General features: G+C 70.2%; 57 protein-coding genes (2 of these 57 only partly in view). 23 read left to right on the top strand and 34 right to left on the bottom strand.

The window, feature by feature from the left end:
* Nucleotides 1-1,434, top strand: partial view of a phosphomethylpyrimidine synthase ThiC gene (gene thiC / locus AB0H54_RS02875; protein ID WP_357342338.1) — the 3' portion only. It extends 207 nt beyond the left edge of the window; 1,434 of the gene's 1,641 nt are visible here — the last part of the coding sequence; the start codon falls outside the window, past its left edge; it ends in the stop codon at nt 1,432-1,434.
* A gap of 127 nt (nt 1,435-1,561) precedes the next feature.
* On the top strand, nt 1,562-2,587 hold the full coding sequence (locus AB0H54_RS02870; RefSeq protein ID WP_357342337.1) for a choloylglycine hydrolase family protein: 1,026 nt from the start codon (nt 1,562-1,564) through the stop codon (nt 2,585-2,587).
* Nucleotides 2,588-2,609: 22 nt separating this feature from the next.
* On the opposite strand, the gene AB0H54_RS02865 is transcribed toward AB0H54_RS02870, so the two are convergent.
* Nucleotides 2,610-3,320, bottom strand: a complete 711-nt coding sequence (locus AB0H54_RS02865; RefSeq protein WP_357342336.1) for a hypothetical protein — start codon at nt 3,318-3,320, stop codon at nt 2,610-2,612.
* A 273-nt stretch (nt 3,321-3,593) separates the two neighbouring features.
* Here AB0H54_RS02865 and AB0H54_RS02860 point away from each other — a divergent pair, with 273 nt between their 5' ends.
* Genes AB0H54_RS02860 through AB0H54_RS02840 form a run of 5 tightly spaced genes read left to right on the top strand, consistent with a single transcriptional unit; the run spans nt 3,594 to nt 7,696 of the window.
* Nucleotides 3,594-4,940, top strand: a complete 1,347-nt coding sequence (locus tag AB0H54_RS02860) for a serine hydrolase domain-containing protein (protein WP_357342335.1) — start codon at nt 3,594-3,596, stop codon at nt 4,938-4,940.
* Complete coding sequence (locus tag AB0H54_RS02855) at nt 4,937-5,956, top strand: histidine kinase (protein WP_357342334.1); 1,020 nt, start codon at nt 4,937-4,939, stop codon at nt 5,954-5,956. The genes AB0H54_RS02860 and AB0H54_RS02855 overlap by 4 nt, the downstream gene beginning before the upstream one ends.
* The gene (locus AB0H54_RS02850; RefSeq protein ID WP_357342332.1) at nt 5,953-6,606 is read left to right on the top strand and encodes a response regulator transcription factor; all 654 of its coding nucleotides are present in this window, start codon (nt 5,953-5,955) and stop codon (nt 6,604-6,606) included. The genes AB0H54_RS02855 and AB0H54_RS02850 overlap by 4 nt, the downstream gene beginning before the upstream one ends.
* A gap of 56 nt (nt 6,607-6,662) precedes the next feature.
* Nucleotides 6,663-6,881 carry a hypothetical protein gene (locus AB0H54_RS02845; RefSeq protein ID WP_357342330.1) on the top strand — a complete coding sequence of 73 codons (219 nt, stop codon included), beginning with the start codon at nt 6,663-6,665 and terminating at the stop codon, nt 6,879-6,881.
* Between the two features lie 20 nt (nt 6,882-6,901).
* Nucleotides 6,902-7,696: a thioesterase family protein gene (locus tag AB0H54_RS02840; protein ID WP_355274432.1), complete on the top strand. Its 795-nt coding sequence runs from the start codon at nt 6,902-6,904 to the stop codon at nt 7,694-7,696.
* Here the strand turns inward: AB0H54_RS02840 and AB0H54_RS02835 are convergent, their stop codons facing one another.
* The 5 genes from AB0H54_RS02835 to AB0H54_RS02815 form a co-directional block, all read right to left on the bottom strand.
* Nucleotides 7,697-8,209: an SRPBCC domain-containing protein gene (locus AB0H54_RS02835; RefSeq protein WP_357342328.1), complete on the bottom strand. Its 513-nt coding sequence runs from the start codon at nt 8,207-8,209 to the stop codon at nt 7,697-7,699.
* Nucleotides 8,210-8,225: 16 nt separating this feature from the next.
* Nucleotides 8,226-8,555, bottom strand: coding sequence for a metalloregulator ArsR/SmtB family transcription factor (locus tag AB0H54_RS02830; RefSeq protein ID WP_355274437.1), 330 nt, complete (start codon nt 8,553-8,555; stop codon nt 8,226-8,228).
* On the bottom strand, nt 8,545-8,976 hold the full coding sequence (locus AB0H54_RS02825) for an SRPBCC domain-containing protein (RefSeq protein ID WP_357342326.1): 432 nt from the start codon (nt 8,974-8,976) through the stop codon (nt 8,545-8,547). Before AB0H54_RS02825 ends, AB0H54_RS02830 begins: the two co-directional genes overlap by 11 nt.
* 72 nt (nt 8,977-9,048) lie before the next feature.
* Nucleotides 9,049-10,569 (bottom strand): MFS transporter, encoded by a 1,521-nt coding sequence (locus AB0H54_RS02820; RefSeq protein WP_357342324.1) that lies wholly within the window; start codon nt 10,567-10,569, stop codon nt 9,049-9,051.
* 122 nt (nt 10,570-10,691) lie between these two features.
* Complete coding sequence (locus tag AB0H54_RS02815) at nt 10,692-11,255, bottom strand: TetR/AcrR family transcriptional regulator (RefSeq protein ID WP_357342322.1); 564 nt, start codon at nt 11,253-11,255, stop codon at nt 10,692-10,694.
* A 39-nt stretch (nt 11,256-11,294) separates the two neighbouring features.
* On the opposite strand from AB0H54_RS02815, the gene AB0H54_RS02810 reads away from it, so the two are divergent.
* Nucleotides 11,295-12,539, top strand: coding sequence for a KasA/KasB family beta-ketoacyl-ACP synthase (locus tag AB0H54_RS02810; protein ID WP_357342320.1), 1,245 nt, complete (start codon nt 11,295-11,297; stop codon nt 12,537-12,539).
* 12 nt (nt 12,540-12,551) lie between these two features.
* Here the strand turns inward: AB0H54_RS02810 and AB0H54_RS02805 are convergent, their stop codons facing one another.
* The 5 genes from AB0H54_RS02805 to AB0H54_RS02785 form a co-directional block, all read right to left on the bottom strand.
* Complete coding sequence (locus AB0H54_RS02805) at nt 12,552-13,547, bottom strand: ABC transporter substrate-binding protein (protein ID WP_355274451.1); 996 nt, start codon at nt 13,545-13,547, stop codon at nt 12,552-12,554.
* Nucleotides 13,548-13,577: 30 nt separating this feature from the next.
* Nucleotides 13,578-14,330: an ABC transporter ATP-binding protein gene (locus AB0H54_RS02800; RefSeq protein ID WP_357342318.1), complete on the bottom strand. Its 753-nt coding sequence runs from the start codon at nt 14,328-14,330 to the stop codon at nt 13,578-13,580.
* 97 nt (nt 14,331-14,427) lie between these two features.
* Complete coding sequence (locus AB0H54_RS02795) at nt 14,428-15,234, bottom strand: ABC transporter permease (protein ID WP_357342316.1); 807 nt, start codon at nt 15,232-15,234, stop codon at nt 14,428-14,430.
* Nucleotides 15,235-15,279: 45 nt separating this feature from the next.
* Nucleotides 15,280-15,702, bottom strand: a complete 423-nt coding sequence (locus AB0H54_RS02790) for a VOC family protein (RefSeq protein WP_355274459.1) — start codon at nt 15,700-15,702, stop codon at nt 15,280-15,282.
* 85 nt (nt 15,703-15,787) lie between these two features.
* The gene (locus AB0H54_RS02785) at nt 15,788-16,435 is read right to left on the bottom strand and encodes a TetR/AcrR family transcriptional regulator (RefSeq protein WP_357342314.1); all 648 of its coding nucleotides are present in this window, start codon (nt 16,433-16,435) and stop codon (nt 15,788-15,790) included.
* Between the two features lie 90 nt (nt 16,436-16,525).
* Here AB0H54_RS02785 and AB0H54_RS02780 point away from each other — a divergent pair, with 90 nt between their 5' ends.
* On the top strand, nt 16,526-17,671 hold the full coding sequence (locus AB0H54_RS02780; protein WP_357342313.1) for an epoxide hydrolase family protein: 1,146 nt from the start codon (nt 16,526-16,528) through the stop codon (nt 17,669-17,671).
* Between the two features lie 104 nt (nt 17,672-17,775).
* Here the strand turns inward: AB0H54_RS02780 and AB0H54_RS02775 are convergent, their stop codons facing one another.
* Nucleotides 17,776-18,924, bottom strand: a complete 1,149-nt coding sequence (locus AB0H54_RS02775) for a GTP-binding protein (RefSeq protein WP_357342312.1) — start codon at nt 18,922-18,924, stop codon at nt 17,776-17,778.
* A gap of 77 nt (nt 18,925-19,001) precedes the next feature.
* Between AB0H54_RS02775 and thiD the strand changes: the two genes are divergently transcribed.
* Nucleotides 19,002-19,850, top strand: coding sequence for a bifunctional hydroxymethylpyrimidine kinase/phosphomethylpyrimidine kinase (thiD, locus tag AB0H54_RS02770; RefSeq protein WP_357342310.1), 849 nt, complete (start codon nt 19,002-19,004; stop codon nt 19,848-19,850).
* Nucleotides 19,851-19,965: 115 nt separating this feature from the next.
* On the opposite strand, the gene AB0H54_RS02765 is transcribed toward thiD, so the two are convergent.
* Nucleotides 19,966-20,847, bottom strand: coding sequence for a TetR/AcrR family transcriptional regulator (locus AB0H54_RS02765; protein WP_357342308.1), 882 nt, complete (start codon nt 20,845-20,847; stop codon nt 19,966-19,968).
* Between AB0H54_RS02765 and AB0H54_RS02760 the strand changes: the two genes are divergently transcribed.
* Nucleotides 20,828-21,454, top strand: a complete 627-nt coding sequence (locus tag AB0H54_RS02760; RefSeq protein WP_357342307.1) for a class I SAM-dependent methyltransferase — start codon at nt 20,828-20,830, stop codon at nt 21,452-21,454. The two genes, AB0H54_RS02765 and AB0H54_RS02760, sit on opposite strands and share 20 nt — an antisense overlap.
* Here the strand turns inward: AB0H54_RS02760 and AB0H54_RS02755 are convergent.
* Nucleotides 21,451-21,945 (bottom strand): DUF6790 family protein, encoded by a 495-nt coding sequence (locus tag AB0H54_RS02755; RefSeq protein ID WP_357342305.1) that lies wholly within the window; start codon nt 21,943-21,945, stop codon nt 21,451-21,453. The two genes, AB0H54_RS02760 and AB0H54_RS02755, sit on opposite strands and share 4 nt — an antisense overlap.
* A 136-nt stretch (nt 21,946-22,081) precedes the next feature.
* Between AB0H54_RS02755 and AB0H54_RS02750 the strand changes: the two genes are divergently transcribed.
* A complete protein-coding gene (locus AB0H54_RS02750; protein WP_357342304.1) occupies nt 22,082-23,344 on the top strand; it encodes a bifunctional glycosyltransferase family 2/GtrA family protein in 1,263 nt (420 codons plus the stop codon).
* A gap of 148 nt (nt 23,345-23,492) precedes the next feature.
* Entirely contained in the window at nt 23,493-25,877 is a 2,385-nt protein-coding gene (locus AB0H54_RS02745; RefSeq protein ID WP_357342302.1) for a glycosyltransferase family 39 protein, read from the top strand.
* Nucleotides 25,878-26,284: 407 nt separating this feature from the next.
* Here AB0H54_RS02745 and AB0H54_RS02740 read toward each other — a convergent pair whose 3' ends face one another.
* The 10 genes from AB0H54_RS02740 to AB0H54_RS02695 form a co-directional block, all read right to left on the bottom strand.
* The gene (locus AB0H54_RS02740; protein WP_357342301.1) at nt 26,285-27,067 is read right to left on the bottom strand and encodes an NAD(P)H-binding protein; all 783 of its coding nucleotides are present in this window, start codon (nt 27,065-27,067) and stop codon (nt 26,285-26,287) included.
* A 66-nt stretch (nt 27,068-27,133) separates the two neighbouring features.
* Entirely contained in the window at nt 27,134-27,565 is a 432-nt protein-coding gene (locus tag AB0H54_RS02735) for a PIN domain-containing protein (RefSeq protein WP_357342300.1), read from the bottom strand.
* Nucleotides 27,556-27,762: a type II toxin-antitoxin system VapB family antitoxin gene (locus AB0H54_RS02730; protein ID WP_189025116.1), complete on the bottom strand. Its 207-nt coding sequence runs from the start codon at nt 27,760-27,762 to the stop codon at nt 27,556-27,558. The genes AB0H54_RS02735 and AB0H54_RS02730 overlap by 10 nt, the downstream gene beginning before the upstream one ends.
* Nucleotides 27,763-27,819: 57 nt before the next feature.
* Nucleotides 27,820-28,443, bottom strand: coding sequence for a TetR/AcrR family transcriptional regulator (locus AB0H54_RS02725; RefSeq protein WP_357342298.1), 624 nt, complete (start codon nt 28,441-28,443; stop codon nt 27,820-27,822).
* 4 nt (nt 28,444-28,447) lie between these two features.
* Nucleotides 28,448-29,230: an enoyl-CoA hydratase family protein gene (locus AB0H54_RS02720; RefSeq protein WP_357342297.1), complete on the bottom strand. Its 783-nt coding sequence runs from the start codon at nt 29,228-29,230 to the stop codon at nt 28,448-28,450.
* 60 nt (nt 29,231-29,290) lie between these two features.
* Nucleotides 29,291-30,451 carry an acyl-CoA dehydrogenase family protein gene (locus AB0H54_RS02715; RefSeq protein WP_357342295.1) on the bottom strand — a complete coding sequence of 387 codons (1,161 nt, stop codon included), beginning with the start codon at nt 30,449-30,451 and terminating at the stop codon, nt 29,291-29,293.
* A complete protein-coding gene (locus AB0H54_RS02710; RefSeq protein ID WP_357342294.1) occupies nt 30,448-32,445 on the bottom strand; it encodes a biotin carboxylase N-terminal domain-containing protein in 1,998 nt (665 codons plus the stop codon). The genes AB0H54_RS02715 and AB0H54_RS02710 overlap by 4 nt, the downstream gene beginning before the upstream one ends.
* Before the next feature lie 8 nt (nt 32,446-32,453).
* The gene (locus AB0H54_RS02705; RefSeq protein ID WP_355274500.1) at nt 32,454-34,052 is read right to left on the bottom strand and encodes a carboxyl transferase domain-containing protein; all 1,599 of its coding nucleotides are present in this window, start codon (nt 34,050-34,052) and stop codon (nt 32,454-32,456) included.
* The gene (locus AB0H54_RS02700) at nt 34,049-35,200 is read right to left on the bottom strand and encodes an acyl-CoA dehydrogenase family protein (protein ID WP_357342292.1); all 1,152 of its coding nucleotides are present in this window, start codon (nt 35,198-35,200) and stop codon (nt 34,049-34,051) included. Before AB0H54_RS02700 ends, AB0H54_RS02705 begins: the two co-directional genes overlap by 4 nt.
* On the bottom strand, nt 35,197-36,912 hold the full coding sequence (locus tag AB0H54_RS02695) for an acyclic terpene utilization AtuA family protein (RefSeq protein WP_357342291.1): 1,716 nt from the start codon (nt 36,910-36,912) through the stop codon (nt 35,197-35,199). Before AB0H54_RS02695 ends, AB0H54_RS02700 begins: the two co-directional genes overlap by 4 nt.
* Nucleotides 36,913-36,997: 85 nt before the next feature.
* Between AB0H54_RS02695 and AB0H54_RS02690 the strand changes: the two genes are divergently transcribed.
* The gene (locus AB0H54_RS02690; protein ID WP_355274678.1) at nt 36,998-37,141 is read left to right on the top strand and encodes a hypothetical protein; all 144 of its coding nucleotides are present in this window, start codon (nt 36,998-37,000) and stop codon (nt 37,139-37,141) included.
* Nucleotides 37,142-37,222: 81 nt separating this feature from the next.
* On the opposite strand, the gene AB0H54_RS02685 is transcribed toward AB0H54_RS02690, so the two are convergent.
* From AB0H54_RS02685 to thiO, 6 genes are all read right to left on the bottom strand, one after another.
* The gene (locus tag AB0H54_RS02685; protein WP_355274673.1) at nt 37,223-37,990 is read right to left on the bottom strand and encodes an adenylate/guanylate cyclase domain-containing protein; all 768 of its coding nucleotides are present in this window, start codon (nt 37,988-37,990) and stop codon (nt 37,223-37,225) included.
* Between the two features lie 274 nt (nt 37,991-38,264).
* Nucleotides 38,265-39,023, bottom strand: coding sequence for an ABC transporter permease (locus AB0H54_RS02680; protein WP_357342289.1), 759 nt, complete (start codon nt 39,021-39,023; stop codon nt 38,265-38,267).
* Entirely contained in the window at nt 39,023-39,955 is a 933-nt protein-coding gene (locus AB0H54_RS02675; RefSeq protein ID WP_355274513.1) for an ABC transporter ATP-binding protein, read from the bottom strand. Before AB0H54_RS02675 ends, AB0H54_RS02680 begins: the two co-directional genes overlap by 1 nt.
* A 93-nt stretch (nt 39,956-40,048) precedes the next feature.
* A complete protein-coding gene (locus tag AB0H54_RS02670) occupies nt 40,049-40,810 on the bottom strand; it encodes a thiazole synthase (RefSeq protein ID WP_355274516.1) in 762 nt (253 codons plus the stop codon).
* A complete protein-coding gene (thiS, locus tag AB0H54_RS02665) occupies nt 40,803-41,018 on the bottom strand; it encodes a sulfur carrier protein ThiS (protein ID WP_336087772.1) in 216 nt (71 codons plus the stop codon). Before thiS ends, AB0H54_RS02670 begins: the two co-directional genes overlap by 8 nt.
* On the bottom strand, nt 41,015-42,097 hold the full coding sequence (thiO, locus tag AB0H54_RS02660; protein ID WP_357342287.1) for a glycine oxidase ThiO: 1,083 nt from the start codon (nt 42,095-42,097) through the stop codon (nt 41,015-41,017). The genes thiS and thiO overlap by 4 nt, the downstream gene beginning before the upstream one ends.
* Before the next feature lie 79 nt (nt 42,098-42,176).
* On the opposite strand from thiO, the gene thiE reads away from it, so the two are divergent.
* Entirely contained in the window at nt 42,177-42,878 is a 702-nt protein-coding gene (gene thiE, locus AB0H54_RS02655; protein WP_357342285.1) for a thiamine phosphate synthase, read from the top strand.
* Nucleotides 42,879-42,883: 5 nt separating this feature from the next.
* Here the strand turns inward: thiE and AB0H54_RS02650 are convergent, their stop codons facing one another.
* Nucleotides 42,884-43,516, bottom strand: a complete 633-nt coding sequence (locus AB0H54_RS02650; protein WP_357342283.1) for an NUDIX hydrolase — start codon at nt 43,514-43,516, stop codon at nt 42,884-42,886.
* Between the two features lie 129 nt (nt 43,517-43,645).
* Between AB0H54_RS02650 and AB0H54_RS02645 the strand changes: the two genes are divergently transcribed.
* From AB0H54_RS02645 to AB0H54_RS02635, 3 genes are read left to right on the top strand one after another with little or no spacing between them, the layout of a single operon-like run.
* Nucleotides 43,646-45,127, top strand: coding sequence for a hypothetical protein (locus tag AB0H54_RS02645; protein ID WP_355274528.1), 1,482 nt, complete (start codon nt 43,646-43,648; stop codon nt 45,125-45,127).
* Entirely contained in the window at nt 45,124-46,086 is a 963-nt protein-coding gene (locus tag AB0H54_RS02640; protein WP_357342281.1) for a glutamate ABC transporter substrate-binding protein, read from the top strand. The genes AB0H54_RS02645 and AB0H54_RS02640 overlap by 4 nt, the downstream gene beginning before the upstream one ends.
* Nucleotides 46,087-46,092: 6 nt before the next feature.
* Entirely contained in the window at nt 46,093-48,564 is a 2,472-nt protein-coding gene (locus AB0H54_RS02635; RefSeq protein ID WP_357342279.1) for a tetratricopeptide repeat protein, read from the top strand.
* Here the strand turns inward: AB0H54_RS02635 and AB0H54_RS02630 are convergent.
* Both AB0H54_RS02630 and pta read right to left on the bottom strand, forming a co-directional pair.
* Nucleotides 48,561-49,754, bottom strand: a complete 1,194-nt coding sequence (locus AB0H54_RS02630; protein WP_357344172.1) for an acetate kinase — start codon at nt 49,752-49,754, stop codon at nt 48,561-48,563. The two genes, AB0H54_RS02635 and AB0H54_RS02630, sit on opposite strands and share 4 nt — an antisense overlap.
* 5 nt (nt 49,755-49,759) lie before the next feature.
* Nucleotides 49,760-51,838, bottom strand: a complete 2,079-nt coding sequence (gene pta / locus AB0H54_RS02625; RefSeq protein ID WP_357342278.1) for a phosphate acetyltransferase — start codon at nt 51,836-51,838, stop codon at nt 49,760-49,762.
* A gap of 74 nt (nt 51,839-51,912) precedes the next feature.
* Here pta and AB0H54_RS02620 point away from each other — a divergent pair, with 74 nt between their 5' ends.
* The 3 genes from AB0H54_RS02620 to AB0H54_RS02610 all read left to right on the top strand — a co-directional run bounded on the left by AB0H54_RS02620 (nt 51,913) and on the right by AB0H54_RS02610 (nt 53,786).
* Nucleotides 51,913-52,419: a nitroreductase/quinone reductase family protein gene (locus tag AB0H54_RS02620; protein ID WP_357342276.1), complete on the top strand. Its 507-nt coding sequence runs from the start codon at nt 51,913-51,915 to the stop codon at nt 52,417-52,419.
* 78 nt (nt 52,420-52,497) lie between these two features.
* Entirely contained in the window at nt 52,498-52,896 is a 399-nt protein-coding gene (locus AB0H54_RS02615) for a MerR family transcriptional regulator (RefSeq protein WP_357342274.1), read from the top strand.
* Entirely contained in the window at nt 52,884-53,786 is a 903-nt protein-coding gene (locus AB0H54_RS02610) for a TIGR03619 family F420-dependent LLM class oxidoreductase (RefSeq protein ID WP_357342273.1), read from the top strand. Before AB0H54_RS02615 ends, AB0H54_RS02610 begins: the two co-directional genes overlap by 13 nt.
* Here the strand turns inward: AB0H54_RS02610 and fgd are convergent.
* Nucleotides 53,746-54,756 carry a glucose-6-phosphate dehydrogenase (coenzyme-F420) gene (fgd, locus tag AB0H54_RS02605; RefSeq protein WP_355274550.1) on the bottom strand — a complete coding sequence of 337 codons (1,011 nt, stop codon included), beginning with the start codon at nt 54,754-54,756 and terminating at the stop codon, nt 53,746-53,748. The two genes, AB0H54_RS02610 and fgd, sit on opposite strands and share 41 nt — an antisense overlap.
* Nucleotides 54,757-54,879: 123 nt before the next feature.
* Between fgd and AB0H54_RS02600 the strand changes: the two genes are divergently transcribed.
* Nucleotides 54,880-55,680, top strand: a complete 801-nt coding sequence (locus AB0H54_RS02600) for an HAD-IIA family hydrolase (RefSeq protein ID WP_357342271.1) — start codon at nt 54,880-54,882, stop codon at nt 55,678-55,680.
* Nucleotides 55,681-55,742: 62 nt separating this feature from the next.
* Nucleotides 55,743-55,804 carry the start of a GNAT family N-acetyltransferase gene (locus AB0H54_RS02595; protein ID WP_357342269.1) on the top strand. The gene runs 1,978 nt beyond the window's last position, so only the first 62 of its 2,040 coding nucleotides appear in the window; it begins with the start codon at nt 55,743-55,745; its stop codon lies beyond the right edge, outside the window.

The raw sequence follows: 55,804 nt of genomic DNA, 5'->3' as shown, positions 1-55,804 counted from the left end.
CCGAAGCTGCGCGACGAGTGGGCCAAGCCCGCCGTCGACGGCCCGCCGACCCAGCTCGCCTGGGCCCGCCAGGGCATCATCACCGCGGAGATGCGTTTCATCGCCGCCCGCGAGGGTGTCTCCCCAGAGCTGGTGCGCGACGAGGTCGCCGCCGGTCGCGCGGTCATCCCGGCCAACCACAAGCACCCCGAGCTGGAGCCGACCATCATCGGCAAGAAGTTCCTGGTGAAGATCAACGCCAATATCGGCAACTCGGCGGTGACGTCGTCGATCGCCGAAGAGGTCGAGAAGATGGTGTGGGCCTCGCGCTGGGGCGCCGACACCATCATGGACCTGTCGACCGGCAAGAACATCCACGAGACCCGCGAGTGGATCCTGCGCAACTCCCCCGTCCCGATCGGCACCGTGCCGATCTACCAGGCGCTGGAGAAGGTGAACGGTGATCCCACCAAGCTCACCTGGGAGATGTACCGCGACACCGTGATCGAGCAGTGCGAGCAGGGCGTCGACTACATGACCGTGCACGCGGGCGTGCTGTTGCGCTACATCCCGCTGACCGCCAAGCGGGTCACCGGCATCGTCTCGCGCGGTGGTTCGATCATGGCCGCGTGGTGTCTGGCGCATCATCAGGAATCGTTCCTGTACACGCACTTCCGTGAGCTCTGCGAGATCCTCGCGAAGTACGACGTCACCTTCTCCCTCGGTGACGGCCTGCGTCCCGGCTCCATCGCCGACGCCAACGACGAGGCCCAGTTCGCCGAGCTGCGCACCCTCGGCGAGCTCACCAAGATCGCGAAATCCTATGGCGTGCAGGTGATGATCGAAGGCCCCGGCCACGTGCCGATGCACAAGATCGTCGAGAACGTGAAGCTCGAGGAAGAGCTGTGCGAAGAGGCGCCGTTCTACACCCTCGGCCCGCTGGCCACCGATATCGCGCCCGCCTACGACCACATCACCTCGGCCATCGGGGCCGCGATCATCGCCCAGGCGGGCACCGCGATGCTCTGCTACGTCACGCCGAAGGAGCATCTGGGCCTGCCCAACCGCGACGACGTCAAGGTCGGCGTGATCACCTACAAGATCGCCGCCCACGCCGCCGACCTCGCCAAGGGGCACCCGCACGCGCAGGACCGCGACAACGAATTGTCCAAGGCGCGTTTCGAATTCCGCTGGCACGACCAGTTCGCGCTCTCGCTCGACCCGGACACCGCTCGCGAATACCACGACGAGACGCTGCCCGCCGAGCCCGCCAAGACCGCGCACTTCTGCTCCATGTGCGGTCCGAAGTTCTGCTCCATGCGGATCTCCGCCGACGTGCGCGAGTACGCCGAGAAGCAGGGTCTGACCGACGTGGCCGCGATCGAGGCTGGCATGGCCGAGAAGTCGGCCGAGTTCGCCGACCAGGGCAACAAGGTCTACCTGCCCGTCGTCTGATTCCGGGGTCCCCGGGACCGGCACGGCTCTGCCGCGCCGGTCCCGGCCCTGTCCGGGGCTAGCATTGTTCCGGCACAGAGCACCTGTGCGCAGCCTTTTCTGTACCGACCGGAAAGGGATCACTCGCATGTGCACTTCGTTCACCGTCACCGCCGCGGACGGTTCGGTCACCGCCGGACGGACCATGGAATTCGCCTTCGATCTCGAATCGCGCCTGCTCGTCTTCCCCCGGGGCATGTCCTACCAGGCCAAGAGCCCCGATCCCGACGCTCCCGGCTATTCCTGGCGCGGCTCCTACGGCACCGTCGGCATGAATCTGCTGGACCGGGAATGCCTGCTCGACGGCATGAACGAAGCCGGGCTGTATTTCGGCGCGCTGTACCTGCCGAACTTCACCGAATACCAAGCGGTGCCGGTCGGCCGCGAATCCGAGTCGATGTCGCAGATTCACGATGTCGGCAATTACCTGCTGTCCACCTGCGCGTCGGTGAGCGAGGCGGCGGCCGCCCTGGAACGGGTGCTGGTGTGGGGCCAGCCCGATCCCGGCACCGGGCAGCCCATCGAACTGCACTACACACTGCACGACGCGAGCGGCAATTCGCTGGTCGCCGAATACATCGACGGCGAACTCCGGTTGCACGACAATCCGCTGTCGGTCCTGACGAATTCGCCCCCGTTCGAATGGCACCTGCTCAACACCGGCAATTACGTCAATCTCTCCGCCGTCAATGTCCCCGACCTGCCGCTGTCGGGATACGACGTGAGCGCCCTCGGCCAGGGCAGCGGAATGCTCGGCCTCCCCGGCGATTTCACCCCGCCCTCCCGCTTCGTCCGCGCGGTCGCCCTCACCCAGGCCGCCGAACCGGCCCCCGACGCACCCGGCTCCGCCATCGTCGCCGCCCACATCCTCGACAGCTTCGACATCCCCAAGGGCTTCGTCCGTGCCGGCGACAGCGGCCCCGACTCGATCGAATACACGGAATGGTCGGTCATCGCCACCCTCGCCGCCGACCACCGCCGCTATCTCGTCCGCTTCTACGACAGCCCGGTCTGGTGCGCGGTCGACCTGGCCGAACTCGACTTCGACCAGGCCGGGGTCACCACCGTCGACACCGGAGCGGCCTGGTGCGTCGACATCACACCCTCGACCTGACCCGGGTCCGGGGCGTGAAGGCTCACCAGTCGTCGAGGTAGTAGAGGGTCAGGGAAACGGTGCCGTCGGGAAGCTCCCTGAGGCTGATGCTGGTTTCGTGGCGGTCCAGGGGCCAGCCTTCGATGGGGCACTCGCCCCACCAGTAGCCGTCGGTGGGGGTGGTTCCGCGGTTGTGTTCGAAGGCGCAGGAGCGGGTGTCGGTGAAGTGGCCGCGGAGGCGGTCGGTGATCTGGGCGGAGGTCGCGTCGGTGGCGCCGATGGCGAATTCGCGGGTGCAGCTGCTGTTCGACGAGAGGGAGGCGCAGTAGCCCGGCGCGGTCGAGCGCACGGAGAGTTCGGCGGGCAGCGGCTGGATCGCGTCGGCGGGCGGTATCCAGGACCAGCGGCCCATGAGGGTGAACATCGGGACGATGTACACCATCGCCAGCACCACCACGACGCAGCAGACATTGCTGATCACGTAGCTGATTCGCCGACGGGTCGCAGTGGCCGGTGCCTCGTCTTCCACCTCGTCCTCGACCGACGGACCCGCCACCAGCACGGCGATAGTCAGGCACACCAGGGCGGCCAGCATCGTGGCCTGTCCCTCGTAGAAGACCCACCGGCTGATCACCGCGTACTGCGCGAACGCGAGCGCGCCGAGCACCCCGAGCCCGATCAGCAGGCCCCGCCGGGTCGCGGCGATCAGCGGCCAGAGCACCAGCGGCAGGAAGAGCAGACTGAACCACACCACAAGGCGACCGTATTCGAGGGGCCCGGTGGTCCGCATGCGATAGCGGCGCGACCCCACGGTGGGCTATCCGCGCCCAGCACGACCAGACCGGCAGGTGCTGTCCTATCGACTTTCGTAGGGGGTGACAGCGCCGTTCGGCGGATTCGCCGGGGTGGGCCGGATACCTAGGTTCGTGGCATGGGAAGCAGAGCGAGGGTGTTGGCGGTGGTCGCCGGGGTTGTCGTCGGACTTGTCGTGCCTGCCGTGGCGGTGGCGGAGCCCGCACGGATCACTGTGTCCACCAGAGATTTCGACGATTATCTCGCGAAGTCGCTGCGCGATACCGGACTGCCGGGACTGTCGGCGGTGATCACCCGGAACGGGGAGATCGTGCACGCGGCGGGCTACGGGCGGGACTCCACCGGGGCGGCGATCACGGCGCGGACGCCGATGCGGATCGCCTCGCTGACCAAGGCGTTCACCGCGACGGCGGTGATGATGCTGGTCGAGGACGGGGCGATCGGGCTCGACCGGCCCGTGGCCGAGCAGCTGCCCGGGTTCCGCACCGCCGACGCGCGCTCGGATCGGATCACGGTGCGGCAGTTGCTGAATCAGACCTCCGGATTCGCCGATCGGACCGTCGACATCCGCGCGACGGAGTCCGCCGATTCACTGGAGCACTACACCGCCACGCTGCGGACCGCCCGGCTCGCCGCCGAACCGGGCACCCGATGGGCGTATACGAACGTCAACTACAACCTCGCGGCGCGGCTGGTCGAGGTGGCGAGCGGGTCGGATTTCGGAGAGTTCCTGCGGCAGCGGATCTTCGACCCGCTCGGCATGCCGGACAGCGCCCTCGGCGACGACACCATCACTCCCACCACCGGTTTCAACTCCCTGTTCGGCCACTGGACCGCCCGCGCCGAACTGCGGGGCTTCCTCGACGACAGCGGCAGCGGCGGGGTGGTCACCTCGGCGGCGGATATGGGCCGGTGGCTCATCGCCCAATCCGGCGACGGCCCACCGCTGGTCGGCGCCGACAGCCTGGCGCTGATGCACGCGCCGACCCCGGTGCGCGATTACGGCATGGGCTGGGGCCTCGACACCGAGCACGGCGCGCCGCTGCTGACCCACTCCGGCAATCTGTTCACCTACACCTCGGCGGCCGCGCTCGACCCGGCCACCGGCTACGGCTTCGCGGTCCTGGCCAACAGCGCCGCCCTCCACGACGACACCTACGCGATCCTCACCGGCCTGGTCGCGCTGGGCCGGGGCGAGCCGCCCGAACCGCTCGTCGACGCCAGGCTGCGCATCGAGGCCGCGCTCGCGGCGGTCATGGCGGGCGCGCTCGGACTGGGCGTCGCCGGGGTGCTCCGCTCCCGGCGCTGGGCCGAACGGCGTGGGGGCAGCCGGTGGTGGTGGATCGCGCTGCGCTGCGTGCCCGCCGCCCTGCCGATCGTGCTGTTCGCGAGCTGTCCCCAGGCGATGTCGGTGCTGATGAACGGACGGACGGTCACCTGGGCGCAACTCACCTATTTCCCCGCACCGCTCACCATAACCCTGCTGACCTGCGCGTTCGCCGGAGCCGTCACCCTGATCGCCCGGCTGTCGCGGCTGCGCTCACTAAGCTCGAGCCGATGAGGAACTACGCCGGACTCGCGCTGCTCGCGGGCGTGTGCGCGCTCAACGGGTTCTTCCTCGACGCGCTGCCCGCCTGGCGGCAGGCCGTGTTCGCCGGGCTCGCGGTCGCCGCGTACCTGTACGGCCGCCGGGTGCCGGTCGCGCGGGGCTGGCTGGTGCAGGCCGTGGTCGCGGTGCCCGGCCTCGGCTACTGCGCGGTGGACTTCTCGATCGGGCTCGGGGCGATCCTGAGCCAGACCGTGTTCGTCGTGCTGCCGTGGCTGGCCGGACGATTCCGGCGGCAGCAGGCCGCGCTGGTCGTGGCGGGCCGGGACCGGGTGGCCCGGCTCGAGCAGGAACAAGCCCTGATCGCCGAGCGTGTCGCCCTGCGCGAGCGCGCCGCGATCGCCGCCGACATGCACGACTCGCTCGGGCATGACCTCGCCCTCATCGCCCTCCAAGCCGGGGCGCTCGAACTGTCCACCGATCTCCCCGAGCCGGATCGGGCTGCCGCGCAACGCCTGCGGGCCTCGGCGGTGGCGGCGACCGATCGGCTGCGCGGCACCGTCGCGGTCTTGCGGGACGGCACCGCGCCGTCCGTCCCTCGCGACGAACCCGTCGCAGTCTTGGTGGAGCGCGCGATCGACGCGGGAATGGCGGTCGATCTACATCTGCCGAACGACGGTGAACCGTTGCCGCCCTTGCTCGACCGCGCGATCTACCGGGTGGTCCAGGAATCCCTCACCAACGCGGCGCGCCACTCACCCGGTGCCCCGGTGACGGTCACCCTCGAACAGACATCGGCGCAAGCGACAGTCACCATCGCCAATCCCCTGCGCGACAACATCACCCGGCATCCATCGCGCGGCTGCGGTGGCTCGCTCGCACGACCCGACCGGAAGGACGCGGGCGACGATGACGGCAGCGGACTCGACGGCCTGCGTGCACGCGCACGCCTCGCCGGTGGCACGATGACGGCGGGCGTCGAGGGTGCCATGTTCGTGGTGCGCGCTCGATTTCCCACGGCGGCACCGTGATCCGGGTCCTGCTCGCCGACGACGAGGCGATGATCCGCGCCGGGATCCGCTCGATCCTCGGCACCGACCAGGGGATCGAGGTCGTCGCCGAGGCAGCCGGCGGCCGGGAAGCCGTCGACCTGACCATCGCGCACCGACCCGATGTCGTGCTGATGGATGTGCGGATGCCGCGCCTGGACGGACTCGCGGCCGCCGCGGCGATCCGGGCGATGGCACCCGAGATCGCCGTCGTCGTCCTCACCACCTTCGACGAGGACGACTACGTGACGGCGGCGCTCGACGCGGGCGCGGCCGGTTTCCTGCTCAAGGCCTCCGATCCGCGCGAACTGCTGCTCGCCGTGCACGCGGTCGCCGACGGCGGCGCCTACCTGTCGCCGCGTATCGCGAAGAAGGTGATCGCGCGCTGGGACGGCGGCGGTTTCGCGAACAAGACCGCGGCCCGGGCCCGGATCGCCGAACTCACCGACCGGGAGCGGGCGGTCCTGGCGGGCGTCGGCCGGGGGCTGGCCAACCAGGACATCGCCGCCGCACTGTTCGTCGCGGAATCCACGGTGAAGGCCCATGTCAGCGGCATCCTGCGCCGCCTCGGCCTGACCAACCGGGTCCAGGCCGCCATCCTCGCCCACGAGGCGGGGCTGACCGGGCGCTGAGCTAGCCCAGGATTTCGGGGGCTTTCCCCGTGCGCCCCGGTCAGTAGGGTACTGACATGCAAGCTCGCACGAAACGCTTCGTCGCCGGCGCCGCCGCGGCCGCCGCCCTGTCCCTCGCCGCCCCGCTCGGCACCGCCCAGGCCGCGACCCCCGTCGCCGACTCCGGCTCCGCGGCCCTCGGCTGCACCTCCACCGACATCAACCCCTGCCCCATCCGCCCCCTCCTCGACCTGCTCACCGCCCTGACCACCGGCTCCGCCGGAGGCGGGCAGTAGCCTGCGGTAGCGTCGGCGATATGGCCGATGCGTTCTATCTCCCCGATCCCGCGGACCCGAACCGGTTCGAGTCGACCGAGCTCACCCGCGGGCCCTGGTCGCCGGACGCGCAGCACGCCGGTCCGCCGTCGGCGCTGCTCGGACATGTGATCGAGCGGTGCGAGCCGCGCGAGGGGTTCCAGGTCGGGCGGGTCGCGGTGGAGATCCTCGGGCCGGTGCCGCTCGCGCCGCTGACCGCGACCGCCGAGGTGGTGCGGTCGGGGCGCAGCGTTGAGCTCATCCAGGCGACGTTGTCGTCGGAGCGGGGGCCGGTGATGCAGGCCAACGCGTGGCGGCTCAAGCGCAGTGAGCCCGCGCTCGATCTGCCGGTCGAATTCCTGCCGAGCGGCACGCGCCCGCTGCCGACGGCGACCGAACCCGAGGTGTTCCCCTCCGATCAGGCCATCGGATTCCACACCGGCATCGAATACCGTTTCGCCTCAGGCTCTTTCGGTCGACCGGGGCCCGCGGTGTGCTGGATCCGGTTGAAGTACCCGATCGTCGCGGGCACCACGCCGAGCCCGCTGGAACGGACGCTGGCCGCGGCCGACTCGGGCAATGGGGTGAGCTCGGTGCTCGACTGGGCGAAGTACCTGTTCATCAACACCGACCTCACGGTCACCCTGCACCGACAGCCGGTCGGCGAATGGGTGTGCCTGGACGCGGTGACCCATCCGCAGCCGCACGGCATCGGCCTCGCCGAATCGGCGCTGTTCGACGAGACCGGACCGATCGGGCGCAGCACGCAGACGCTGCTCATCGCGCCGCGCGGCTGATCAGCGCAGGGCGTCCAGGTTCACCAGGTCGTCGTTGCCGTGCTTGCGCAGTTCCGATTCCGCGGTGCTGGTGCGGCGGAACGGATCGCCCTGCCCGGTGGTGAGCAGGCCGCGCAGGCTCGTGGTGATGTAGGCGCCCCAGGCGTTGGAACACACCTCGTAGCATTCGCCCGCGGGCACCAGACCCCGATGGGTGAAACGGATTTCGGTGCCGTCGGCGCCTTCGGTGATATCGAAGACGACGTCGGTGTCCTCCCATTCGGTGGTGTCGGCGATGAACGCGAGGTGCGAGTCGGTCACGTGCCAGACCAGGCGGCGGCCGGGCACGGACTCGGTGGTGGTCATGGTGCAGCGGTGGATGCCGGGGACCTCGAACAGGTAGCTGTCGCCGACGGTGCCGGTGCTGCCCTCGATGGTCTCCGACCACCAGGACCAGACGTCGTTGACGGCGGCGAAGGCCTCGTCGGGGGTCTTGTCGACGGTGATGGTGACGGTGAAATCGGTGTCGCTCATTGCTTTTCCTTTCGGCTCAGCCGTCCAGGTGACGGCGGAGCGCGTCCAGTGGGCCGTCCCAGTCGCGCGCCAGCGCGGCCAGGAACTGTTGGGCCACTCGCATGGGTGCGGAATCGAGGCGATAGCGCACGCGCCGCCGTTCGCCGGGTTCCGCGATCACCAGGCCGGCGTCTGCCAGCAGGGCGAGGTGTTTGGCGATCGCCTGCCGCGTGATCGGCAGGCGATCGGCGAGGTCGGTCGCGGTCGACGGCCCGTCCGCGGCGAGGGCGGCCAGGACCGACCGCCTGCTCGGATCGGCCAGCGCGACGAAGACCCGTTCGGCGGTGGCCTCCAGCTCAGGCCGCATCGAGGTACTCGACGAGCTCGCCCAGCTCGCTCTTCCAGCCACCGGTGTTGCCCTCGAACGCCTCCTTGTACTGCGCGTCGGGCAGCTGGGCGAAGCCGGCCTCGATCACGGTCAGCCTGGTGCCCGCGCCGACCGGTTCGAGGGTGAACTCCACGTAGGTGCGCCGCGGGTCGTCATCGGGCAGGCCGTAGATCTGCCAGGTGTAGCCGAAGACGTTCGGCTCCTCGACCCGCTCGACCCGCATATTGGCCACGTGACCTTCCTTCCAGGTCATCTTGGCTTCCCCACCCGGGCGCAGGTCGATGGTGGCGGTGTTGCCGAACCAGCTCGCCAGCCCTTCGGCGGTGGTGAGCGCCGCCCACACCTTGGCGGGCGGATGGGCGAGCTCGACGGTTCGCACGATCTGATCAGGGAATCCCATGATGTTCTCCTCGTCAGTAGCAACCATTTGGTTGCAACTCAGAGTATGGCAACCGATTGGTTGCGTCAAGGGTCAGTGCCCGCCGGTGACCCGGAACCCGCGCGGGACCAGCCACACCGCGCCGACCGCGACCAGCGCGACGACGATCGCGGAGATGTAGGACGTCGTGGTGAGCGCGGTGTCGAACGCATGACTCGCGGCGTCGACGAGCTGGGTGTGCGCGGGTTCGGGCAGTTCGGTGGCCACCTCGTAGGCGCCGCCGACCGAGCCGCTCGCCTGCTCCACCTTGTCGGCCGGGACCGGCGGGTTCGCCATGTGCTGACTGAAGATCCTGGCGTGCAGACTGCCGAGCAGCGCGACGCCGAAACCCACCCCGACCTCGTAGTTGGTCTCCTCGACCGCACCCGCCTGACCGGCCCGATCGGCGGGCACGGCGCCGACGAGGACGGCCGCCGCCGCGGTCACCGCCATGCCGTCACCGAGCCCGAACGAGACGAGCACCAGCGCGACCACCGGATAGGTCGTCGGCTCCGGGCTCACCGCCAGCAGCAGGAACCCCAGCGACACCGCGCCGAGGCCGACCCCGAGCACCGCGCGGACGCCGAACTTGTCCATGAGCATCGGCGTCAGCAGCGAGGCGGTGAGCAGCGTGAGGGCCGCGGGCAGCATCCGGATGCCTGCCTGCGACGGGCTGTAGCCGTGGACGTATTGCAGCCACAGCGAGACCAGGAACATGGCCGCGCCGATGGCCATCATGGCCAGCAGGGTCGCGACGGCGGCCGCGGTGAACGCGCCGTTGCGGAACAGGCGCACGTCCAGCAGCGGGTCGTCGGCGGTGAGCTGGCGGCGGACGAACCAGTACATCGCGCCGATACCGACGAGCAGGATCACCCAGTCGACCGGTCCCGCTTCACCTTTCGCGAGATGCTTGATGCCCCAGGCCAGGCACACGATGCCGATCATCGACAGCGCCGCCGCGAACCAGTCGAGGCTGCCCGCCTGCGGCGCCCGGTATTCCGGCAGCACCCACAGCCCGACCACCACCGTCACCAGGACCACCGGCACATTCAGCCAGAACGCCGAGGACCAGCCGAAGTGCTCGACCAGGAAACCGCCGATGATCGGCCCGACCGTGGCACCGACGCCTGCCACCGCGGCCCAGATCCCGATGGCCATCGTGCGCTCGCGCGGGTCGGTGAAGATATTGCGGATCAGCGACAGCGTCGATGGCATCACCATCGCGCCACCGATCCCGAGCAGCACCCGGCCGCCGATCAGCTGGGCCGCGCTGCCCGCGGTCGCCGCGACCACCGAGGCGATGCCGAAGAGCACGAAACCGCTGATGAACAACAGCTTTCGGCCTACCCGGTCACCGAGCGCGCCCGTGGTGATGAGCAGCCCGCCGAGCACCAGACCGTAGATGTCGATGATCCACAGCTGCTCGAGCGGACCCACCTGGAGATCGTCGATGAGCGAGGGCAGCGCGACATTGAGAATGGTGGCGTCCATCGCGACCAGCAACAGGCTGGCGCACAGCACCCCGAGCATCACCCACCGGATGGCACCGTAGGTCTTCGTCGTCTCGCTCACCATGCCGCCTCACCGCCGATTCCTGGTCGTGACCGGTTTCCGGATCCGTGGCGCTCGATCCGCTGCTCAACCTACCGAGTCGGCGGCGGTTCCGACCGGAGCGAGCGCGGCGGCGCAGCGCACGCTCAGCGTTCGGGCAGCACCGCGTCGATGAGGGTGCGCGCGGCCCGCCCGGTGCGCTCCCGGTCACCGGTGATCACCCGATCCTGGATGATGCCGCGCAGCCCCGAGACGAGCAGGGTGGCGACCACCTCGGGATCGCTCACCAGGCCCGACCGGCGCAGCGCGGCGGCGAGTTCGGCGACGAAGGTGGCGATGGCCGCGTTCGCGTAGTCCTGATACGGCGAATCCGGCGCGCACGCCGCGCCGAGCACCTGGAGCAGCACCCGCACGCTGTCGGCCTCGGCGCCGTCGGTGTTCAGGTCGAAGAAGCCGAGGAGCCTGGCGCGCAGCCGCGTCACCTCGGTGACGTCGGCGAAGACCGCGGCCAGGTCGGGGCGCTGCGTCGCCAGCGCCTGGACCAGCAGTTCTTCCTTGGTGTCGAAGTAGTAGATGAGCATGCGCGAGCTGGTGCCGAGCGCGGCCGCCAGCGGGCGCAGCGACAGCTCGGCCAGGCCGTGCGCGGCGATGTACGCCACGACGCCGGCCAGCAGGTCGGCGCGTTTGCGGTGGTCGAGGGGACGAGCCATGGGTTGACTGTAGCGACTGCTACAGGTATTCATGACGGCGTGACTGTACCGATCGCTTCAGAAACTCGGCGCGGCGTCGTGGTGACCGCGTACGCGGCGACCACCGCCCTCGCCGACACCATGGACGAGACCTGGTCGCGCCTGCTGCGCGGGGAGAGCGGAATCCGCGCGCTGGCACCGGAATTCCTCGCCGAGCACGACCTGCCGGTCCGGATCGGCGGACCGCTGGTCACCGCGCCCGACGCGGAGCTCACCCGGATCGAACAGCGCAGGCACTCCTACGTCGAGCGGATGGCACTGGTCCTCGGCCGACAGGTCTGGCAGGCGGCGGGCGCGCCGGAGGTCGACCCCGAGCGGCTGTCGGTGGCCATCGGCACCGGGCTCGGCGGCGGTGACGCGCTGATCGATGCCGTCGACGCGATGCGGGCGGGCGGCTACCGCAAGGTCTCGCCGCTGGCCGTTCCGATGGTGATGCCCAACGGCCCCGCGGCCACTGTCGGACTCGAGATCGGTGCGCAGGGCGGTGTTTTCGCGCCGGTCTCGGCCTGCTCGTCGGGGTCGGAGGCGATCGCGCACGCGTGGCGGCTGATCAGTACCGGCGAGGCCGACGTGGTGGTCACCGGTGGCGTCGAGGGCCATATCGACCCCGTTCCCATCGCGGGTTTCGCGATGATGCGGGCGATGAGCACCCGCAACGACGAGCCGGACCGCGCCTCGCGGCCGTTCGATCGCGACCGCGACGGCTTCGTCTTCGGCGAGGCGGGCGCGCTGCTCGTCCTCGAATCCGAACAGCACGCGCGAGCCCGTGGGGCGCGGATCCACGCGAGGGTGCTCGGCGCCGGCATCACCTCCGACGCCTTCCACATCGTGGCCTCCGATCCGGCGGGGGCCGGGGCGGCGCGCGCGATGCGCAAGGCGATTCGGACCGCGGGCCTGCGGGATTCCGACATCGACCACGTGAACGCGCACGCGACGTCGACCTCGGTCGGCGACGCCTCCGAAGCCACGGCCATCACCGCGGTCACCCCCGACGCCTCGGTGTACGCGCCGAAATCGGCGCTCGGTCATTCGATCGGTGCGGTGGGCGCGCTGGAGTCGGTGCTCACGGTTCTGAGCCTGCGCGAGCAGATCGTCCCGCCCACACTGAATTTCGACCACCCCGACCCGGCGGTCGAACTCGACATCGTCGCGGGCACGGCCCGCCCGCAGCGCATCGACTACGCGCTCAACAACTCGTTCGGTTTCGGCGGGCACAACGTCGCCCTGGCGTTCGGAAAAGCGTAGCGGCGCCGCCGATCACGCCTTGTCGAATCTGGTGTCGACGAAGGAGGCGAAGTCGACCTTGCCCGGGATGGCCTTGGCCGCGGTGAAGGCGTCGGCGATCTCCTGCTCCGATGCGATCACCTGATCGGTGAGCTTGATCGGCTCCTTGATCGAGCGGGTCCAGGTGGTGCGGGACGCGTCGACGCTGATCTGGGTGAGTTCGGCGTACTTGGTCGACCAGGTGTCGAGGTTGTCCGAGGACCACTTGGTGGCGGCGGCGTAGCGCTGGAAGAAGTCCGCGATCGCGGCCGACTTGCCCGCGTCGGCCACGGCGTGCTTGCCCGCGGCCCAGAAGTTGTAGCCGTTGGCGGCCTGATCGGCGGTGGCGATCGGCTTGGCGCCGATCTCCTTCTCGGCGATCGCGGTGTAGGGATCCCAGGTGGCCCAGGCGTCGACGTCGCCGCGGGTCAGCGCGGTGTAGCCGTCGGCGGGCGCCAGGTAGACCGGCTCGATGTCGCCGAGCGACAGGCCCGCCTTGCGCAGCTGCAGCAGCAGATTGGCGTTGGCCGAGCTGCCCTTGTAGACGGCGACCTTCTTGCCCTTCAGCGCCGCGACGGAGCCGATCGAGGAGTCCTTGCCGACCAGGATCGCGTCGCCCTTGCCGGTCGCCGAGAGCGCGCCGACGATCTTGATATCGGCATCGGACGCCGCACCGAAGATCACCGGGGTGTTGCCCGTCTGCGCGATGTCGATGCCACCGGCGCTTGCCGCCTCGACCAGCGGCAGGCCCGCGGTGAAGGTGGAGAACTCGATCTTGTAGGGCAGGTTCTCCAGCTGTCCGGACGCCTTCAGCAGCACTTCGATCGAGATCGCCTTCTGGTCACCGACTTTCAGCGTGACGGTGCTCAGGTCGACCGGGCCCGACGGCGCGGCGTCGGTCGCCGCGTCGTCCCCGCAGGCGCTCAGCGAGAGCGCGGCGACGACGGCGAGGGCGAGCCCGGCCAGGCGGGACTTCGGAGTGCGTTTCACGGGAACAACTTTCGTGCGGGGGTGGAAATCTCAGTGGGTGACGCCGAGCAGGGCCAGCAGGCGCGTCGCGTACTCGGCGACCTCCGGCGCGGCCGCGGTGCGCGGTCGCGGCAGCTCGATGGGCACCTCGGCGGCGATGCGGCCCGCGTCGAGGACCAGGACGCGGTCGGCCAGGGTGATCGCCTCGAGCACGTCGTGGGTCACCAGCAGCACACCGAACGCGTGCTGGGCGTGCAGGCCGAGCAGCAGCTCGTGCATGGCCAGGCGGGTGAGCGCGTCGAGGGCGCCGAAGGGCTCGTCGAGCAGCAGCAGGGTCGGCTCGGCCACCAGCGCGCGGGCCAGCGCCGCGCGCTGGGCCTCGCCGCCGGACAGGGTGAGCGGCCAGGCGTCCGCGCGCCCGGCCAGGCCGACCTCGGCGAGCAGATCACGCGCGGCCCGCTCGTCCGCGCGCCGGTTGCGCGGCTTCGGCCTGCCCAGCGCGACATTACGGACCACCGGCTGCCACGGGATCAAGCGCGGTTCCTGGAACACGATCGTCGGCCTGCCCGCGCCGGAAATCGCACCGCGACCGGCGGTATCGAGTCCACCGAGGATGCGCAGCAGCGTGGACTTGCCCGAGCCGCTGCGCCCGACCAGCGCGACGATCTCACCCGCACCGATCTCGAGGTCGATCCCGTCCAGCACCGTCCGGTCACCGAACTTCTTGCCCAGAGCGGTGATTCGGGTGGCGGGGGCGCGGTCGGCGGACTTGGCCGAGATGGGTGTGACTGCGGCGGCGGTCATGACGGGATCCTCGCGGTAGAGCGGCGACGGGTGGCGGGCCTGCCGAGGGCCGGGACGGGGTGGGTCCGGCGATCGGCGCGGGGAGCGGGGGCGGACATCAGCGCTGGACCGCCGGGCGCCAGCGCAGGGCGCGGCGTTCGAGCAGGCGCACGATGGAGTCGGTGGCCAGGCCGAGCAGGCTGTAGATCACCAGGCCGAACACCACGATGTCGGTGCGCAGGAATTCGCGGGCGTTGTTGACGACGAAGCCGAGACCCGCGCTGGCATTGATCTGTTCGGCGACGATCAGCGAGAGCCAGGCGATACCGAGACTCTGCCGCACGCCGACCAGGATCTGCGGCAGCGCGCCGGGCAGGATCAGCAACCGCAGCCGTTCGGCCAGGCCGAGTCGCAGGGCGCTGCCGAGCTCGAGCAGCTTGGGATCGAGCTGGCGGATGCCGGCGAAGGTGTTGAGGTACAGCGGGAAGAACACACCGAGGGCGATCAGGTAGACCTTCGGTTCCTCACCGATGCCGAACCAGATGATGAACAGCGGGATCAGGCCGAACAGCGGGATCGTGCGGATCATCTGCAACGGCGGATCGACCGCGTACTCACCGATCTTGCTCAGCCCGGCCAGCACGCCGAGGGCCAGCGCCAGCACCGCGCCGAGCACGAAGCCGTAGAGCGCGCGCTGGCCGGAGACCAGCAGCGCTTCCCCGAGCTGACCCGAGCGGAAGGTCTCCAGCCCCGCGTCGAGGACGACCGAGGGGGCGGGCAGCTTCTTGGCCGGAATCCAGCCGCTGGTGCTGCCGATCTGCCAGATCAGCAGCAGCACGACCGGCGAGAGCGCGCGCAGGAAGCCGGAGCGGCGGTACAGCGGGATCCGTCGCTCGTCGGTTTCGGTGGGGCTCGCCAACAGCATTCGTGCATGGTGCCCGGCCGCACGGGTCGCCCGACAGGGTTCGGATCAGCTCGAGGATTTCTCGGCCCGCGCCGAGATCTGCTGGACGGCCCAGCCGTTGCCGTCGGGATCGCTGAAGAAGACGAAGCCGACATTGTCGAGCGGATGCGGTGTCGGCCTCGGGTTCTGACCGAGTGACTGCACCTCGGTGACCTCGACCCCACGGGCCACCAATTCGGCGTGCGCCCGCTCGATGTCGGGCACCACCAGCTGGAGCCCCTTCAGCGAACCGGGCGGCATCTCGGGCACCGCGCCCTTGCCGATGACGATCGAGCAGCCCGAGCCCGGCGGGGTGAGCTGCACGATGCGCACGTCGTCGGAGATCACGGTGTCGTGGTCGACGACGAAGCCGAGCTGATTCGCGTAGAAGTCCTTGGCCCGGTCGATATCGGAGACCGGGACGATGACGACTTCCAGGGTCCAGTTCACGGAGTGCCTCCCGAGGTGTGGTTCGGTCACGCGGTGGTGCCGAGTCTGCCATCGGCACCGGCTCGACGCGGGCTGAACAGGCTGTTCACAGCCTGCGCTCCCAGCGCCAGGCGTATTCGCCCTCGGCGGGCGGCGGACCGGGGAGGTCGCCCTCGGCCGTCATGCCGTCGAGCAGCAGGGCCAGCACCCGCTGGCGGAGCTCGGCGGTGCGCACCGGATCGGGCATGGTCACCGCGGCGCACGCCTCCAGCAGCAGCCCGACGTCCTGCGGATCGAAATCGGCCCGCAACCGGCCACTCGCGTGTGCCCTGCGCACCAGCTCCACGCCCGCCTCACCCGCGTGGATGACGTCGGGCAGCATCGAATCGTCGGGGGTGAAGGTGCCGGCGAGCTTCACCGTCAGCGAGTGCACGTCGGCCTCGACCACCCGTTCCAGGAAGCCGACGAAGCCGCGCCAGCCGTCCGGATCCGCCAGTGCCGCATCGGCTTCGGCGTTGAACCGGCGCAGCCCCTCGTGGCACAGCGTGCGCAGCAGCACCTCCTTGCTCGGATAGCGCCGGTAGAGGGCGCTGATGCCGACGCCGGCGCGGTCGGCGACGGCCGCGATCGGCGCGGTCGGATCGTCCAGGAAGACGGCGCGGGCGGCGTCGAGGATGAGTCCGTTGTTGCGCGCGGCCTGCGCCTTGCGGCCGGACAGGCGGGGCTGAGCTGCGGTTTCGGTCTGGTTCGGCATGAATCCCAGAATACCACTTGAAACGGAATGATCCGTTCTGCTACGTTTGGAACAGAACGAAGCATTCCGTTTCGAAAACAAGGAGTCGACATGACCGCCACGGCCACCATCACCCCCTTCCGCATCGACGTGCCCCAGGCGAAGCTCGACGACCTCGCCGCCCGCCTGCGCGGCGCCCACTTCCCGGACGAGCTGCCCGGCGTCGGCGACGCCTACGGCGTCCCGGCCAACCGCATCCGCGCCCTCGCCGAGTACTGGCTCGAGGAGTTCGACTGGCGCGCACTGGAATCCGAGCTGAACGCGTACCCGCAATTCACCACCGAGATCGAGGGCGAGAACATCCACTTCCTGCACATCCGGTCCTCGCGGGCCGACGCGACGCCGGTGATCCTCACCCACGGCTGGCCGGGCTCGATCCTCGAGTACCTGGACGTGATCGCCCCGCTCACCGAGCCGGAATCGGCCGAGGATCCGGCCTTCCACCTGGTCATCCCGTCGCTGCCGGGCTTCGGTTTCTCCGGCCCGACCCGCAGCACCGGCTGGAACCGCTACCGCACCGCCCGCGCCTGGGCCGAGCTGATGGCGCGCCTCGGCTACGAGCGCTACGGCGCCATCGGCAACGACGGCGGCTCGATGGTCTCCCCCGAGCTCGGCCGGATCGCGCCCGAGCAGGTGCTTGGCGTGCACGTCACCCAGCTGTACTCGTTCCCGTCCGGCGATCCGGCCGAGTTCGAGGGCCTCTCGGAGGCGGATATGGCCGCGCTGGCGCACCTGCAGTGGTTCCACGAGAACAAGATGGCCTTCAACACCCTGCACAGCCAGCAGCCGCAAACCCTGGCCTACGCCCTGGCCGATTCGCCGGTCGGGCTGCTCGGCTGGAACGCGCAGCTGTTCGGCGAGTCGATCGACGCGCGGTTCGTCGTCGCGAACATCGCGCTGTACTGGCTCACCGGCACCTCGGGCTCGTCGCTGCGGTTCTACTACGAGGACGCCCACGCCACCGAGCACCCGACCGAGCCGACCACGGTGCCGACCGGGCTGGCCATGTTCGCCGGTGACTTCCAGTCGATCCGCCGGTTCGCCGAGCGCGATCACAGCAATATCGTCAGCTGGAATTCCTACGACACCGCCGCCGCGACGGGCGGCGCGAACGACGCGGCCGGACACTACGCCGCGCACGAGGCGCCCGAGGTGCTGGTCGGCGACATCCGCCGATTCTTCGCCGGCCTCGCCTGATCCGGCTTCGGTGCCGCGGCCCACGCTCCCCTCATCGGCGCGTGGGTCGCGGCCCATTCGAATCATGCACCAGCGCAGTGTTATACGCGCACCAAAGAACGCAATCAGTGATGCTCGTGCAGGTCGCCCCAGGCCGGGAAGGGATCGGCGAAGCCGGCCCACCCGGCCGGACCAGCGGCGAACTCCGCGTCGGTGAGCAGCGCGGCGTCGAGGGCGCGCCGGACCGCGGACGCGTCCAGGCGCACGCCGATGAACACGATCTCCTGACCGGCGGGCACGTCCAGCGACGACCACCACGCGCCCGGCTCGAAGGTCAGGTTCGGACCGGCCTGCGACCAGATCGCGGCCAGCTCGGGGCGGCTGGCGATCCAGCAGAATCCCTTGCTGCGCAACATCCCCCGCAGCCCAGACAGCGCCTCGGCCAGCCGGTCCGGATGGAACGGACGATCGGCGGTGTAGGTGAGGCTGCTGATCCCGTATTCCTCGGTCTCGGGCGTGTGACCGCCGGCCAGCTCCTCGGCCCAGCCCTCGGCCTCGGCGGCCACCACCGGGTCGTACCGGCCGGTGGCGAGCACCTCGTCCAGCTCGACCACGCCCTTCTCCGTGCGCAGGATGTGCGCCCTCGGGTTGAGCCTGCGGACGGTGGCCTCGACGGTGGCCGAAGCGTTCGCGCTCACCAGGTCGGTCTTGTTGATCAGCAGCACGTCGGCGAACTCCACCTGGTCCACCAGCAGATCCGCGATGGTGCGGGTATCGCCCTCGCCCGCTTCGAGTTCCCGCTCGGCCAGCGCCTGACCCTTGACCAGCTCGGCCAGGAAGGTCGACGCGTCGACCACGGTCACCATCGTGTCGAGGCGGGCCAGCTCGCCGAGGCGGAAGCCGTCCTCGAACTCCCAGTCGAAGGTCGCGGCCACCGGCATCGGCTCGGAGATACCGGTGGACTCGATCACCAGCTGGTCGAACCGGCCGTCGCGGGCCAGCCGGGCGACGGCCTCGATCAGGTCCTCGCGCAGCGTGCAGCAGATGCAGCCGTTGGTGAGTTCGACCAGTTTCTCCTCGGTCCGGTCCAGGTGGCCCTGGCCCGCGACGAGCGCGGCGTCGATATTGACCTCGCTCATGTCGTTGACGATGACCGCGACCCGGCGGCCGTCCCGGTTGGCGAGGATGTGGTTGAGCAGCGTGGTCTTGCCCGCGCCGAGAAACCCGGACAGGACGGTGACGGGCAGGTGCGCGGTGGGAGCGGAGTTGGTCACGAGTTAATGATAATGGTTTTCATTTGCTGTTCGCGGGTGGGGTCTCCGCACGGCGCGCCCGGTCGTAGGGTTGGGGCGTGAAGATGTTGCCGCTGACCCCCGATGGCCAGACCCCTGTTCGCGCGCTCACCATCGCGGGAACCGACTCCGGCGGCGGCGCCGGTATCCAGGCCGACTCGCGGACGATGGCGCTGTGCGGAGTGCACGCGTGCGTGGCGGTGGCGGCGGTGACCGTGCAGAACACGGTGGGCGTCAGCGGGTTTCACGAGATCCCGCCGCACATCGTGGCCGACCAGGTGCGGGTGGTCGTCCGCGATATCGGGATCGGCGCGGCCAAGACCGGCATGCTGGCCTCCACCGCGATCATCGAGGCCGTCGCCGAGGTGTGCCGCGAGGTCGGGATCGGGCGCGACGCGGCCGTGCCGCTGGTCGTCGACCCGGTCGCGGCGTCGATGCACGGCGACGCGCTGCTGCACGCCGAGGCGCTGGACGCCGTGCGCAACACCCTCATCCCGCTGGCTACGGTCGTCACCCCGAACCTCGACGAGGTCCGCCTGATCACCGGCATCGAAGTGGTCGACGACGCCACCGCCCGCAAGGCCGCCGAGGCGCTGCACGAGCTGGGCGCGCAGTGGGCGATCGTCAAGGGCGGGCACCTGCGCTCCTCGGAGTACAGCACCGACCTGCTCTACGACGGCGACACCTTCCGCGAGTTCACCGCGCCGCGCATCGCCACCGGCAACGATCACGGCGGCGGCGACACCCTGGCCGCGGCCATCGCCAGCGCGCTGGCCAACGGCTATCCGGTGCCCGACGCGGTCGCCTTCGCCAAGGAGTGGACCTACCGCTGCCTGGCCGCGTCCTACGATCTCGGCGCCGGCCACGGGCCGGTTTCGCCGCTGTGGCGGCTGCACACCGACGCCTAGCGTGGCGTCGCGAACTTGTCGGTGGGTGGGTTCATACTGAACCCATCGCACCCACCACCGGTTCCAACGACGCAGCCGGCGAGAACAACGGAGTTCGCCTCGGGCGCGAAGACTTTCAGCCGACGACGAACGCGTCGCGCAACGGTCGCGACGGATCGATCCTGACTCCGTTGAACCGTGCGTGCGCCAGGGCCAGCGCCGAGATGCTCTCGGCCAGATAGTCGACGAATCGCTCCACCGGCATCGCCGAGACCTCGCGCTGATTCGCGCCGAGCCACCAGTCCGTGGCCGAGGCCACCGCGCCGAAAATCGAATAGTTCACCAATTCGATCCCCGCCACGTCGATCGATTCGGTCGGCAGCAGTTCGGCGAAGAATTCCGCGGCGCGGCGTGCCGATTGCCTGGCCGCGACCAGCGCCCGTTCCGTTTCCTTGGCCTGCTGGCTGAAATGGCTGTGCAGCATGAACCGGAAGACGTTCGGATGCTCGGAGACGACGGCCACGTATTCGGCGGCCGCGCGCCGGACCAGGTCGGCGACGGAATCGTCGGTGAGATTCACCCCGCTGAGCATCCGCTCCCACAGCATGTCGCGGACCCGGTCGACGATCGCGTTGTAGAGATCGGTCTTGTCCTCGAAATGCCGGTAGAGCTTCGGCTTGGCCGCGCCCGCCTCCTTGGCGATATCGCCCATGCTCACATCGGGGCCGACCCGATCCAGCGCGCGGAACGCGGCGTCGACGAATTCGATCCGGACCTGCACCCGGTGTTCGCGCCACCGTTCCGTCCGCGCGTCGACACGACGGACCGGCTCGTCTGCTTTCCGGTAACCGCGTGTCACGGTCAGCAGCTTATTGGCGTGGTCGGCCTGGGTGCTGCGCGGGGCAACATTTGCCGGACCGGCAACCTTTCTTGCGGAATTGCCGCGGGTGCCCGCACCATCGAATCGTCTACGCGTCCGCCGACCGACAGGAGCCCCGATGACCGAGACCGCGCCCACCCCCGAACAGTTCTGGGAGGACTTCTACCGCGAGCGGGACCAGATCTGGACCGGTAACGCCAACAAGACCCTGGTCGGCGAGGCCACCGAGCTGACGCCGGGCACCGCCCTCGACCTCGGGTGCGGCGAGGGCGGCGACGCGATCTGGCTGGCCCGGCAGGGCTGGCAGGTCACCGCGGTCGACGTCTCCGCGACGGCGCTGGAGCGGGGCGCGCGGCACGCGGCCGACGCGGGCGTTCGCGTCACCTGGGAACGCCACGACCTGCAGACGAGCTTCCCGGCGGGCACCTTCGACCTGGTCTCCGCGCAGTTCCTGCACTCGCCGGTGGAACGCCCCGACGAGCGCGCGACCATCCTGCGCCGGGCCGCGGCCGCCGTCGCACCGGGTGGCTCGCTGGTGATCGGCAGCCACGCGCACTGGCCGACCTGGGTCACCACCCCGCCGCACGACGTGTCCTTCCCGACCATCGAGCAGATGCTCGCCCAGCTCGACCTCGGCCCCGAGTGGCACGTGGAGACCGCGGGCCTGATCACGAGTCCGTCGAAGAGCCCCGACGGCGTCGAGGGCGAACGCGCCGACAGCGTGCTGCGCGTGCGGCGCGGCTAGTCGGCGGCCGCCTTGGGCAGCGCGTCGCCACCGCTTCGGCGGGACAGCAGATAGAGCACCCACATGACGATCGGCAGCAGGATGTCGGTCCACAGCGGGACGCCGATGTTGTACGGCTTCGTGTTGTCCTCGGCGATCCAGAAGTAGATGTGCCCGGCCGCGTCGCCCCAGTACTGAATGGTCAGGACGACGATCGTGCACAGCCAGAAGTGGCCGCGGAACCAGTAGGCCATGATGCCGACCACGCCGATGGCCAGATCGCCCATGGCGTTCTCCCATTGGAAGCCACCGTCGCCCCGGGTGTAACCGATCTGCTCGGCGACATTCGCGCCGTCGAAGATGTGCGCGGCGGCGCCGAGCACCGAGGCGATGCCGACGACGGCCACCATCCACCAGACCAGGTGGATATCGACCGCGCGGCGGCCGGGCTGACGCCGGCTCTGGACGAACGCGCCGACGAGGGCGACCAGCACCGCGATGATGGTGGGCATCGCAACGCCTCCGACTCGGTAGTCGAGCACTGTTCCAGCAGGTAGTCGAGCCTTTCCAGTGTAGCGGCCCGGATCCCCAGGAACCTCCCAGCTCTGTCCCAGCTCGGTGGCAGCGCCGCCGTCGATGGTAGGTTCCATGACCCAGACCGAGGCCGAGCCACAGCCCACGCAGAGCCGCCGCGCGCCGGTGCTCGACGTGGTGATTCCCGTCTACAACGAAGAGACCGACCTGGGCGTGTGCGTGCGCAGGCTGCACGCCTACCTGCGGGACGGGTTCCCGTTCACCGCCCGGATCACGATCGCCGACAACGCCAGCACCGACGCCACCCTCGAGGTCGCGCGGCTGCTGGCCGCCGAGCTCGACGGCGTGCAGGTGCTGCACCTGGACGCCAAGGGCCGCGGCCGGGCGCTGCGGGCGGCGTGGGCGGGGTCGGACGCGACGGTGGTCGCGTACATGGACGTCGACCTGTCGACCGATCTGAACGCGCTGCTGCCGCTGGTCGCGCCGCTGGTGTCCGGTCATTCCGACCTCGCGATCGGCACCCGGCTCGACGCGTCCTCGCGGGTGGTGCGCGGACCCAAGCGCGAGATCATCTCCCGCTGCTACAACCTGCTGCTGAAGACCACCCTGCGCGCGCACTTCTCCGACGCGCAGTGCGGTTTCAAAGCCGTGCGCACCGATGTCGCCCGTGAGCTGCTGCCGCTGGTGCGCGACGGGGAATGGTTCTTCGACACCGAACTGCTGGTCCTGGCCGAACGCGCCGGCCTGCGCATCCACGAGGTACCCGTCGACTGGATCGACGATCCGGACAGCCGGGTCGACATCGTCGACACCGCCCGCAAGGACCTGCGCGGCATCTGGCGGCTGACCAGGGCGCTGGCCACCGGCGCGCTGCCGTTGGACGAGCTGCGCGCCGCCGTCGGCCGCGAACCGCTGGTGGCGGGCGTGCCGCTCGGGATGGTCGGGCAGCTGGTGCGGTTCGCGATCGTCGGCGTCCTGTCCACGCTCGCCTACGTGGTGCTGTATCTGCTGCTGCAACCCTTCGTCGGCGGGCAGGGCGCGAACCTGGTGGCGTTGCTGGTGACCGCGGTCGGCAATACCGCCGCCAACCGGGCCTTCACCTTCGGGGTGCGGGGACGTGGTGACGCGATGACGCACCAGTTCCAGGGCCTGGCCATCTTCGCGTTCGGCCTGGCGATCACGAGCGGTTCGCTGTTCGCGCTGCACCGCTGGGCACCGGCGGCACCCGTCGCCGTGGAGCTCGGCGTCCTGATCGCCGCCAATCTGCTCGCGACGCTCACCCGATTCGTCGGACTGCGCTGGGTGTTTCGGAACGCGACCGTAGAGGCCGTCACCGCCGAGCCGTCGCGACGCGTCTCCGTGGAGGCGAACCGATGAGCACTACGCCGTCCCCCGTCGGCCGAGGCCACTCGTCCCCGCAGGCGATCACCGAGCCGATCACGCGCATCGGTGATGTCGGGTCCGACCGCGCGACGATCACCGCCGAGCGGGCGGATTCGGCACCCGGCAGTTCGGAGGTTTCCCGATGACCGCCACGATCGCGTCACCGCGGACAGCGAGCACCGTGCCCGACCCCGCGCCTCGACCCCGCTGGGAACTCCCGGCCTTGGCGGTTCTGCTGCTCGGCACCACCGTCGCCTATCTCATCAATCTCAGTGCCAACGGCTGGGCCAACGACTTCTATGCCGCTGCGGTGCAAGCGGGTTCGCGGTCGTGGGAGGCGTTCTTCTTCGGCTCGTCCGACGCCGCCAACTCGATCACCGTGGACAAACCACCCGCCTCGCTGTGGGTGATGGAACTGTCGGTGCGGCTGTTCGGGCTCAACAGCTGGAGCATGCTCGTGCCGCAGGTGCTGCTCGGCGTCGCGACGGTCGCGGTGCTGTGGGCTACCGTGCGCCGATCCTTCGGCCCCGCGGCGGGTCTGATCGCGGGCACGGTGCTCGCGGTGACACCCGTCGCGGTGCTGATGTTCCGGTTCAACAACCCCGACGCCCTGCTGGTCCTGCTGATGACCGCGGCGGCCTGGGCGATGACCCGCGCCGTCGCCGACGGGCGCTGGCGGTGGCTGCTGCTCACCGGCGGCCTGATCGGCTTCGGCTTCCTGGCCAAGCAATTGCAGGTGCTGCTCGTCGTGCCCGCGCTGGCGCTGACCTACCTGTTCGCGGGCCCGCCGCGGCTGGGCAAGCGGATCGCGCAGCTCTTCGCCGCGGGCGCCGCGATGGTGGCCGCCGCGGGCTGGTGGCTGCTGACGGTGGAGCTGTGGCCCGCCGACCAGCGACCGTGGATCGGTGGGTCGCACGAGAATTCGATCATCGAACTGACCCTCGGCTACAACGGGCTCGGCCGGTTGAACGGCAACGAGCGCGGCAGTGTCGGCCCCGGCGGTGAACTGCCCGCCGGTGGCAACGGCATGTGGGGCAGCACCGGGATCACCCGGCTGTTCGAGCCGGCGCAGGGCGGTCAGATCGCCTGGCTGATCCCGGCCGCGCTGGTCGCCCTGGTCGCCGGACTCGTGCTGTGCGGGCGGGCGCCACGCACCGACCGGCGCCGGGCCGCGCTGATCCTGTGGGGCGGTTGGCTGCTCGTCACCGGCCTGGTATTCAGCTACATGGCGGGGATCTTCCACCAGTACTACACGGTGGCCCTCGCACCCGCCGTCGCCGCCTTGATCGGCATCGGCGCGGTACAGCTGTGGGGCGCACGCGACCGGCTGTGGGTCCGCCTGACCTGCGCCCTCGCCATCGGCCTCAGCACCGCCACTGCGTGGATACTGTTGTCGCGCAGCGCTTCCTTCCAGCACTGGTTGCGCTGGACCATCCTGGCCCTCGGCGTCCTCGCGACCATCGCAGCGGCCTTCCCGCTGGCCCGCAGACAAGCGCTGATCGCCGCCATCGCCGCCACCTTCGTCGGCCTCGCCGGCCCCGTCGCGTACTCCATCGACACCCTCGCCACCGCGCACTCGGGTGCGATTCCGTCGGCCGGGCCGAATGCCGGTGGGATGCACGGGTTCGGGGGTCGTGGTGGGCCTGGTATGCGGCCCGGGGGTGATGGACGGATGGGCGCGATGCCGGGGACCGACGGTGCGAATTCGTCAGGTGGCGGCGCCGCGCAGGGTGGTCAGCTGCCGGGTGGCGCGAACGCGCAGGGCGGCTTGCCGCCGGGTGGCGCCAACGCGCAGGGCGGCTTGCCGCCGGGTGGCGCCAACGCGCAGGGCGGCTTGCCGCCGGGTGGCGCCAACGCGCAGGGCGGTCTGCCGCCGGGCAGCGCGAACACGCAGGGCGGCTTGCCGCCGGGCAGCGCGAACACGCAGGGCGGTCTGCCGCCGAGCGGTGCCACCGCGCAGGGCGGTCTGCCGCCGGACGGCGCCAACACTCAGGGCCGTCAGCTGCCGGACGGTGCCAACGCACAAGGCGGTCTGCCCTCGGGCGGCGCGAATACGGAGGGCGGCGGTATGCCGTCGAGTGGAGCTACGGGTGGCGGTACGCAGTCGGACGGTGGTGCGGCCCAGCAGGGTGGTGCCGGTGATCAGATGATGGGTGGGCCCGGTGGGCTGCTCGGTGGCTCGCTTCCGAGCGAGCGGATCGTCAGCCTGCTCGAGCACAACGGCGAGAACTACACCTGGGTCGCGGCGACGGTCGGTTCCAACAGCGCCGCCGGATACCAGCTGGCCACCGAACTGCCGGTCATGCCGATCGGCGGCTTCAACGGCAGCGACCCCTCCCCCACCCTCGAACAGTTCAAAACCTATGTCGCCGAAGGCAAGATCCACTACTTCGTGGCGGGTGGCCGGGGTGGCCCCGGCGGGAACAGCGAGTCGACCAGCTCGGCCATCACCGCCTGGGTGACGGCGAACTACACGGCCACCACGGTCGACGGCGTGACACTGTACGACCTCACCCAACCGAAGTAACCGGCAGGCCGAACGCCCACAGCCGCAAGCACACTCGAGGCAGGGCCGGTCGGATCACAGCGATCCGGCCGACCCTGCCTAGATGCCGAGTCGACCAGCCCAGCCTCGGTACCGAGTCGTCGGCCCCGGTTTCACCGGCCACAGGCAAGTCGGCCCCCCGGTTTCGCCCGGCCGAGATGCCGAGTCGTCGGACCAGGTTTCACCCGCATGCAAGCCGGCCCCTCCGGTTTTGCCCGGCAGCGATGCCGAGCCGACCGGCCGGGCTTCGCCGGTGCCGCCCGCAGCGGGGCCGGCGTCGAGTATCCGGCCGCAGCCGAGAAACATGCTGCCCTGCAAGGCATGTCGGCTCGTCCGTACCCGCCGGACAGGCAGCGGCTCGGCAGTCGGTTGCCTTGGGGCACTGCGCTTCACCCGGCAACGACGGGCTCGCTCGCCGCGACCCATTCGGTGAAGGTCGGGCCCGCGAGGGTGGCGTGGGCGGACGGGAGGAGGGTGCCGTTCTCGAACTGTTCGCGGTCGGGGTTGGCGTTGTCGGAGACCTCGATGACCTGGCGGGCGTCACCGCGGGCCGCGAACAGGGCGGTGGCGGCGGTGGCCATCGTCTCCGGCTGGGGGCCTGCGATCTCGGGGAACGGGATGTCTTCGGCCGGAATCGGATTCGTCGCGAGGTCGACCAGTGCCTCGGCCACCGTGCGGGCGGCGACCAGCTGGGTGCGCATCGCGGGCAGGTAGGCGACCGCACCCTGGGTGCCCCACTGAGCCATCACCTCGACGAGTTCGTGGAACTGCGCGGCGCGCAGGATCTGCACGGGCACAGCCCCCTTCAGCAGTTCCTGCTCGTGGGCGAGCTTGGCGGCGTTGTACCCGGCGAGGGAGCCATCGATGCCGATGATGGAGACCACGACGAGCCGCTCGACCCCGGCCCGCTCGCCCGCGGCGTGCAGGTTGCGGGCCGAGGCGGTGAAGAACTCCGTCGCCACCTGCTGGTCGGCCGACGGGGTGCTGGACGCGTCGATCACGAGGTCGACGCCGGTCAGCGCCGCGTCGAGCCCGGCGCCGGTCTCGATATCGACTCCGTTCGCGCGGGAGAACGCGACCACCTCGTGGCCGCGCTCGGTCAGCACGTCCACCACGTGCTTGCCCAGCCTGCCGGTCGCCCCCGCCACCGCGATCTTCTTCCGCTCACCCATGATCCGCTCCTTCTTCGCTTCTTTCGCGTTCACAGAGACGACGAAGCGGGGGCGGGGAGTGTGACATCAGGATGATCCGAGACTCCCGCGTGGCGCTACCCAGCGGTGATTGAGGTCGACGACCGAGGCGACGGCTTCGAAATCGGCGTCGTAGTGGACCAGGACCAGGCGGTGTTCGACCGCCAAGACCGAGGCGAGCAGGTCGTGGATGCCGACCGATCGGTGCCGGCCAGTGCGCGCCAGTTCCCGCTGAACCACGAAAGCACTGTGCCAGTGTTCGTCGTTCGTGGGCAGGTACTCGTAGACCGCCCGCCGCCGAAACCGGATCTCCTCGTAGTCCGCGGGGCTGCGGGCGCTGTAGAGCGCCTCCGAATCGAGCGCGGCGCACGTCGCAACCAACCCCGCCTTGATCAGCGGAGCGAGTTCGGCGGCGACTTCCGGATGACTCATGCGCGCGGAAGCGCTCGTATCGAGCAGGTAGCGCGCCGTTATCGCCATACGTCGTCGCGCCGATCCTTGTCGGCCATCTCGGCCATACCCCCGTTGATCAACCACTCGACTTCACGGGCACGGGCGCGAGCCACCACGGCCGAGTTCAACGCGGCGCGAACGGTATCGGAGACGCCCGAAGTGCCGAGCGCGGCTTGCGCGGACTCGAGTAGTTCGTCGTCGATCTCGATCAGCCGTTTGGTCATGTCACAGTCCCTCGATATATCCCCCATGCCGGAAGTATATACAGATAACTGCGCAGGTCACAAGGGTTGATCGGCGGTGTGCAGCGCCGCGTGCAGGGTGGATGCCCACTGGTCGACGATCAATTTCCGTCGCGCCGAGTCGTCGGTGAGGACATCGGCCAGCCCGAGCCCACGGGCCAGGTCGAGGGTCGCCTGGACCAGGTGATGGTTGACCGGATCGGAGTCGTCGACACCGAGCGCTTCGACCGCACGCCGGTGCGCGATCCGGCCGAACCTGGCCTCGAGCGGGACGATGCGTTCGCGCAGCGCCGGGTCGGCGGCGGCGTGCGTCCACACCTGGAGGGCCGCCTTGAACAGCGGCGAGGTGTAGGACTCGACCAGCCCGGAGACGACGGCGCGGGTGCGGCCGACACCCTCGGCGACCTCGCTGATGGCGGCGGCCTCGGCGGCCGACTGATCCATCCTGGTGTCGAACATGTACTCGAGCGCGCCGGTGATCAGGTCTTCCCTGGTCGGAAAATGATGCTGGGCGGCACCGCGCGACACCCCGGCCCGTTCGGCGACCACCGACACGGTGGCGGCTGCCCAGCCGGTCTCGGCCAGGCAGTCGATGGTCGCCTCGAGCAGCCGCTGCCGGGTGGCCCGGCTGCGGTCCTGCTTGGGTTCGTGGGGTGTCGCCATCGGACTATTGTGCCCAGCTGGGCGGGCGCTTCTGGAAGAAGGCGGTCATGCCCTCGATCACCTCGGGGGTGCCGAAGAAACCGGCCGAGCGCTGTGCGAGCTCCTCGGCCTCGGCGTCGAAGCGCGCGAGCAGGGTCGCGTTGACCAGCTTCTTGGACTCGGCCAGCCCCTGCGGCGAACCCTTGCGCAGCTCGCCACACAGGCGCTTCACCTCGGCGGCGGCATCGGCGGCCGCGATGGTGACCAGACCGATCTCCCGCGCGGTCGCGGCGTCGAACTTCTCGCCGGTCAGGAAGTAGCGGCTCGCCGAGCGCTGGTCCATGCGCGGCACCAGGGTGAGCGAGATCATGAACGGCGCCATGCCGATGCGCACCTCGGTGAGGGCGAAACTGCTGCCGGGCCCGGCCACGACGAGATCGCAGGCGCCGATGATGCCCATGCCGCCGGCCCGGACATTGCCCTCGATCTGGGCGACGACCGGCTTGGGCGAGGCGAGAATCCCGCGCAGCACGTCGATCATCACGCGGGTGCGCTGATCGGCCGCGGTCGCCGGATCGGCGGTGCTCGCCTCCTTCAGGTCGGCGCCCGCGCAGAACGTGTCGCCGGTGTGTGCCAGCACGATGCCGCGGACGGCGGGATCGGTGTTCGCCGCGTCCAGTCCGGCCAGCAACTCGCGCACCAGCTTCGACGAGAGCGCGTTGCGGTTGTGCGGGGAATCGAAGGTCAGCGTGGCGAACCCGTCGACGACCTCGTAGCGGACGAACGGTGTTTCCGTCGCGTCACTCATCGGGACTCCTGTTCATCCGGGAGGAACGGCGGCCGCCCACCCGGGCGGCCGCCGGAGGGCCTAGTACGAGCGTGGGAGACCGAGCGAGTGCTGGGCCACGAAGTTCAGGATCATCTCCCGGCTGACCGGCGCGATGCGCGAGATGCGCGCGGCCTGCAGCATGGCCGCGAGCCCGACCTCGCGGGTCAGACCCGAACCGCCGTGGGTCTGGATCGCCTGGTCGAGTGCCTTGATGCTGGCTTCCGCGGCCGCGTACTTGGCCATATTGGCCGCCTCGGCGGCACCGAACTCGTCACCGGCGTCGTAGAGCACCGCGGCCTTCTGCATCATCAGCTTGGCCAGTTCCAGCTCGATCTTGACCTGGGCCAGCGGATGCGAAATGCCCTGGTGCGCACCGATCGCCGACTTCCAGACCGTGCGCTCCTTGGCATATTCCACCGCCCGGTCGATGGCGTAGCGGCCGAGGCCGACCGCCATGGCCGCGCCCATGATGCGCTCGGGATTCAGGCCGGCGAACAGCTGGGCGATGGCGGCGTCCTCGGACCCGACGAGGGCATCGGCGGGCAGGCGCACGTCGTCGAAGAACAGCGTGAACTGGTTGTCCGGCTCGACGATGTCCATCTCCTGGACGTTCTTCACCAGGCCGGGCGCGTCGACCGGCACGATGAACAGCGCGGGCTTGAGCTTGCCGGTCTTGTGGTCCTCGGTGCGCGAGACCACCAGGATGGCCTCGGCCTGATCGACACCGGAGATGAAGATCTTGCGGCCGTTGAGGATCCAGTCGCCGCCGTCACGCCGGGCGGTGGTGGTGATCTGATGCGAGTTGGAGCCGGCGTCGGGCTCGGTGATCGCGAAGACCATCTTCGACGAGCCGTCGGCCAGCTTGGTCAGCCACGTCTGCTTCTGCGCGTCGGTGCCGTACTTGGTGATGATGGTGCCGCAGATCGCCGGGGAGACGACCATCAGCAGCAGCCCGGCGCCCTGCGCCGCCAACTCCTCCTGCACCAGCGCCAGCTCGTACATGCCCGCGCCACCGCCGCCGTACTCCTCGGGCAGGTTCACGCCGAGGAAGCCGAGCTTGCCCGCCTCGTCCCACAGCTCGGTGAGCGGCTCGTTCTTGCGCGAGAGCGGCAGCACGTAGTCGCGGTAGTTGTACTTCGACGCCAGCGCGGCGACCGCCGCGCGCAGCGCCTTCTGCTCTTCGGTTTCGTGGAAGCTCATGCCTGCTCCTGCTCTTCTTCCTCGACGACGGCGAGGACGGTTCCGACCTCGACCTGCTGGCCGACGGTCACGTTGAGTGCACTGAGGACGCCGGTGGCCGGCGCGACGATCGTGTGCTCCATCTTCATGGCCTCCAGCCACAGGATGGGCTGACCCTGGGTGACCTGGTCGCCCTCGGCGGCGCCGAGGCGGATCACGCTGCCGGGCATGGGCGCGAGCAGCGAACCCGCCGCGACCTGCTCCGACGGGTCGGTGAAACGGGGCAGCCTGCGCGCGGCGACCGGGCCGAGCGGCGAGTCGACCGCGACGAGGTCGCCGTAGCGGGCGATCTCGAACTGGCGGCGCACCGGACCGCGCTCGCCCGGCACCGCCAGCACCACGCGCTCGGGCGTCACCGAGATCAGCGCGAGGCCGTCGTGGCCGTCGACCTCGATGTCACCGGCCCTGGTGAACCGGTACCGCACCTCGTGCGTGCCGCTGGTACGGCTCTCGTAGGACTTGCGCTGCGGCTGCGAGGCCAGATTGCGCCAGCCGCTCGGAGCGAGCTTGGCGAACCGGTTCGTGGTGTGCGCCAGCGCCGCGTCGGCGAGGGCGGCGGCCACGATCGACAGCGCTTCGTCGGCGTCCGACACCAGCGGCGCGGACAGCGCGGCCAGGTCGTGGGTCGCGAAGAACGCGGTGTCGGTGTCACCGGCCAGGAACGCGGGATGCCGCAGCACCCGCACGAGCAGGTCGCGGTTGGTCACCAGGCCGTGGATCTTGGCCCGCTGCAACGCGGTGGCCAGCAGATGCGCCGCCTCGGCCCGGGTTTCGGCGTAGGAGATGACCTTGGCCAGCATCGGGTCGTAGTGCACGCCGACGAGCGAGCCGTCCACGACACCGGTGTCGAGCCGTACGCCCGCCTGCTCGAGGACGGTGAACTCGCCTGCGGTGAACGGGATCTCGATCCTGTGCACCGGACCGCTCTGTGGCTGCCAGTCGTGCGCGGGGTCCTCGGCGTAGAGCCGGACCTCGATCGAGTGGCCGCGCTGGGCGGGCTGGGTCGCGGGCAGCGGCAGACCCGAGGCCACCTGCAACTGCAGGCGGACCAGATCCAGGCCGGTGGTCTGCTCGGTGACCGGATGTTCCACCTGGAGACGGGTGTTCATCTCCAGGAAGAAGAAGTCACCCTTCTCGTCGGCCAGGAACTCGACGGTGCCCGCGCCCTCGTAGCCGATCGCCTCGGCCGCCAGCCGGGCCGCCTCGAAGAGCCGATCGCGCATGCCGTCGATCTTCTCGACCAGCGGCGAGGGCGCCTCCTCGACGACCTTCTGGTGCCGTCGCTGGATCGAGCACTCCCGCTCACCGACGGCCCAGGTCTTGCCGAAAGTATCGGACATGACCTGGACTTCGATGTGGCGGCCGGTCTCGAGGTAGCGCTCGCAGAACACGGTCGGATCGCCGAAGGCCGACTCCGCCTCGCGCCGCGCGGCGGCGATCTGATCGTTCAGCTCGCCCAGCTCACGCACCACGCGCATACCGCGACCACCACCACCGGCGGACGCCTTGATCAGCACCGGCAGGTGCGCCTCGGTGACCTCGGCGGGATCGAGCTCGGCGAGGACGGGGACACCGGCCGCGTCCATCATCTTCTTCGACTCGACCTTGGAGCCCATCTGCTCGATCGCCGCGACCGGCGGACCGATCCACACCAGGCCGGCGTCCAGCACCGAGCGCGCGAATTCGGCGTTCTCGGAGAGGAATCCGTAGCCGGGGTGGATGGCGTCGGCCCCGGCCGAGAGCGCGGCCTCGATGATCAGCTCGCCGCGCAGGTAGGTCTCGGCGGGGGTGTTGCCGGGCAGCCGGATGGCCGCGTCGGCCTCGGCCACGTGCGGGGCCGCGGCGTCGGCGTCGGAGTAGACCGCGGTGGTGCCGATCCCCATCCGGCGGCAGGTGGCGAACACCCGGCGCGCGATCTCACCACGGTTGGCAACCAATACATTCGTAATCGCCATGTCGCGCCTCACATTCGGAAGACGCCGAAGCCCTCGGCGCCCTGGATCGGGGCTGTGTGAATGGCCGACAGGGCCATCCCCAGCACGGTGCGGGTGTCGCGGGGGTCGATGATGCCGTCGTCGAAGAGCCTGCCCGACAGGAACATCGGCATCGCCTCGGCCTCGATCTGCGCCTCGACCATGGCGGCCAGCCCGGCGGCCGCCTCCTCGTCGAACGGCAGGCCCTTGGCCTCGGCCGCGCCGCGCTGCACGATGGTGAGCACGCCGCCCAGCTGCGCGCCGCCCATCACGGCCGACTTCGCGCTCGGCCAGGCGAACAGGAAGCGCGGGTTGAACGCGCGCCCGCACATGCCGTAGTGACCGGCGCCGTAGGACGCGCCGACCAGCAGCGAGATGTGCGGCACCGTCGAGTTGGCGACCGCGTTGATCATCATCGCGCCGTGCTTGATGATGCCGCCGTGCTCGTAGTCCTTGCCGACCATGTAGCCGGTGGTGTTGTGCAGGAACAGCAGCGGCGTGTTCTTCTTGTTCGCCAGCTGGATGAACTGGGTGGCCTTCTGCGATTCCTCGGAGAACAGCACGCCGCGCGCGTTGGCCAGGATGCCGATCGGGTAGCCGTTGATCTCGGCCCAGCCGGTGACCAGGCTGGAACCGTAGAGCGGCTTGAACTCGTCGAAGTCCGAACCGTCGACGACGCGGGCGATCACCTCGCGCGGATCGAACGGGATCTTCAGATCCGAGGGCACGATGCCGAGCAGTTCCTCGGGATCGTAGAGCGGCGAGATGACCTCGGCGCGCGGCTCGGGGCCCTGCTTCTTCCAGTTCAGCCTGCGCACGATGTTGCGGCCGATCCGGATCGCGTCCTGCTCGTCGGCGGCCATGTAGTCGGCCAGACCCGAGGTGCGGGCGTGCATCTCGGCGCCGCCGAGGGTCTCGTCGTCGGAGTCCTCACCGGTGGCCATCTTCACCAGCGGCGGCCCGGCCAGGAAGACCTTCGCGCCCTCCTTGACCATCACCACGTAGTCGGACATGCCGGGGATGTAGGCGCCACCGGCGGTCGAGTTGCCGAACACCAGCGAGATGGTGGGAATGCCCGCGGCCGAGGCCTGGGTGAGGTCGCGGAACATCGCGCCACCCGGGATGAAGACCTCCTTCTGCGTCGGCAGATCCGCGCCGCCGGACTCGACCAGCGAGATCACCGGCAGCCGGTTCTGCTTGACGATCTCGTTGATGCGCAAGGTCTTACGCAGGGTCCACGGGTTGGAGGTGCCACCGCGCACGGTCGGATCGGGCGCGACGATCATGCACTCGACGCCCTCGACGATGCCGATCCCGGCGATCGTGGACGCGCCGACGTGGAAGTCGCTGCCCCAGGCCGCGAGCGGGCACAGTTCGAGGAACGGCGAGTCCTCGTCGAGCAGCAGTTCGATGCGCTCACGGGCGGTGAGCTTGCCGCGCTTGTGGTGCCGGGCCACCTTGTCGGGGCCGCCACCGGCGATCGCCTTGGCGAACTCGGCCTCGACCTCGGTGAGCTTGGTGGCCATCGCCTCGGCGGCGGCGGTGTACTCCGGCGACGCGGTGTCGACGGCGGAACGGAAGGTCGTCACGACTGGTACCCCAATACTTTCGACGCCAGCATGGTCAGGATCTCGTTGGTGCCACCGCCGATGCCGATGATGCGCACATCGCGGTAGATGCGCTCCACCTCGGACTCGCGCATGTAGCCCATGCCGCCGTGCAGCTGGACCGCCTGGTTGGCGACCCATTCCGCGGCCTCGACGGCATTGTTCTTGGCGAAGCAGACCTGGGCGATCTGGTTCGTGTCCCCGGCGACGAAGCGCTCGACCAGGGCCCGGGTGTAGGTGCGCGACACGTCGACTCGCTGGGCCATCTCGGTCAGCGTCATCTGCACCTTCTGGCGGCTGATCAGCGGGCGGCCGAAGGTCTCCCGGTCGCGGCACCACTGCACGGTCAGGTCGAGGGCGCGCTGGGCCAGCGAGTACGCCTGCACCGCGAGGCCCACCCGCTCGCTGACGAACGCGTTGGCGATCTGTGCGAAGCCGGTGTTCTCGCCGCCGACCAGGTTCGCCGCGGGCACCCGCACGTCGACGTAGGACAGCTCGGCGGTGTCCGAGCACAGCCAGCCCATCTTCTCCAGCTTGCGGCTGACGGTGAAGCCGGGCGTCTCGGTGGGCACGATGATCAGCGAGACGCCCGCCGCGCCCGCGCCGCCGGTGCGGACCGCGGTGACGACGAAGTCGGCCCGCGTGCCCGAGGTGATGTAGGTCTTGGCGCCGTTGATGATGAAGTCGTCGCCGTCGCGCACCGCCGTCGTGGTCAGGTGGCCGACGTCGGAGCCACCGCCGGGTTCGGTGATGGCCAGCGAGCCGATCAGATCACCGCGCAGCGTCGGCACGGCCCACTTCTCGATCTGCTCCTGATTGCCGGAAGCGATGATGTGCGGCAACGCGATTCCACAGGTGAACAGCGAGGCCCACAGCCCGCCGGAGGCACCGGCGAGATGGATCTCCTCGCCGACGATCATCGAGTCGACGATGCTGCCGCCCTCGCCACCCGCCGATTCCGGGTGCTCGATGCCGAGCAGGCCGAGTTCACCGGCCTTCTTGTGCAGTTCGCGGGGCAGTGCGCCGTCGCGTTCCCAGGTGTCGAGGTCGGGCAGGATCTCCCGCTCGACGAAACCGCGCACCGTGGCGCGCAGTTCCTTACGTTCCGGTGTGTCCCAAACAGATGTCATGCGAACAGCTCCGTCGGCATATCGATGTGGCGGGAGCGCAGCCATTCGCCGAGCCCCTTGGCCTGCGGGTCGAACCGTGCCTGGTAGGCGACGCCCTTGCCGAGCAGACCGGAAATGATGAAGTTGACGGCCCGCAGGTTCGGCAGCACGTGCCGGGTGACGGTCAGCTCAGCCGTCTCGGGCAGTAGTTCCTGGAGCTTGCCGACCGTGAGCGTGTGCACCAGCCAGCGCCACTGCTCGTCGGTGCGGACCCAGACGCCGATATTGGCGTCACCACCCTTGTCACCGCTGCGGGCCAGGGCGATGGTGCCGAGCGGGACGCGAGCGGTCTCCGAAGGCGGCAGGTCGGCGGGCAGCTCGGGTTCGGCGACCGGTTCCAGCACCGCGGTTTCCGCGGCGGGCTCGATGGCGACGCGGGTGCCGTCGGCCAGCACCGCGGTGTGCGGCACCTCGTGCGCGTCGACGAAGCCCGGCGTGAAGACGCCGTAGGGCGAGCCGTTGCCCGGCAGGGTGGTGAAGGTCGCGCCCGGGTAGCTGGCCAGCGCCAATTCCACGGCGACATTGGAGAATCCGCGGCCCACCTTGTTCGGGTCGGGGTCGCGCACCACGCAGCGCAGCAGCGCGCTGGCCTGCTCCTCGGTGTCGGCGTCGGGACGGTCGAGCCGGGCCAGGGTCCAGGTCAGCTCGGCGGGCTTGGCGGGCAGCCAGGCTTCCAGCTGTCGTTGCGCCAGCGCGGCCTTGGCCTCGATCTCCAGGCCGGTGAGGATGAACTCCATCTCGTTGCGGAAGCCGCCGAGGGTGTTCAGCGAGACCTTGAGCTGCGGCGGCGGCGCCTCACCGGTGACGCCACTGATCAGCACCCGGTCCTTGCCGTCCTGGCTCAGCTCGATGCTGTCGAGGCGGGTGGTGACGTCGGGGCCCGCGTAGCGCACGCTCTGGATCTCGTACATGAGCTGGGCTTCGACGGTGTCGACGGTGACCGCGCCGCCGGTGCCGTCGTGCTTGGTGATGACGCTCGACCCGTCGCGGCGGATCTCGGCGATCGGGAAACCGGGGCGGCCGAGGTCACCGAGCTCGGTGAAGAAGGCGAAGTTGCCGCCGGTGGCCTGGGTACTGCACTCGATCACGTGACCGGCGACCACGGCACCGGCGAGGGCGTCGTAGTCGGTGCGGCCCCAGCCGAAGTGGGCCGCGGCGGGACCGACGATGACGGAGGCGTCGGTCACCCGGCCGGTCACGACGATGTCGGCGCCGGAGTTCAGGCACTCGACGATGCCCCACGCGCCGAGGTAGGCGTTGGCGGTCAGCGGCTGTCCGAGGCCGAGGTCGGCGGCGCGGCCGATCAGGTCGTCGCCCTCGACGTGCGCGATCTTGGCGTCCAGGCCCAGGTCGGCGGCGACCTTGCGCAGCCGCTCGGCCAGCCCGGCCGGGTTGAGGCCGCCCGCGTTGGTGACGATCTGGACGTTGCGCTCCAGCGCGAGGGCCAGGCAGTCCTCGATCTGCTTCACGAACGTCTTGGCGTAGCCGAGGCTGGGGTCCTTCATCCGGTCGCGGCCCAGGATGAGCATGGTGAGCTCGGCGAGGTAGTCGCCGGTCAGCACGTCGAGGTCGCCGCCCTCCAGCATCTCGCGCATCGCGCTGAGCCGGTCGCCGTAGAACCCGGAGCAGTTTCCGATCCGGATCAGGTCCGGGTCCGCCGAGAGTGCACTCATGAACCCCAGGATCACATCGGTTCAGAAAAAAAGCAAGCATGCGTGCTTGTTAATTGCGGGCAATCCACCAGGCAAGATGGAAGCCATGTCATCGGTCCTCCTCTTCGCCCTGGCCGGCTTCCTGCTCGGCGGCGCCTACACGACCTGGAAGAACAACCGCGCGATGTCGATCGCCCTGATCGCCGCCGCCGTCCTCGCCGCCATCGGCGCGGCCCTCTGGCTGCAGTAGCTGGACGGCGCTGACCACCAGGCCGACGCCCACCCAGCAGGCCTGGCGCGCGTACCAGCGCGAACAGCAGCGTGGCTGAGCTCAGCTCGGGGCGCTGAGCTTGAAGATGCGGACGTCTTCGGGGACGCCGTTGAGGGGGGCCGCCCAGAAGTTGCGTTTGTAGGGCTTGACGGTGGCGCCCAGTTCGTCGAGGGTTTCCGGGCGCAGGGCGGCGAGGGTGGTGCTGGACAGCATCGTGTTGCCGTTGCCGCCGGCCTCCATCATGCGGGCGGCGATGTTGACGTCGACGCCGAGCCAGTCGCCGCCGATCTCGCGGGGGGAACCGGTGTGCAGGCCGACCCGCATGCGGGGCTTGTAGCCCTCCACCTCGACCGCGGCCAGGTTGCGGCGGGCGGCGACGGCGGCGCGGACCGCGCGATCGGGGGACGAGAAGACCGCCATCAGGCCGTCGCCCATGCGCTTGACCACCTGACCGCCCCGCTCGGCGATCGGCGGCTCGATGGCCTTGGCGACCTTGCGCAGCAGTTCCAGGGTGCGCTCGTCGCCCGCGGACAGCGACCAGCTGGAGAACGCGACCAGGTCGGTGAACACGATGGTCACCTCCTCGGTACCGCGACCGCGGCCGATCCGCTCGAGCGCGGCCTGCCACACCTGGAGCGCGCCGAAACCGATCTCCCTGGCCGCGCTGGGCGTGCCACCCACGATCTTGTCCGCGGCACGGGCGACCGCGCGGGCGCCACCGGGACCGGAGACCGAGAGCGGATCGCCGAACGCCGGGTCACCGGGGAGCTGCTGACGAGCCTTGCGCACCGCACCGATCACATCGGCACGCCGATTGGCCGCCTGCAATTTCGAGGAGAACTGGACGCGCCGCCGACCGGACCGGGCATCGTCGGCGTCCGACGTCTCGGACCGCTCATTTTCGGTGGGCTCCAACGGGATAACCACCTCCGCGGCAGCGTCACGCCGCCGCGGATCAACCCCGCCAGAAGGCGTTTCACTCACGCCCAGATCGTACCTGTTCCGGCCCGCTGCTCTTCCAGACGAAAAGAAGCCCTCGGCGTCCGGGCAGCGGACGCCGAGGGCGGTCCCGGGCATCTGCGAGGGCAGCCCGGGACGTTTGTCAGGCGTCTCGGCGGTTGATCATCACCAAGGCACCGGCGAACACGATCGCCACGAACACAGCGAAGTAGATCAGACTGCCCCACACGCCCCAGTGCCAGTTGCCCGAAACGTCCTCGACGGTCAGGAATCGGTTGGCGTTCTGGAACGGCAGGAACGGCTTGACGGTACGGCCGAAGCTGCCGAACGCGCCGAGCAGACCCTCCAGCAGCAGCGACCACAGCACGATCAGCGAGATCGCGGCGGCGGACTGGCGCACCAGCACGCCGACGCCGATGGCGAGCACCACGCACAGGAAGGCGTAGATCGGGATGCCGTAGATGGCGCGCCAGTTGCCGTCGAGCACCAGCTCCGGCGCGTCGTCACCGACGAACAACTTGGCCACCACGAAGGCGATCAGCGCGAGCACGCCGGTCAGCACCGCCGCGTACCCACCGACCAGGCCCGTCTTGGACAGCACCACCTTCGTGCGGTTCGGCACCGCGAGGAAGCTGGCGCGGATGACGCCGAAGCGGTATTCGCTGGTGACCGTCAGCGCGGCCATGATCATCAGCACCATCACGCCGAAGCCGGAGACACCGGAGACCACCACGCTCGGGGTGAGCAGCGTCGGCACGTCCCCCGGCTGGGTGTTCTCGGCCTTGGTGACCAGGGCGATCAGCACGGCGAGGCCGATGCCGAGGAGCACGACGATCGCCGAGCACCACCAGGGCGACCGGGTCGAGGTGAGCTTGATTCGTTCCGCAGCGAGCACGCCCATCAGAGCGCACCTCCCATCACCTGGTCGAGGCCCGCGCCGTGGTACTCCACGGCGCCGCCGGTCATCCGCATGAACGCCTCCTCGAGCGACGCCTGCTGCGGCGCCAGCTCGTAGAGCGTGACGTTGTTGGTGCCCGCCACCTTGCCGACCTCGTCGCTGGTCACCCCGGCGACGATCAGCGCGGCGTCACCCTCTTCCCGCACGGTCATGCCGTGCGAGGTGAGCAGGCTGCGCAGCTGGTCCAGCTGCGGGCTGCGGACCCGGACCGACTGCTCGGAAGCGCGGTCGATGAAGTCCTTGGTGGTGGTGTCGGCGATGAGCTGACCACGGCCGATGACGATCAGGTGCTCGGCGGTCTGGGCCATCTCCGAGAGCAGATGGCTCGACACCAGCACGGTGCGGCCCTCGGCGGCCAGGCGCTGCATGAAGCGGCGGATCCAGAGGATGCCCTCGGGGTCGAGGCCGTTGACCGGCTCGTCGAACAGCAGCACCTTGGGGTCACCGAGCAGCGCGCCGGCCAGGCCGAGCCGCTGGGACATACCCAGCGAGAAGCCGCCGGCGTTCTTGCCGGCCACCTCGGACAGGCCGACCAGCCGCAGCACCTCCTCGACCCTGGACTTGGGGAGGTCGTTGGAGGCGGCCAGCCACTCCAGGTGCGCGCGCGCCGATCGGTTCGGATGCACCCACTTGGCATCCAGCAGCGCGCCGACCTGGGTCAGCGGACGCTCCAGATCCTCGTAGCGCTTGCCGTCGATCAGCGCGGTGCCCGAGGTCGGCCGGTCCAGGCCGAGGATCATCCGCATGGTCGTCGATTTACCGGCACCGTTGGGTCCGAGGAACCCCGTCACCTGTCCGGGATGGACGGTGAACGAGAGGTCCTGCACCGCGACGGTCTGGCCGAATTGCTTCGTCAGGCCCTTCAGCTCGATCATGCGCCCCAGCTTGCCGCACGAAGATGGCGAGCGCGTCGCCGTGAGGTCGCGAGTCGGGTCATCCTCGAGGATGACCCGACCCCGAGACGGGGACTACCGGGCTGGGGAGGAAGCCTGAGCCCAGAAGCGCTTGGGGATGCGGCCCGCCTCGCGGGCCAGGTAGCCGGCGCGGACGGCGGCGGCCATGGCCGAGGCCATCAGTTCCGGGTCGCGTGCCCTGGTGACGGCGGTCGCCAGGAGGACGGCCGAGCAGCCCAGTTCCATGGCGAGGGCGGCGTCGCTGGCGGTGCCGATGCCCGCGTCGAGGATGACCGGCACGCCAGCGGCGGCCACGATCATCTCGATGTTGTGCGGGTTGCCGATGCCGAGGCCGGTGCCGATGGGGGCGCCGAGGGGCATCACCGCGGCGCAGCCCGCGTCCTCGAGCCTGCGGGCGAGCACCGGGTCGTCGTTGGTGTAGGGCAGGACGACGAAACCGGCGTCGACCAGCTGTTCGGCGGCGTCGAGCAGCTCGAACGGGTCGGGCAGCAGGGTGCGCTCGTCGGCGACGACCTCGAGCTTGACCCAGTTCGTCTCCAGCGCCTCGCGTGCCAGCTGCGCGGTGAGCACGGCCTCGGCGGCGGTGCGGCAGCCCGCGGTATTGGGCAGCAGGGTGATGCCGAGGCGCTGGAGCAGGTCGAGCACGCCCGTGCCGCCCGCCGCGTCGACCCGGCGCATGGCGACGGTGGTGAGCTCGGTGCCGGAGGCGATCAGGGCCTCTTCGAGGACGGCCAGGTTCTCGGCGCCGCCGGTGCCCATGATCAGGCGCGAGCCGAACTCCTTGTCCGCGATCCGCAGCGGTGCCGGCTCAGCCACCCTGCACCGCCGTCAGCACCTCGATGGTCCAGCCACGGCCGACCGGCTCGTCCCAGCGCGACTTCGGGAACACCGCGCCGTCGACCGCGAGGGCAACGCCCTGACACGGCAGTTCGAGCCTGGTCAGCAAGTCGCGGATGCTGAGCGGCTCGGCGAACTCGTGGTCGACACCGTTGACGGTGACGCCGATCGGGATGGTCGAGGTCATCGAACTCCTCCTGGGGACAGCCGCAGCGCCGGAAAGCGTTGCGGTGATGCGATCTCCGCGATGGCGGACGACTCGGCGTCGAGCAGTCCGGGGACGAGGGTCGCGGTGAGCGCGAGGGTGAGCATGCCGTTGCGGCCGTGGCCGGTGGCGGCGACGACCCGGTCGTCGAGCGCGCCGAGCAAGGGCAGGTTGTCGGGGGTGCCCGGCCGCGAGCCCGCGTTCGCCTCGGCCAGTTCGTATTCCGCGATGCCGGGCAGGATCGCCTCGGCGTCGGCGATCAGGTCGCGGACCCCGCCGACGGTCACCGCGGTGTCGAACCCGGCCTCGTATTGGGTCGCCCCGACGACGATCCCGTCCGCGCGCGGCACCAGATAGACCTGCCTGCCGTGCACCCTGGCCCGGATCACCCGGCTCGGCGCCGGTTGCACGCCCGGCCGGTGCCGCAGGCGCAGGATCTCGCCCTTGACCGGGCGCACCGGCAGCCCGGGCCACAGCTCGGCGGAGTGCGCGCCCGCCGCGAGCACGACCCGGTCGTGTGGCAGGTCGGCGAGGGCGGTGACGGCTTCGGTCCGGATCAGCACCCCGGCGCCGGCGCAGGCGGCGCGCAGGGCGGTCAGCACCCGGCGATTGTCGACGGCGGGTTCGGTGGTGGCCAGCAGCCCGGCACGCACGGTGCGGGCCAGCGCCGGTTCGAGCGCCCGCACCCCGGCCCGGTCGAGGACGCGCAGGTCGTGACCGAATCCGGCGAGCCAACCGGCGACGGTACGCAGGTCGGCGGCATCGGCGCCGTCGAGGGCGACGGTGAGCGTCTCCTCGGCGACGAACACCGACTCACCGGTGATCGCACGCAGCCGCTCGGCGAAGGCGGGCCAGGCGGCCAGCGCGGCGGCGCCGAAGGCCAGCACCCGGTCCTCCCCCGGCCAGCCTTCCGACAGCGGCGCGAGCATGCCGCCCGCCACGAACGACGCGCCCGAGCCGGGCGCCGGATCGAAGACGGTGACGGTCCAGCCCGCCTCGGCGGCCTGCCATGCGACAGCGAGTCCGACGGCGCCGCCGCCAACGACCGCCAGAGTCCGCATCACGTTCCACCTGTCTTTTTCCGCCTACCGAACGCCTCGGCGTTCGCGTCTCCACGGTAGCGCGACTACCGTCGACACTGTGCAGCCCTCCCATCCGAATCGTTCCGTCCCGCCCAGGGAGCGCCTGTCGAACGCGCTGCTGTATCTGTGCACCGACGCGCGCCGGGAGAAGGGCGATCTGGCCCGTTTCGTCGATGCCGCGCTAGCCGGTGGCGTCGACATCGTCCAGCTCCGCGACAAGGGGTCGCCCGGTGAGGCCGAGTTCGGCCCGCTGGAGGCCAAGGCCGAGCTCGGCGCGCTCGCCGAGATCAAGGCCGCGACCCGCAGGCACGGCGCGCTGCTCGCGGTGAACGACCGCGCCGATATCGCGCTGGCCGCCGGCGCCGACGTCCTGCATCTCGGACAGGGCGATCTCCCGCCCGCCTACGCCCGCCGCATCCTCGGCCCCGACGTCGTCATCGGCCGGTCGAGCCACAGTCGCGCCCAGGCGGGCCTGGCGGCGATCGACGGTCATCTCGACTACTTCTGCACCGGCCCGATCTGGACGACCCCGACCAAGCCGGGCCGCCAGGCGGCGGGCATCGACCTGGTGCGCTCCACCGCCGACGGGCACCCGACGATGCCGTGGTTCGCGATCGGCGGCATCGACACCGAACGCCTGCCCGAGGTGCTCGCCGCCGGTGCGCGCCGGATCGTCGTGGTCCGCGCGATCACCGCGGCCGCCGATCCGGAGGCGGCGGCGCGCGAGCTCAAGCAGGCGCTGGTCGCCGCGGCGGGATAACGAATTCAGGTCAGCAGCGCGGTGAGCGCCTCGGCCAGGTCATCGCTGGGCTCCGGGCCGATGGTCACCTCGTCGCCGGGTCCGTCGGTCTGCGCGTGCAGCCAGAAGAACCCGCGATCGGCGAGTTCGACGGTCCGAGGCAGGTCGGCGACGGGCTCGGCGGCGAAGCGCAGACGCAGCGGCACCGCGCGCAGCTCCACCCACGCCGCGGCGAAACCCGGGTGCAGCGGGAGGTCGTCGACCTCGTCCTCGGCCACCCAGACCAGCTCGGAGCTCTCCTTGTTGGCGACGGTGGGCAGCGGGAACTCGGCGTCGGCCAGCACGGTGGTGTAGGTCCAGCCGCTCGGCGCGGTCATCGTCAGCCGTTCGGCGCGCACGCGCAGCGCGTCGGCGGTGATGCCCGCTTCCTCCCAGGCCTCCCGGACCGCGGCGTGCTCGGCGCTCTCGTGGGAATCGCGCGCGCCGCCCGGGATCGCCCAGGTACCGCCCTGATGACTCCACGGCGCCCGGTGCTGTAGCAGCACCGCCGACCCACCCCGGGGCAGCGGCGCGCGCAGCAACAAACCCGCCGCGCCGTACTTGCCCCAGTGCCGAACTCCGCCCGGACTGTTCGACCAGCCGTCTCCGTCACCGCGCATCCAATACTCTTTCCTCCGTAGCAGCCGAGCAGCAACCGCTTCGGGAGTGTCTGAGGGGCTGCGCCACCGGTAGGACCACAATAAACTCCGCACCACGAGGGGTGCGCGGACAGCACGGGGAGGTGAACGATGGTCGAACCCGGGAATCGCGATGCCTCGACCGAGGTCGCGGCCGTTCGTTCCGGCCCGTCGTCGCAGGCCACGCAGGGTGCACAGGGCTCGGTGGCGGCCGCGGCCGAGCCGGTGACGGGCCGCCGCGCCGCGTTGCGGAAACCGGCGATCGTCGTCGACCGGCCGCCCGCGCCGGATGTGAAGGCGCTGCGTGCGCAGTTCCACCCCGCCCGGATGCGCGGCTTCGTGCAATCGTCGCCGGGCCGGCTGGTGGCTGCCGGACTGGTGCTGATGGTGCTCTGCGTCACGGCGGGCGCGGTGACTTCGACGACCGTCAGCGACCGCCAGCAAGCTCTCGGCGTCCTGCTCGACGACACCGAACCCGACGCTCACTCGGCCAATCACCTCTACACCTCGCTCTCCATCGCCGACGCCGCCGCGGGCACCGCGTTCATCGCGGGCGGGCTGGAGCCGAAGGCCGTGCGCGACCGCTACACCCAGGCCATCGGCGAGGCCGCCGCCGAACTGGTGACCCAGGCCGGGCATATCTCCGTCGAGGAGGCCGCCGACCCGTCGGGCACCGATCGCAAGCTCCGCACCGGCATCGCGACCGGGCTGCCGGTCTACACCGGCCTGATCGAGACCGCGCGCGCCAACAACCGCAACGGCTACCCGGTCGGCGCCGCCTATCTCAGCGAGGCGTCGCACCAGATGCAGACGACGCTGCTGCCGATGGCCGAGGAGCTGGAGAACCACCGCCTCGACGCGGTCACCGCCGCCCAGCACCGGCACGTGCTGCCGCCGTGGCCCGCGATCGTCCTGCTGATGGCGACCCTCGGCGCCCTGCTCTGGGTCCAGGTGGAGCTGGCCAAGCGCTCGCGCCGGGTGTTCAACATGGGTCTGCTGATCGGCACCGGCGCGCTCGCGCTGACGCTGGTGTGGACGGTGGCCGCGGGCTCGGTGTCGGCGGTGTCGATGATGCGCTGCCGCGACCAGGGCGCGGTGCCCGCCGCCCGGCTGGCCGAGAGCCGCATCCTGGTGCAGCAGGCCAGGTCGGCGGAGATGGTCAAGCTGGTCCGCCGCGACGCCACCGGCGACTACGACCGCATCTTCGACACCAACACCACCCGGCTCACCGAACTGCTCGCCGGCTACCCCCAGGACGCGCCGGCGCGCACCGAGGTCGCCGACGCCCGCGCCGCGCTCGCGCGCTGGCAGTCCGCGCATCAGCGGATGAACGACACCCTCGCGCGCGGCGATTTCACCGGCGCCGCCGCGGTCGCCACCGGACCGAGCGCCGCCGACGCGGCCGCCCAGGTCGACGCGATCGACCGCGCCCTGGACAAGGCCGCCGCGGCGACCAGGGACACCCTGCGCGACAAGGTCTCCCAGGCCATCGACGTGCTGGCCTTCCTCGCCCCCGGCGCGTTCGTCCTCGGCATCGTCGCGGCGGTCTGCGTCGCGCTCGGGCTCTGGCCCCGGCTGCGGGAGTACCGGTGAGGCGCGGGCGGATCGCCGCGGCGCTGCTGCTCACGGCGGCGGCGCTGCTCGGCGGCTGCGCCGACAGCACCCCGGCACCGGACGACAACAGCGTCTACTCCGAACCGCCCCTGCCCGCCAAGGCGATCCCGATCGGCACCGACACACCGGTGCCCGCCCGCGGCGGCGAGCAGTGCGGCGACCCGACGGCCAGCCTGCGCCCCAGCACCTCGCGCGGTCCGACGATCGACGCCATCCGCGCCCGCGGCAGGCTGATCGTCGGCCTCGACGCCGGCAGCAACCTGTTCAGCTTCCGCGACCCGCTGACCGGCCGGATCGTCGGCTTCGACGCCGACATCGCCCGCGAGATCGCGCGCGACCTGCTCGGCAACCCCGATCTGATCGAATACCGCAGCCTCGCTTCGGAAGAGCGCGAACGGGCGCTGCAGGATCACACCGTCGACCTGATCGCCAAGACGATGACGATCACCTGCGAGCGCCGCCAGCGGGTGGCCTTCTCCACCGTGTACCTGCGCGCCGACCAGCGCGTGCTCGCGGTGAAGAACTCCGGCATCAACAGCCTGGCCGACCTGGCGGGCAAGCGGGTGTGCGTGGTGCGCGGCACCACCTCGCTCGACCACATCCGCCGCGATCAGCCCGCCGCCACCATCCTGACGGTGCCGACCTGGGCGGACTGCCTGGTGGTGCTGCAACAGCGCCAGGTCGACGCGGTGAGCACCGACGACGCGATCCTGGCCGGCCTGGCCGCGCAGGACCCCTACACCGAGGTCGTCGGCGAGAGCATCAGCGCCGAGCCCTACGGCATCGGCATCCCGAAGGGCGACGACGACCTGGTCCGCTTCGTCAACGCCACCCTGGAGCGCATCCGCAACGACGGCACCTGGACGCGCATCCACCGCCGCTGGCTCGCCTCCCTCGGCGAGACGCCGAGCCCGCCCGCTCCGAAGTACCAGGACTGATCGACGATGACCACACCGACGAACGGTGAACCGGCGCAGGAGGATCCGGCGCGGCAGGAACCGACCCAGCTGACCCACCGGCCCGAAGGCGAGCTGCCCGGCGGCTGGACGCTGCCGCCCGCTCCGGCCGACGACGAGACCATGCCGCTACCGATCCAGGCGCCGCACGCGCCTACCGAGATCGCGGTCAGGCCGGCCGCACCGGACCAGCCACCGGCCACCCAGCGCGCCGCGCACGCGGTGACCGAACCGCCCGGCACCCAGGCGACCCCGCCCCGATCCGGTTCCGGCGACGCCGCCTGGCCCTCCGGCGCGCAGACCGGGCCGAGCACGTCGAGGTCCGGGCGCAGTGTGCGCACCGCCAGGTCGCGCCCCACCCGCAGGCTCGGCGCCGGCCTGGTGCCGATCCCCACCGTCACCCCGGCCGACCCGCGCGAGGCGGTGCTGGCCGATCCGGTGGTCTCGGAGGGCAGGCGGTTCTGCTGGCGCTGCGGCGACCCGGTCGGCCGCTCGACCGCGACGCACGCCGGGACCTCGGCCGGGCAGTGCGCCACCTGCGGCGCCGCCTACGATTTCCGGCCGTCGCTGCACGAGGGCGACATGGTCGCCGGGCAGTACGAGATCCAGGGCTGTATCGCCCACGGTGGGCTCGGCTGGATCTACCTGGCCATCGACCGCAATGTCAGCGACCGGTGGGTGGTGCTCAAGGGCCTGCTGCACGCCGGTGACGCCGAGGCGCAGGCAGTCGCGGTGGCCGAGCGCCAGTTCCTGGCCGAGGTGGCGCATCCGAGCATCGTCAAGATCCACAACTTCGTCGAGCACACCGCAGGCGACGGATCGAGCACCGGCTACATCGTCATGGAGTACGTCGGCGGGCACTCGCTGCGCGACATCCTCGACGCCAAGCCCGTCGGCGAGCGGATGCCGCTGGCCGAGGCCATCGCCTACGTGCTGGAGATCCTGCCCGCGCTGGACCACCTGCACTCGATCGGCCTGACCTACAACGATCTCAAGCCCGACAACGTGATGATCACCGAGGACCAGGTGAAGCTGATCGACCTGGGCGCGGTCGCCACCATCGAGGCCTACGGAAACCTCTACGGCACCAAGGGCTTCCAGGCGCCCGAGATCGCCAGGACCGGTCCGACCCCGGCCTCCGACGTGCACACGGTCGGCCGGACCCTGGCCGCGCTCACCCTGGCGCTGCCCACCGAGCACGGCCGCTACCTCGACGGCATCCCCGACCCCGCCGACGAGCCGCTGCTGGCCCGCTACGAGTTCTTCCACCGGTTCCTGCTCACCGCCACCGACCCCGATCCGGCCCGGCGGTTTCCGTCGGCGCGGGCGATGTCGGCCCAGCTGGCGGGGGTGCTGCGGGAGATCCTGGCCTACGACACCGGCGCCGAGCATCCCCAGCTGTCCACCGTGTTCAGTCCCCAGCGCACCAGCTTCGGCACCGAGGAACTGATCAGCCAGACCGACTCCTACCTCGACGGCGTCGGCCGCTCACCGCTGCTCGACTCCGGTGATGTGGTGGCCGCGCTCCCGATTCCGCTGATCGACCCGGCCGATCCGTCGGCGCCGCTGCTGGCCGCGACCGCGAACCTGGACCCGGAGCGGGTGCTGGAGGCCCTGCACGAGGCCCGCGAACGCGCCGAGGCCGACCCGGACAACGCGCCGGAGACCCTGGCGGGCGAACTGGTCTTCGCCGAGGCGCGCGCCCGCCTCGAACTCGGCGAATCGGCCGCGGTGCTGCACCTGCTCGACCGTGTCTCCGGCGAATCCGATTGGCGCGCCGACTGGTTCACGGGTCAGGCGCACCTGCTCGAACTCGACTACGAGGCCGCCTTCGCCGCCTTCGAGGCGGTGCTGCGGGTGCTGCCCGGCGAGATCGCGCCCAAGCTGGCCCTGGCCGCCACCGCGGAACTGATTCTGCAGCACTGGGATTCCGACGCCCCCGAACAGTGGCGAGCCTTCGCCGAGCGCTACTACGACACCGTGTGGCGCACCGACCGCGCCGTCGTGAGCGCCGCTTTCGGCCTGGCCAGGCAGCTGGCGGTGGCGGGCCGGGTCGGCGAGGCGGTGCACGCCCTCGACGACGTCCCCGCGGCCTCGCGGCACTTCACCACCGCCCAGACCACTGCGATCCTGTTGCTGCTCACCAGCGCCCCCGTCGACCGACTCGACGAGCAGGTGCTGCGCCTGGCCGCCTCGCGCGCCCAGTCCATCCCGCCCGGCGAGCACCGATCCACCCTCATGCGCACCCTGGTGCAGGGCACGGCACTGGCCTGGCTACAGGCCGGGAACACCCCGAAGCGCAAGGACGCCAAGCTCTTCGGCCGCCCCTTCGACGAACGCGATCTGCGCGACGGCACCGAGACCGGCCTGCGCGCGCTGGCCCGCAACGCGCCCGATCGCGTGCACCGCTACGCCCTGGTCGACCTGGCCAACTCGCTGCGCGCGAAGTCCTGGTTCTAGGCGGAACCGCCGACCAGCGCGTATGCGGCCCTGGCGATCGCGAGTTCCTCGTTGGTCGGCACCACCAGCACGTGCACCGGCGCGAATTCCGGCGAGATGTGCCGGACGCCGGGGGTTCTGGTCTCGTTGCGGACCGGGTCGACCTCGATGCCGAGGTTCGCCAGGCCGGCGAGGGCGTCCGCGCGCACCGACGCGCTGTTCTCCCCCACGCCCGCGGTGAAGACGATGGCGTCGACGCCGCCGAGTTCCACCAGGTACGCGCCGAGGTAGCGGCGCAGGCGGTGGATGTAGACGTCGTAGGCCAGTTTCGCGGCGGCGTCGCCGTTGTCGATGAGCTGCTGTAGCTCGCGGAAGTCGTTCACCCCGGACAGGCCCTTGATGCCGGAGTTGCGGTTGAGCAGCTGCTCGACCGCAGGCAGATCCAGCCCGGCGACATTCATCAGGTGCGGCATGATCCCGGGGTCGAGATCACCCGGCCTGGTGCCCATCACCAGGCCCTCCAGCGGGGTCATACCCATGGTGGTGTCGATCGCGACGCCCCCGGCCACGGCCGAGGCCGACGCCCCGTTGCCGAGGTGGAAGACGATCTGGTTCAGCCCCCCGACCGGCCTGCCCAGATATTCGGCGGCCTTCGCCGACACATACTCGTGCGAGGTGCCGTGGAAGCCGTACTTGCGGACACCGTGCGTGGCAGCCAGTTTCGCGTCGATCGCGTAGGTCTTGGCCGCCTCCGGCAGCGTGTGGAAGAAGGCGGTGTCGAACACCGCGACCTCCGGGATGCCGGGCAGCAGTTCCCTGGTCGACTCGATGCCGACCACATTGGCCGGGTTGTGCAGCGGTGCAAGGACCGACAGCTCGTCGATGGTGCGCAGCACCTCGTCGGTGATCAGCGTCGGCTGCCAGAACACCTCGCCGCCGTGCACCACCCGGTGCCCGACCGCGCCGATGCCGATCGTGGTCAGGTCGATGCCGGTCTCCTGGAACATCTCGAACGCCCGGCGCAGACCGGCCCGGTGATCGGCGATGACGCCCTCGTGCACCAGCTTGCGGTCACCGCACTCGTGCACGATCCGCCCGCCGTGCGACTCACCGATCTTCTCGACCAGCCCGGAGGCCAGCACTTCGGCCGAGCCCGCGTGCAGCAGCTGGTATTTGATGGAGGAGGAGCCGCAGTTCAGCACCAAAACCATGTCGCTCAAGCGTCTTCTCCCTGGGCCTGGATGGCGGTGATCGCCACGGTGTTCACGATGTCGGCGACGAGCGCGCCGCGCGAGAGGTCGTTGACCGGCTTGCGCAGACCCTGCAGCACCGGGCCGATCGCGACCGCGCCCGCGCTGCGCTGCACGGCCTTGTAGGTGTTGTTGCCGGTATTGAGGTCGGGGAAGACGAAAACCGTTGCCCGCCCGGCCACCTCGGAATCAGGGAGCTTGGTGCTGGCCACCGTCGGCTCGATCGCCGCGTCGTACTGGATCGGACCCTCCACCGGCAGTTCCGGTGCGCGTTCCCGCACGAGCTCGGTGGCGACCCGGACCTTGTCGACATCGGCGCCGGACCCCGAGGACCCGGTCGAGTACGACAGCATCGCCACCCGCGGGTCGATCCCGAACCGGGCCGCGGTGCCCGCCGAGGAGATCGCGATATCGGAGAGCTGTTCCGAGGTCGGATCGGGGACCACGGCGCAGTCACCGTAGGCGAGAACGCGATCGGCCAGGCACATCAGGAACACACTCGACACGGTGGCCACGCCGGGCACCGTCTTGATGATCTCGAAGGACGGCCGGATGGTGTGCGCGGTGGTGTGCGCGGCGCCGGAGACCATGCCGTCGGCGATCCCCTTGTAGACCATCATGGTGCCGAAATACGAGATGTCGGCCATGGTTTCGCGGGCGCGCTCGAGCGTCATGCCCTTGTGCTTGCGCAATTCGGTGTATTCGGCGGCGAATTCGTCGAGGTAGCCGGAGGTGCGCGGGTCGAGCACCTGCGCGGCGGCGATGTCGACGCCGAGTTCGGCGGCGCGGGCGCGCACCGCGGTCTCGTCGCCGAGGATGGTGAGGTCGGCGATCTTGCGCTGCAAGACCCGGCCCGCGGCGCGCAGGATGCGGTCGTCGTCACCCTCGGGCAGCACGATCCGCTTGCGATCGGCCCTGGCCCGCTCGATCAGCCGGTATTCGAACATCTGCGGGGTGACCACGTTCGACGGCGGTACCTGGATGCGCCGCAACAGTTCCGGCGCGTCGACGCGCTCTTCCATCAGCGCCAGCGCCGTGTCCACCTTGAGCGGGCTGCCCGCCCACATCCGGCCGCGGGTGCGGTGCACCGCGCTGGCGGTGTCGTAGGTGCCGAGTTCGGTGGTGAGGATCGGCAGTTTGGGGTGCAGGCCCTCCATCAGGCGCGCGATGGCCGGATGCGGGCGGATGCCGCCGTTCATGATGACCCCGGCCAGCGACGGAAAGCCCGCCGCCTCATGGGCGTTCACCACGCTGAGCAGAACATCGGAGCGGTCGCCCGGGGCGATCACGACCACTCCGTCGGATAGTCGTTCCAGGATGTGCTCGGCGGTCATGCCGCCGACCATGATCCGCAGCGCCTCGCGCTGGAGCAGTTCCGGGTCGCCGCTGTAGATCTCGCCGTCGATGGCGCCGCACAGCTCGCCCATGGTCGGCGCCATCAGCAGCGGCACCTCCGGCAGCGTCCACGACGGCACCTCGAAACCGGCCAGGGCGCTGCCGATCTCGTCGATCTCGTCCGGCGCGCAGCGGTTGGCGACGACGGCGACCAGCTGGGCGTGCTCGGCGGCCAGCTCGGTCGAACACAATTCCACCAGCTGCTTGACCTCGGCGGGCGTGCGGTCGGCGCCACGCACCACCAGCAACACCGGCGCGCCCAGGTTCACCGCGATGCGGGCGTTGTAGCGCAGCTCGCTCGGGCTGGCGACATCGGTGTAGTCGCTGCCGACGATCACCACCGCGTCGCAGGCCTTGGCGACGTCGTGGAACCGCATCACGATCTCGCTGATCGCGGCGTCGGGGTCGCGGTGCACATCCTCGTAGGTGACGCCGATGGCCTGCTCGTAGCCGATATCGGCGGTGCTGTGCTCGAGCAGCAGCTCGAGGATGTAGTCGGGCTCGGCGGTCGAGCGGGTGATCGGGCGGAACACCCCGACGCGCGCGGCGGTCGCGCACACCATCTGGAGCACGCCGAGCGCCACGGTGGATTTTCCGGTGTCACCCTCGGGTGAAGCGATGTACACGGTGGACGTGGCATGTTCGACCATGGTCGCGAGCTTAGTTAATCGATGGCGATTCGGGGGTTCGGTGTGGCGCGATCGGCCGCGTTATAGTCCGGCCCATGACATCGCAGTTCCCGGATCGGCAGTGGGGTTCGCGCACCAATCTCCTGTCCCGCGCCGCCAATCGTTTCGCCGCGACGAAGCCGGGTTCCTGGCTGATCCGCACCGTGACCCCGCTGGATCGGGCCCTGCTCGAGCGGACCGACGCCAAGTACACCGTGCTCGGCCCGATCGGCGCCCCGGTGATCCTGCTGACCACCACCGGCCGCAAGTCCGGCGCGCAGCGCACCCAGCCGCTGCTCTACGTGCACGACGGCGACACCCTCTATGTGGTGGGCTCCAACTTCGGCCAGGAGCATCACCCGGCCTGGACGGGGAACCTGCTGGCGAACCCGGCGGCCACCGTGGCCATCGCGGGCGAGCGCATCCCCGTCGTCGCCACCCCGGTCCCCGACGCGGAGAAGGAAGCCCTCTTCGCCCGCTTCATCGAGATCACCGGCGCCTACGCCGCCTACCGCGACCGAACCACCCGCAACCTGCGCATGTTCGCCCTGCGCCGGGCATAGCCCGAGCCGCCGCGGCGTTCTTGCGTTGACGTCGGCGGCAAGGTCTACCTTGACGGCCACGGTCATCGAGGAGGTCGCATGCTGATCGGCGAACTGGCGGAACGCACCGGTTCCAGCGCTCGGGCGCTGCGCTACTACGAGCAGCACGGGCTGGTCGAACCGCGCCGCGACAGCAACGGCTACCGGGTCTACGACGAGGTCGAACTGCGCGTCGTCCACAAGATCCACGCGCTGCGCACCGTCGGCTTCGAACTGGCCGACATGCACCCGTTCGTCGCCTGCCTGCGGGCGGGCGACGGCTCGGGCGACGGCTGCCCCGATTCCGTCGAGGAGTTGCGCCGCAAACTCGACGAGGTCGACGCGGCCACCCGGCGCCTAGCGGCCATCCGTGGGCAGCTGGCCGCCCAGCTCGCCGACGCTCTCGCCGCCGAGCCGGGCGAGCCCGCCTGCGCACTCGGATGGTCGTGCGTCCAGTGAAGTTCGCGATCAGCTACAACACCCCGCTCTACGGCACCGACCCCGATCGGCTCGTCGCCTTCGCCCAGCACGCCGAACGGTGCGGGTTCGAAGGGCTCTACCTGCCCGACCACATCGCGCTGCATCCCGGCGCGACGGTCGGCGCGATCGAACTGGATCCGACGCTGGCGTTCGTCGACCCGCTCGACACGCTGAGTTTCGTCGCCGCGTCGACGAGCCGACTGCTCCTCGGCACCGGCGTGCTGCTGCTGCCGTACCGGCATCCGGTGGTGCTGGCCAAACGGCTGGCCACCATCGACCAGCTCTCGCGCGGCCGGATGCGCCTGCTCACCGTCGGGCTCGGCGCGCTGCCCGCCGAGGCGGCGGCCGTCGGGGTCGACTATCGCAGTCGCGGCAGGCGGGCCGACGAGGCCATTCAGGCATTGCGGGCGCTGTGGTCCGGCGGCGGCGACGGCGTCGAATTCCACGGCGAGTTCTTCGATTTCGCCGAGCTGACCAGCTATCCCAAGCCCTACGGCACCCCACAGCTGCCGATCCACGTCGGCGGTTCCAGCCGGGCCGCCGCGCGCCGGGCGGGCCTGCACGGCGACGGCTGGTTCCCCAGCGGCATGCTCGCCCCGCTGGAGCGGGATAGGCAATGGAAGCTGGTGCGCGACACCGCGATCGAGGCCGGGCGCGACCCTGCGGCGTTCGACTACACCCGCTGGGGCTCGATCGACATGCCACCCGAACGCGTGGAAGGCCTTGCCTCCCAGGGTGTCACGCGGATCGTCGTCGGTGCGACGGCGAGCGAACCCGCCCGGCAGTTCGACGAGATGTCGGAACTGGCCGAGCGGTTCGCGCTCGCGGTCAGCCCAGGGCGCGCAGGCGCGGGGCCAGGTCGCGCTTGAAGAGGTCGAGGAAGCGCAGCTGGTCGTGGCCGGGGGCGTGGAAGACCAGGTGGTTGAGGCCCGCGTCCAGGTAGGGCTTGATCTGGGCGACGGCCTCGTCGGGATCGCTGGCCACGATCCAGCGCTTGGCGACCTGCTCGATCGGCAGCGCGTCGGCGGCGGCCTCCATCTCGATCGGGTCGGTGATGTCGTGCTTCTGCTCGGCGCTCAGCGACAGCGGGGCCCAGAAGCGCGTGTTCTGCAGCGCCAGTTCGGGATCGGTGTCGTAGGAGATCTTGATCTCGATCATCTTGTCGATACCGGCGAGGTCGCGCTCGGCCTTGGCCGCGCCCTCGGCGACGGCGGGCAACAGCTTCTCGGTGTAGAGGTCCATGCCCTTGCCCGAGGTGCAGATGAAACCGTCGCCCGCGCGACCGGCGTAGCGGGCCACGACCGGGCCGCCCGCGGCGATGTAGACGGGGATGCCGCCCTTGGGCACGTCGTAGATGGAGGCGCCGACGGTGTGGTAGTACTCGCCGTCGAAATCGGTACGCTCGCCGGTCCACAGCGCGCGCATCAGCGACACCGATTCACGCAGGCGGGCGAACCGCTCCTTGAAATCGGGCCATTCGCCCTTGTAGCCGGTGGCGATCTCGTTGAGCGCCTCACCGGTGCCGACACCGAGCATGACCCGGCCCGGGTACAGGCAGCCGAAGGTGGCGAAGGCCTGGGCGATCACCGCCGGGTTGTAGCGGAAGGTGGGGGTGAGCACGGAGGTGCCGAGCATGATGCGCTCGGTGCGCTCACCGGTAGCGGCCAGCCAGGCCAGCGAGAACGGCGCGTGCCCGCCGTTGTGCCGCCACGGCTGGAAGTGATCACTGACGGTCGCGCTGTCGAGACCGTGTTCCTCGGCGGCCACCGCCAGCTCGACGAGCTCACGCGGCCCGAACTGCTCTGCCGATGCCTTGTATCCGAGCTTGAGATCAACCATCTCAGCCACTCCTGTCGTTCGCTTCGTCGCGGCCCCTGCCGCATCGACACTAACCAACACCGCCGCCGACTTCTCCGGTAGCGGTGGCTCGCACCGCCGCCGGTTTTAGCGGATGATTAGCTGGTGACCGCCAAGGATGAGCAGATCTTGTCGTACCTGACCGACATGGACGGCGTGCTGGTGCACGAGGATCAACTGATCCCGGGCGCCGACGAATTCCTCGCCGAGCTGCGCGACAACGAGATCCCGTTCCTCGTCCTCACCAACAACTCGATCCGCACCCCGCGCGATCTGCAGGCCCGGCTGCGCCAGACCGGCCTGGACATCCCCGAGGAGTCCATCTGGACCTCGGCGCTGGCCACCGCCACCTTCCTCGACGACCAGCGCCCCAACGGCACCGCGTACGTGGTCGGCGAGTCCGGCCTGACCACCGCGCTGCACGAGATCGGCTACGTCCTCACCGATGTCGACCCCGACTATGTAGTCCTCGGCGAGACCCGCACCTATTCGTTCGAGGCGATCACCACCGCGATCCGCCTGATCGACCGCGGCGCCCGCTTCATCGCCACCAACCCCGACGCGACCGGCCCGTCCCGCGACGGCGTGCTGCCCGCCACCGGCTCGGTCGCCGCGCTGATCACCCACGCCACCGGCAAGGACCCCTACTACGTCGGCAAGCCGAACCCGCTGATGATGCGCTCGGCCCTGCGCCGCATCGGCGCCCACTCGCAGACCACGGTGATGATCGGCGACCGCATGGACACCGACGTCATCTCCGGCCTGGAAGCCGGCCTGCGCACGATCCTGGTCACCTCCGGCATCTCCACCAAGACCTCGGTCGAGAAGTACCCCTTCCGGCCCACCCTGGTCGTCGACTCGGTCGCCGACCTGATCGGCCGCACCCGCACCCCCTTCCCCGCTTGACCCCGACCACGCGGATCCGAAACCTCCCAAAGGACCCCACGGAACGGTAACGTCTTTTTGCTATGGGCGGGGTTCACGTTGATGAGATCAGGTCCGAGGACGACGTCGACCAGATCATCGATCT

Source organism: Nocardia sp. NPDC050718, from assembly GCF_040654235.1.
GTDB lineage: Bacteria > Actinomycetota > Actinomycetes > Mycobacteriales > Mycobacteriaceae > Nocardia.
This window is presented reverse-complemented; position numbering and strand designations above follow the sequence as displayed.

Excerpts from the sequence above, each read along its gene's own strand:
- AB0H54_RS02785 (WP_357342314.1), bottom strand. The coding sequence starts at position 16,435 with ATGCCGAACCAGACCGAAACCGCAGCTCAGCCCCGCCTGTCCGGCCGC.
- thiS (WP_336087772.1), bottom strand. The coding sequence starts at position 41,018 with ATGACCTCGACCATCCCGATCGGCGTCACCGTCAACGGTGTCGACCAC.
- thiO (WP_357342287.1), bottom strand. The coding sequence starts at position 42,097 with ATGCGGACTCTGGCGGTCGTTGGCGGCGGCGCCGTCGGACTCGCTGTC.
- AB0H54_RS02735 (WP_357342300.1), bottom strand. The coding sequence starts at position 27,565 with ATGGCGATAACGGCGCGCTACCTGCTCGATACGAGCGCTTCCGCGCGC.
- AB0H54_RS02700 (WP_357342292.1), bottom strand. The coding sequence starts at position 35,200 with ATGACATCTGTTTGGGACACACCGGAACGTAAGGAACTGCGCGCCACG.
- AB0H54_RS02780 (WP_357342313.1), top strand. The coding sequence starts at position 16,526 with ATGACCGCCACGGCCACCATCACCCCCTTCCGCATCGACGTGCCCCAG.
- AB0H54_RS02835 (WP_357342328.1), bottom strand. The coding sequence starts at position 8,209 with ATGAGCGACACCGATTTCACCGTCACCATCACCGTCGACAAGACCCCC.
- AB0H54_RS02690 (WP_355274678.1), top strand. The coding sequence starts at position 36,998 with ATGTCATCGGTCCTCCTCTTCGCCCTGGCCGGCTTCCTGCTCGGCGGC.
- AB0H54_RS02820 (WP_357342324.1), bottom strand. The coding sequence starts at position 10,569 with ATGGTGAGCGAGACGACGAAGACCTACGGTGCCATCCGGTGGGTGATG.
- AB0H54_RS02615 (WP_357342274.1), top strand. The coding sequence starts at position 52,498 with ATGCTGATCGGCGAACTGGCGGAACGCACCGGTTCCAGCGCTCGGGCG.
- AB0H54_RS02845 (WP_357342330.1), top strand. The coding sequence starts at position 6,663 with ATGCAAGCTCGCACGAAACGCTTCGTCGCCGGCGCCGCCGCGGCCGCC.
- AB0H54_RS02870 (WP_357342337.1), top strand. The coding sequence starts at position 1,562 with ATGTGCACTTCGTTCACCGTCACCGCCGCGGACGGTTCGGTCACCGCC.
- AB0H54_RS02620 (WP_357342276.1), top strand. The coding sequence starts at position 51,913 with ATGACATCGCAGTTCCCGGATCGGCAGTGGGGTTCGCGCACCAATCTC.
- pta (WP_357342278.1), bottom strand. The coding sequence starts at position 51,838 with ATGGTCGAACATGCCACGTCCACCGTGTACATCGCTTCACCCGAGGGT.
- AB0H54_RS02650 (WP_357342283.1), bottom strand. The coding sequence starts at position 43,516 with ATGCGCGGTGACGGAGACGGCTGGTCGAACAGTCCGGGCGGAGTTCGG.
- fgd (WP_355274550.1), bottom strand. The coding sequence starts at position 54,756 with ATGGTTGATCTCAAGCTCGGATACAAGGCATCGGCAGAGCAGTTCGGG.
- AB0H54_RS02720 (WP_357342297.1), bottom strand. The coding sequence starts at position 29,230 with ATGAGTGACGCGACGGAAACACCGTTCGTCCGCTACGAGGTCGTCGAC.
- AB0H54_RS02675 (WP_355274513.1), bottom strand. The coding sequence starts at position 39,955 with ATGATCGAGCTGAAGGGCCTGACGAAGCAATTCGGCCAGACCGTCGCG.
- AB0H54_RS02750 (WP_357342304.1), top strand. The coding sequence starts at position 22,082 with ATGACCCAGACCGAGGCCGAGCCACAGCCCACGCAGAGCCGCCGCGCG.
- AB0H54_RS02740 (WP_357342301.1), bottom strand. The coding sequence starts at position 27,067 with ATGGGTGAGCGGAAGAAGATCGCGGTGGCGGGGGCGACCGGCAGGCTG.
- AB0H54_RS02635 (WP_357342279.1), top strand. The coding sequence starts at position 46,093 with ATGACCACACCGACGAACGGTGAACCGGCGCAGGAGGATCCGGCGCGG.
- AB0H54_RS02825 (WP_357342326.1), bottom strand. The coding sequence starts at position 8,976 with ATGGGATTCCCTGATCAGATCGTGCGAACCGTCGAGCTCGCCCATCCG.
- AB0H54_RS02800 (WP_357342318.1), bottom strand. The coding sequence starts at position 14,330 with ATGACCGCCGCCGCAGTCACACCCATCTCGGCCAAGTCCGCCGACCGC.
- AB0H54_RS02680 (WP_357342289.1), bottom strand. The coding sequence starts at position 39,023 with ATGGGCGTGCTCGCTGCGGAACGAATCAAGCTCACCTCGACCCGGTCG.
- AB0H54_RS02645 (WP_355274528.1), top strand. The coding sequence starts at position 43,646 with ATGGTCGAACCCGGGAATCGCGATGCCTCGACCGAGGTCGCGGCCGTT.
- AB0H54_RS02725 (WP_357342298.1), bottom strand. The coding sequence starts at position 28,443 with ATGGCGACACCCCACGAACCCAAGCAGGACCGCAGCCGGGCCACCCGG.
- AB0H54_RS02855 (WP_357342334.1), top strand. The coding sequence starts at position 4,937 with ATGAGGAACTACGCCGGACTCGCGCTGCTCGCGGGCGTGTGCGCGCTC.
- AB0H54_RS02795 (WP_357342316.1), bottom strand. The coding sequence starts at position 15,234 with ATGCTGTTGGCGAGCCCCACCGAAACCGACGAGCGACGGATCCCGCTG.
- AB0H54_RS02815 (WP_357342322.1), bottom strand. The coding sequence starts at position 11,255 with ATGGCTCGTCCCCTCGACCACCGCAAACGCGCCGACCTGCTGGCCGGC.
- AB0H54_RS02755 (WP_357342305.1), bottom strand. The coding sequence starts at position 21,945 with ATGCCCACCATCATCGCGGTGCTGGTCGCCCTCGTCGGCGCGTTCGTC.
- AB0H54_RS02760 (WP_357342307.1), top strand. The coding sequence starts at position 20,828 with ATGACCGAGACCGCGCCCACCCCCGAACAGTTCTGGGAGGACTTCTAC.
- AB0H54_RS02730 (WP_189025116.1), bottom strand. The coding sequence starts at position 27,762 with ATGACCAAACGGCTGATCGAGATCGACGACGAACTACTCGAGTCCGCG.
- AB0H54_RS02830 (WP_355274437.1), bottom strand. The coding sequence starts at position 8,555 with ATGCGGCCTGAGCTGGAGGCCACCGCCGAACGGGTCTTCGTCGCGCTG.
- AB0H54_RS02840 (WP_355274432.1), top strand. The coding sequence starts at position 6,902 with ATGGCCGATGCGTTCTATCTCCCCGATCCCGCGGACCCGAACCGGTTC.
- AB0H54_RS02715 (WP_357342295.1), bottom strand. The coding sequence starts at position 30,451 with ATGAGCTTCCACGAAACCGAAGAGCAGAAGGCGCTGCGCGCGGCGGTC.
- AB0H54_RS02695 (WP_357342291.1), bottom strand. The coding sequence starts at position 36,912 with ATGAGTGCACTCTCGGCGGACCCGGACCTGATCCGGATCGGAAACTGC.
- AB0H54_RS02710 (WP_357342294.1), bottom strand. The coding sequence starts at position 32,445 with ATGGCGATTACGAATGTATTGGTTGCCAACCGTGGTGAGATCGCGCGC.
- AB0H54_RS02745 (WP_357342302.1), top strand. The coding sequence starts at position 23,493 with ATGACCGCCACGATCGCGTCACCGCGGACAGCGAGCACCGTGCCCGAC.
- AB0H54_RS02630 (WP_357344172.1), bottom strand. The coding sequence starts at position 49,754 with ATGGTTTTGGTGCTGAACTGCGGCTCCTCCTCCATCAAATACCAGCTG.